The organism is Xanthomonas sp. D-109 (assembly GCF_017746095.1).
Classification (GTDB): domain Bacteria; phylum Pseudomonadota; class Gammaproteobacteria; order Xanthomonadales; family Xanthomonadaceae; genus Xanthomonas_A; species Xanthomonas_A sacchari.
Map to the genome: position 1 here is coordinate 285,358 of NZ_JAGHWV010000008.1, position 57,515 is coordinate 342,872.

At 69.6% G+C, this 57,515-nt stretch carries 46 protein-coding genes (2 of these 46 only partly in view); 27 read left to right on the forward strand and 19 right to left on the reverse strand.

The genetic code is table 11. The features are described 5' to 3' along the window. On the forward strand, positions 1-1,177 hold the 3' portion of the coding sequence (locus J7357_RS09395; protein ID WP_209245914.1) for an MFS transporter. 62 nt of this gene lie to the left of the window's left edge; 1,177 of the gene's 1,239 nt are visible here — the last part of the coding sequence; its start codon lies beyond the left edge, outside the window; it ends in the stop codon at positions 1,175-1,177. A gap of 102 nt (positions 1,178-1,279) precedes the next feature. Beyond that, positions 1,280-2,365 (forward strand): sterol desaturase family protein, encoded by a 1,086-nt coding sequence (locus J7357_RS09400; protein WP_209245915.1) that lies wholly within the window; start codon positions 1,280-1,282, stop codon positions 2,363-2,365. Between the two features lie 372 nt (positions 2,366-2,737). On the opposite strand, the gene J7357_RS09405 is transcribed toward J7357_RS09400, so the two are convergent. The 9 genes from J7357_RS09405 to ybaL form a co-directional block, all read right to left on the reverse strand. Further along, on the reverse strand, positions 2,738-3,052 hold the full coding sequence (locus J7357_RS09405) for a PsiF family protein (protein ID WP_017910801.1): 315 nt from the start codon (positions 3,050-3,052) through the stop codon (positions 2,738-2,740). Positions 3,053-3,105: 53 nt separating this feature from the next. Then, positions 3,106-4,359, reverse strand: coding sequence for a type III PLP-dependent enzyme (locus J7357_RS09410; RefSeq protein WP_209245916.1), 1,254 nt, complete (start codon positions 4,357-4,359; stop codon positions 3,106-3,108). Continuing rightward, positions 4,356-6,113, reverse strand: a complete 1,758-nt coding sequence (locus J7357_RS09415; RefSeq protein ID WP_209245917.1) for an IucA/IucC family protein — start codon at positions 6,111-6,113, stop codon at positions 4,356-4,358. Before J7357_RS09415 ends, J7357_RS09410 begins: the two co-directional genes overlap by 4 nt. Next, entirely contained in the window at positions 6,091-7,263 is a 1,173-nt protein-coding gene (locus J7357_RS09420) for an MFS transporter (RefSeq protein ID WP_209245918.1), read from the reverse strand. The genes J7357_RS09415 and J7357_RS09420 overlap by 23 nt, the downstream gene beginning before the upstream one ends. Continuing rightward, positions 7,260-9,056, reverse strand: a complete 1,797-nt coding sequence (locus tag J7357_RS09425; RefSeq protein ID WP_209245919.1) for an IucA/IucC family protein — start codon at positions 9,054-9,056, stop codon at positions 7,260-7,262. The genes J7357_RS09420 and J7357_RS09425 overlap by 4 nt, the downstream gene beginning before the upstream one ends. After that, positions 9,053-10,279 (reverse strand): siderophore biosynthesis protein PvsA, encoded by a 1,227-nt coding sequence (locus J7357_RS09430; protein WP_209245920.1) that lies wholly within the window; start codon positions 10,277-10,279, stop codon positions 9,053-9,055. The genes J7357_RS09425 and J7357_RS09430 overlap by 4 nt, the downstream gene beginning before the upstream one ends. A 249-nt stretch (positions 10,280-10,528) precedes the next feature. Then, a complete protein-coding gene (locus J7357_RS09435) occupies positions 10,529-12,607 on the reverse strand; it encodes a TonB-dependent siderophore receptor (protein ID WP_209245989.1) in 2,079 nt (692 codons plus the stop codon). A gap of 79 nt (positions 12,608-12,686) precedes the next feature. Next, positions 12,687-13,418 carry an aldolase/citrate lyase family protein gene (locus tag J7357_RS09440; RefSeq protein ID WP_209245921.1) on the reverse strand — a complete coding sequence of 244 codons (732 nt, stop codon included), beginning with the start codon at positions 13,416-13,418 and terminating at the stop codon, positions 12,687-12,689. Between the two features lie 206 nt (positions 13,419-13,624). Then, positions 13,625-15,304 carry a YbaL family putative K(+) efflux transporter gene (ybaL, locus tag J7357_RS09445; protein ID WP_209245922.1) on the reverse strand — a complete coding sequence of 560 codons (1,680 nt, stop codon included), beginning with the start codon at positions 15,302-15,304 and terminating at the stop codon, positions 13,625-13,627. A gap of 423 nt (positions 15,305-15,727) precedes the next feature. On the opposite strand from ybaL, the gene J7357_RS09450 reads away from it, so the two are divergent. Then, a complete protein-coding gene (locus tag J7357_RS09450) occupies positions 15,728-17,242 on the forward strand; it encodes an MASE1 domain-containing protein (RefSeq protein WP_209245923.1) in 1,515 nt (504 codons plus the stop codon). Here the strand turns inward: J7357_RS09450 and J7357_RS09455 are convergent. The 4 genes from J7357_RS09455 to J7357_RS09470 all read right to left on the reverse strand — a co-directional run bounded on the left by J7357_RS09455 (position 17,232) and on the right by J7357_RS09470 (position 26,431). Then, positions 17,232-17,663, reverse strand: coding sequence for a hypothetical protein (locus tag J7357_RS09455; protein WP_010344340.1), 432 nt, complete (start codon positions 17,661-17,663; stop codon positions 17,232-17,234). The genes J7357_RS09450 and J7357_RS09455 overlap by 11 nt on opposite strands. Positions 17,664-18,470: 807 nt before the next feature. Continuing rightward, positions 18,471-20,855 (reverse strand): TonB-dependent receptor, encoded by a 2,385-nt coding sequence (locus J7357_RS09460; protein ID WP_209245924.1) that lies wholly within the window; start codon positions 20,853-20,855, stop codon positions 18,471-18,473. A gap of 580 nt (positions 20,856-21,435) precedes the next feature. After that, positions 21,436-23,829, reverse strand: coding sequence for a TonB-dependent receptor (locus tag J7357_RS09465; RefSeq protein WP_209245925.1), 2,394 nt, complete (start codon positions 23,827-23,829; stop codon positions 21,436-21,438). A 211-nt stretch (positions 23,830-24,040) separates the two neighbouring features. After that, positions 24,041-26,431, reverse strand: coding sequence for a TonB-dependent receptor (locus J7357_RS09470; RefSeq protein ID WP_209245926.1), 2,391 nt, complete (start codon positions 26,429-26,431; stop codon positions 24,041-24,043). Between the two features lie 254 nt (positions 26,432-26,685). Between J7357_RS09470 and J7357_RS09475 the strand changes: the two genes are divergently transcribed. Then, entirely contained in the window at positions 26,686-28,542 is a 1,857-nt protein-coding gene (locus J7357_RS09475; protein WP_209245927.1) for an ABC-F family ATP-binding cassette domain-containing protein, read from the forward strand. A gap of 145 nt (positions 28,543-28,687) precedes the next feature. Further along, positions 28,688-29,209, forward strand: coding sequence for a YcxB family protein (locus J7357_RS09480; RefSeq protein ID WP_209245928.1), 522 nt, complete (start codon positions 28,688-28,690; stop codon positions 29,207-29,209). A 276-nt stretch (positions 29,210-29,485) separates the two neighbouring features. Here the strand turns inward: J7357_RS09480 and J7357_RS09485 are convergent, their stop codons facing one another. Together J7357_RS09485 and J7357_RS09490 are read right to left on the reverse strand one after the other, a co-directional pair. Then, a complete protein-coding gene (locus tag J7357_RS09485; protein ID WP_043085650.1) occupies positions 29,486-29,776 on the reverse strand; it encodes a hypothetical protein in 291 nt (96 codons plus the stop codon). Positions 29,777-29,982: 206 nt separating this feature from the next. Further along, positions 29,983-30,861 carry a LysR substrate-binding domain-containing protein gene (locus J7357_RS09490; protein WP_209245929.1) on the reverse strand — a complete coding sequence of 293 codons (879 nt, stop codon included), beginning with the start codon at positions 30,859-30,861 and terminating at the stop codon, positions 29,983-29,985. 98 nt (positions 30,862-30,959) lie between these two features. Between J7357_RS09490 and bla the strand changes: the two genes are divergently transcribed. After that, positions 30,960-31,868, forward strand: a complete 909-nt coding sequence (gene bla / locus J7357_RS09495) for a class A beta-lactamase (RefSeq protein WP_209245930.1) — start codon at positions 30,960-30,962, stop codon at positions 31,866-31,868. A gap of 315 nt (positions 31,869-32,183) precedes the next feature. Next, positions 32,184-33,125, forward strand: coding sequence for an alpha/beta hydrolase (locus J7357_RS09500; protein ID WP_209245990.1), 942 nt, complete (start codon positions 32,184-32,186; stop codon positions 33,123-33,125). Positions 33,126-33,209: 84 nt separating this feature from the next. On the opposite strand, the gene J7357_RS09505 is transcribed toward J7357_RS09500, so the two are convergent. Beyond that, on the reverse strand, positions 33,210-35,396 hold the full coding sequence (locus J7357_RS09505; protein WP_209245931.1) for a phospholipase C, phosphocholine-specific: 2,187 nt from the start codon (positions 35,394-35,396) through the stop codon (positions 33,210-33,212). A 70-nt stretch (positions 35,397-35,466) separates the two neighbouring features. Continuing rightward, a complete protein-coding gene (locus tag J7357_RS09510; RefSeq protein ID WP_209245932.1) occupies positions 35,467-37,863 on the reverse strand; it encodes a TonB-dependent receptor in 2,397 nt (798 codons plus the stop codon). 425 nt (positions 37,864-38,288) lie between these two features. Here J7357_RS09510 and J7357_RS09515 point away from each other — a divergent pair, with 425 nt between their 5' ends. Together J7357_RS09515 and J7357_RS09520 are read left to right on the forward strand one after the other, a co-directional pair. Beyond that, positions 38,289-39,572, forward strand: a complete 1,284-nt coding sequence (locus J7357_RS09515) for a cation:proton antiporter (RefSeq protein ID WP_209245933.1) — start codon at positions 38,289-38,291, stop codon at positions 39,570-39,572. Between the two features lie 71 nt (positions 39,573-39,643). Beyond that, on the forward strand, positions 39,644-39,982 hold the full coding sequence (locus tag J7357_RS09520; protein ID WP_209245934.1) for a zinc ribbon domain-containing protein: 339 nt from the start codon (positions 39,644-39,646) through the stop codon (positions 39,980-39,982). 175 nt (positions 39,983-40,157) lie between these two features. On the opposite strand, the gene J7357_RS09525 is transcribed toward J7357_RS09520, so the two are convergent. After that, positions 40,158-41,105 (reverse strand): DUF3011 domain-containing protein, encoded by a 948-nt coding sequence (locus tag J7357_RS09525; RefSeq protein WP_209245935.1) that lies wholly within the window; start codon positions 41,103-41,105, stop codon positions 40,158-40,160. A gap of 157 nt (positions 41,106-41,262) precedes the next feature. On the opposite strand from J7357_RS09525, the gene aspS reads away from it, so the two are divergent. The 5 genes from aspS to J7357_RS09550 all read left to right on the forward strand — a co-directional run bounded on the left by aspS (position 41,263) and on the right by J7357_RS09550 (position 44,915). Beyond that, positions 41,263-43,014 carry an aspartate--tRNA ligase gene (aspS, locus tag J7357_RS09530; protein ID WP_209245936.1) on the forward strand — a complete coding sequence of 584 codons (1,752 nt, stop codon included), beginning with the start codon at positions 41,263-41,265 and terminating at the stop codon, positions 43,012-43,014. A 33-nt stretch (positions 43,015-43,047) separates the two neighbouring features. Beyond that, positions 43,048-43,350, forward strand: coding sequence for a DNA primase (locus J7357_RS09535; RefSeq protein WP_209245937.1), 303 nt, complete (start codon positions 43,048-43,050; stop codon positions 43,348-43,350). A 3-nt stretch (positions 43,351-43,353) separates the two neighbouring features. Then, positions 43,354-43,872 carry a GNAT family N-acetyltransferase gene (locus J7357_RS09540; RefSeq protein WP_209245938.1) on the forward strand — a complete coding sequence of 173 codons (519 nt, stop codon included), beginning with the start codon at positions 43,354-43,356 and terminating at the stop codon, positions 43,870-43,872. 97 nt (positions 43,873-43,969) lie between these two features. Further along, positions 43,970-44,281, forward strand: a complete 312-nt coding sequence (locus J7357_RS09545) for an I78 family peptidase inhibitor (RefSeq protein WP_244667391.1) — start codon at positions 43,970-43,972, stop codon at positions 44,279-44,281. Between the two features lie 7 nt (positions 44,282-44,288). Continuing rightward, positions 44,289-44,915 (forward strand): alpha/beta fold hydrolase, encoded by a 627-nt coding sequence (locus tag J7357_RS09550; protein WP_209245939.1) that lies wholly within the window; start codon positions 44,289-44,291, stop codon positions 44,913-44,915. Between the two features lie 81 nt (positions 44,916-44,996). Here J7357_RS09550 and J7357_RS09555 read toward each other — a convergent pair whose 3' ends face one another. Continuing rightward, the gene (locus J7357_RS09555; RefSeq protein ID WP_209245940.1) at positions 44,997-45,899 is read right to left on the reverse strand and encodes a hypothetical protein; all 903 of its coding nucleotides are present in this window, start codon (positions 45,897-45,899) and stop codon (positions 44,997-44,999) included. A gap of 281 nt (positions 45,900-46,180) precedes the next feature. Between J7357_RS09555 and J7357_RS09560 the strand changes: the two genes are divergently transcribed. From J7357_RS09560 to queE, 13 genes are all read left to right on the forward strand, one after another. Next, on the forward strand, positions 46,181-46,915 hold the full coding sequence (locus tag J7357_RS09560; protein WP_209229715.1) for a YebC/PmpR family DNA-binding transcriptional regulator: 735 nt from the start codon (positions 46,181-46,183) through the stop codon (positions 46,913-46,915). An 82-nt stretch (positions 46,916-46,997) separates the two neighbouring features. After that, positions 46,998-47,600 (forward strand): crossover junction endodeoxyribonuclease RuvC, encoded by a 603-nt coding sequence (ruvC, locus tag J7357_RS09565; protein WP_244663467.1) that lies wholly within the window; start codon positions 46,998-47,000, stop codon positions 47,598-47,600. 235 nt (positions 47,601-47,835) lie between these two features. Continuing rightward, positions 47,836-48,420: a Holliday junction branch migration protein RuvA gene (gene ruvA / locus J7357_RS09570; RefSeq protein ID WP_017907444.1), complete on the forward strand. Its 585-nt coding sequence runs from the start codon at positions 47,836-47,838 to the stop codon at positions 48,418-48,420. Positions 48,421-48,554: 134 nt separating this feature from the next. Further along, positions 48,555-50,396 (forward strand): potassium transporter Kup, encoded by a 1,842-nt coding sequence (locus J7357_RS09575; protein WP_234006659.1) that lies wholly within the window; start codon positions 48,555-48,557, stop codon positions 50,394-50,396. 182 nt (positions 50,397-50,578) lie between these two features. Then, the gene (gene ruvB, locus J7357_RS09580) at positions 50,579-51,616 is read left to right on the forward strand and encodes a Holliday junction branch migration DNA helicase RuvB (RefSeq protein ID WP_209245941.1); all 1,038 of its coding nucleotides are present in this window, start codon (positions 50,579-50,581) and stop codon (positions 51,614-51,616) included. Positions 51,617-51,655: 39 nt separating this feature from the next. Further along, positions 51,656-52,129 (forward strand): tol-pal system-associated acyl-CoA thioesterase, encoded by a 474-nt coding sequence (ybgC, locus tag J7357_RS09585; RefSeq protein WP_209245942.1) that lies wholly within the window; start codon positions 51,656-51,658, stop codon positions 52,127-52,129. Then, positions 52,126-52,902 (forward strand): protein TolQ, encoded by a 777-nt coding sequence (gene tolQ, locus J7357_RS09590; protein WP_010344313.1) that lies wholly within the window; start codon positions 52,126-52,128, stop codon positions 52,900-52,902. The genes ybgC and tolQ overlap by 4 nt, the downstream gene beginning before the upstream one ends. 37 nt (positions 52,903-52,939) lie before the next feature. After that, positions 52,940-53,377: a protein TolR gene (tolR, locus tag J7357_RS09595; protein ID WP_017907449.1), complete on the forward strand. Its 438-nt coding sequence runs from the start codon at positions 52,940-52,942 to the stop codon at positions 53,375-53,377. Next, a complete protein-coding gene (gene tolA, locus J7357_RS09600; protein WP_209245943.1) occupies positions 53,367-54,368 on the forward strand; it encodes a cell envelope integrity protein TolA in 1,002 nt (333 codons plus the stop codon). Before tolR ends, tolA begins: the two co-directional genes overlap by 11 nt. Positions 54,369-54,539: 171 nt before the next feature. After that, positions 54,540-55,859, forward strand: coding sequence for a Tol-Pal system beta propeller repeat protein TolB (gene tolB / locus J7357_RS09605; RefSeq protein ID WP_010344310.1), 1,320 nt, complete (start codon positions 54,540-54,542; stop codon positions 55,857-55,859). 68 nt (positions 55,860-55,927) lie between these two features. Beyond that, positions 55,928-56,446, forward strand: coding sequence for a peptidoglycan-associated lipoprotein Pal (gene pal, locus J7357_RS09610; RefSeq protein WP_010344309.1), 519 nt, complete (start codon positions 55,928-55,930; stop codon positions 56,444-56,446). 6 nt (positions 56,447-56,452) lie between these two features. Further along, the gene (gene ybgF / locus J7357_RS09615; protein ID WP_209245944.1) at positions 56,453-57,280 is read left to right on the forward strand and encodes a tol-pal system protein YbgF; all 828 of its coding nucleotides are present in this window, start codon (positions 56,453-56,455) and stop codon (positions 57,278-57,280) included. A 46-nt stretch (positions 57,281-57,326) separates the two neighbouring features. After that, positions 57,327-57,515: the start of a 7-carboxy-7-deazaguanine synthase QueE gene (gene queE, locus J7357_RS09620; RefSeq protein ID WP_209245945.1), read on the forward strand. It continues 489 nt past the right edge of the window; only the first 189 of its 678 coding nucleotides appear in the window; it begins with the start codon at positions 57,327-57,329; the stop codon falls past the right edge of the window.

Genomic DNA, 57,515 nt, shown 5'->3' on the forward strand with positions numbered 1-57,515 from the left:
CAAGGTCGCCTCCGGTGTGCTCGCGGCGATCACCTCCTCGCACCTGATCAACGACATGATGCAGTCGCTGATCCTGGCGCTGTACCCGGTGCTCAAGGGCCAGTTCCAGCTCAGCTTCGCCCAGGTCGGGCTGATCACCCTCACGTACCAGATCACCGCCTCGCTGTTCCAGCCGCTGATCGGGCTGCGCACCGACCGCCGGCCGGCGCCGTACTCGCTGCCGCTGGGCATGAGTTCCACGCTGTGCGGCCTGTTGCTGCTGGCCTACGCGCCCAGCTTCGGCATGGTGCTGCTGGCCGCGGCGCTGGTCGGGATCGGCTCGGCGATCTTCCATCCCGAATCCTCGCGCATCGCGCGGCTGGCCTCGGGTGGTCGTCATGGCCTGGCGCAATCGGTGTTCCAGGTTGGCGGCAATACCGGCACCGCGCTGGGGCCGCTGATCGCCGCGGCGGTGATCGTGCCCAACGGCCGCCACAGCGTGGCCTGGTTCGGCGGCGCGGCGTTGCTCGGCATCGCCCTGCTGTCCTACGTCGGGCGCTGGTACGCGCTGCACCTGCAGGCCGCACGCGCGGCGCCGCGGCCGGTCGCCGCGGTGCCGGCACTGCCGCGGGCCATGGTAATGCGCATCGTCGGCATCCTGCTGCTGCTGATCTTCTCCAAGTATTTCTACATCGCCGGGCTGAGCAGCTACTACACGTTCTACCTGATCCAGCGCTTCGGCGTCTCGGTGCAGAGCGCGCAGCTGCATCTGTTCGCGTTCCTGCTGGCCTCGGCGCTGGGCACGCTGATCGGCGGCCCGGTCGGCGACCGCATCGGCCGCAAACCGGTGATCTGGGTGTCGATCCTGGGCGTGGCGCCGTTCGCGCTGGCGCTGCCGCACGTGGGCCTGCATGCGGCCACCGCGCTGACCGTGCTGATCGGCTTCGTGCTGTCCTCGGCGTTCTCGGCGATCCTGGTGTACGCGCAGGAGATGATGCCCGGGCGCATCGGCACCATCTCCGGGCTGTTCTTCGGCTTCGCCTTCGGCATGGGCGGGCTGGGCGCGGCGGTGCTGGGCCTGCTCGCCGACCACCGCGGCATCGTCTTCGTGTACCAGGTGATGTCGTTCCTGCCGCTGTTGGGCATTGTCGCGGCGCTGCTGCCGAGCCGGCGGGCCGACGCCGTCGCGGCGCGCTAGCGCGGGCAGTGGCGGCCGGCATCGGCCGGCGCGGACAGCTTGGCGAAAGCCAGCGGCCGCATGCTGTCGCGCCGGCCGTCGCGCCCCCATCGCCGTCTTCGCATGCCTGTCATCGCCCTGGTCTCGTCCGTTGCCCACGCCTGGTCCACGCTGGTCGACCTGGTCGCCAGCCATGCGGTGGCGCCGCTGCTGGCGGCGCTGCACCTGACCGGGCTCAGCGACGATCCGCACGACATCGCCGCCTCGCTGCTGGTGGCCGCGCTGCAACTGTCCATCATCGGCGTGCTGTTCCGGCCGCTGGAGAGCCTGTGGCCTGCCGAGCGCTGGGAACATCGGCGGCTGGCGCGGATCGACTTCCACTACACCTGGTTGATGCTGATCGGGGTGTTCCCGCTGTTCTCGTTCCTGATCCTCACTCCGGTGGTGAACGCGCTGGGCGGCGCCGACCCCAACGCCGCGGCGGCGCCGGAGACCGGCCTGCGCCATGTGTGGCCGTGGCTGGACCGGCATCCGCTGGTGCTGTTCGCGCTGTACTACCTGGCCTACGACTTCACCTACTACTGGATGCACCGGGTGCAGCACTGGATGCCGTGGTGGTGGGCGATGCACAGCATGCACCACAGCCAGCGCCAGCTCAGCTGCTGGGCCAACGACCGCAGCAACTACCTGGATGGCATGCTGCAGTCGTTCGTGCTGGCGGCGGTGGGCATCGCCTTCGGCATCGAGGCCGACGAGTTCGCCTGGCTGATGCTGCTCGGCGAGCTGGTGCAGAACCTGTCGCACGCCAACACCCGTTTCGGCTTCGGCCCGGTGCTCGACAAGATCCTGGTCGATCCGCCGTTCCACCGCCTGCATCACATGCGCGTGGACCCGGAGCGGCCGGGGCTGCACAACTGCAACTTCGGCCAGGTGTTCGCGTTCTGGGACGTGCTGTTCGGCACGGCGCTGTACGGCGAGCCAGTGCGACCGACCGGGGTGGGCGATCCGATGGTGGACCGCGACAACGAGCTGGGCCTGGTGGCGCTGCAGGTGGAAGGGCTCAAGCGTTTCTGGGGGGCGGTGCGGCGCCGCTCGGGGTGGACGCCGGGCGAAGTGGCGTTCGGCGAGGACTATGCGCCGATCCCGGTGGATCATGCGGGTTTGCCGTTGAGTGGCGGGGATTCGGGAGTGGGGAGTCGGGATTCGTAGGAGCGGTGGCGGTGGCAATGCGGTTGTTGCCGGTCTCGCTGGCTGTCGTACCCTCACCCCAACCCCTCTCCCGGTGGAGAGGGGCTCAGCTTTTCCTTCTCCCTTTGGGAGAAGGTGCCCCGCAGGGGCGGATGAGGGTAGGGCGCAGCCTCGTACACCCAACCATCGCGAGACGCTATGTGCCGTACCCTCACCCCAACCCCTCTCCCGATGGGAGAGGGGCTAGCGCCTTTCCTTCTCCCTTCGGGAGAAGGTGCCCCGCAGGGGCGGATGAGGGTGCGGGCGCAGCCTCGTGCGCCCAAACACCGCGAGACGCTATGCGCCGTACCCTCACCCCAACCCCTCTCCCGATGGGAGAGGGGCTTACTGGGTTCACTGCTTTTTGAGACAACCGCTCATGAAGGTCTTGCGGGCGTCGCCCTGCAGCTTCTGCGTCGCGGCTTGCGCGTTGCAGTCCTTCATCCGTTGTTGCGAGGCGTTGCCGGCCGCCGGCGCGGTGCCGCCGCTGAGGCAGGCCTTCTGCGCACTCTTGTACTCGTCGCCCTTCTTGCCCTTGTTCTGGGCCGAGCACTTGGCCATCAAGGTCTGTTGCGCGGTCTGTGGCTTGGTCGCGGCGGTGGCCAGCAGCGGGGCGGCGGTGAAGCTGAGCAGCAAACAGGTGGCGGCGAAGCGAGCGGAACGGGTCATGGCGGCAGCTCCGGAGGGTGTGCCGGCAGGGTGCGCCGGCACGGGTGACCGGATCATGACGCGGCAGTGGCCGGGTCGGCAATGCGGCGCTGCGGCACGGCGTCGGCGGCCTGCGCCGGGCCGTCGAGGAACAGCATCTGCGGCGGCGGATGCATCAGGAACTGCTGGTGCGAGATGTTCCAGGCGTAGGCGCCGGCCAACGGGAACGCCAGGCAGTCGCCCGGCGCCAGCGCGGCCACTGGCTGGTCGCGGGCCAGCACGTCCTTGGGCGTGCACAGCTGGCCGACCAGGGTCACCCGCGCATCGCGCAGCACCGGCGGCTGGGTGCCGCGCAGGACCAGGAACGGATGATCGTGGCCCTGCGCGGCGGGCGTGCGGAAATGATGGGTGCCGCCGCGGCCGATGGCGAACTGCGCGCCATGGCTGCGCTTGATGTCCAGCACCTCCATCAGGTACCAGCCGCAGGCGGCGCTGACGTAGCGGCCCGGCTCCAGGCGCAGGCGCAGGCCCTCGCCGTGCGTGCGCAGCAGCGCCGGCAAGCCCGCGCAGAACGCGGCCCAGTCGAACGAGGCCGCCGAGTCGGCATAGTCCACGCCGAAGCCGCCACCCGCGTTCACCGTCAGCGGTCCCAGCGCGTAGGCCTGGCGCCAGCCCTGCACGGTCTGCAGGTAGTGCGCGATCAGGCGCAATTGCAATTGCGCATCGCGCTGGTGCGACAGCAGGTGGAAGTGGAAGCCGTCCAGGCGCAGCCCGCTCGCGCCACGCAGCACCTGCATGGCCGCGTCCAGGTCGTCCACGTCCAGGCCGAACGGCGAGGGCCGCCCGCCCATCACCAGACGCGTGTCCTGCATGCCAGGCACCGCGATGTTCAGGCGCAGGAACACCGACAGCGGCCGCTCCCTCGACGCGGCGATGCGCGCCAGTCGCTGCAGCTCGCCCAGGCTTTCCACGTGCACGCTGCAGTCGGGCAGGCTGGCGGCCAGCTGCAGTTCGGTGTCGAGCTTGCCGGGGCCGCCGAACAGCAGCCGGCGGCCTGGCTGATGCGTGTGCAGCCATTGCAGTTCGCCGCCGGAAGCCGCCTCGAAGCCGTCCACCCACGGCGCCAGCGTGCGCAGTACGGGCGGTTCGGCATTGGCCTTGGCCGCGTAGAACAGCTCGCACTCGGCCGGCAGGTGTGCGCGCAGCATCGCCGCGTGCGTCTGCAGCGCCGCCAAGTCGTAGACGTAGGCGCAGACCGGGCCGTCGGCCTGCGCGCGCAACTGCGCCAGCGCCGCGTGCAGTGGCGCGGGATCGATGCGCAGGCTCATGCCGCCGCCTGCCGCAGCGCGGCACTGCCGATCGGGTTGGGCAGGAAGCTGTAGTCGGCATGGCGGTCGGCACGCTGCAGCAGGCGCAGGCGCAGGTTGTTCTTGGCCGGCAGCGGCGCGCCGTCGAGCAGGGCCTGCAGTGCCGGTTGCGTGCCGTGGCGCTGCTGCCATGCGCGCGCGATGTCGCCGACGATCTGCCACAGCTGGCGTTCGCGGCGGTCGTGGCCGTCGGCGAGATGGAAGATCGCTTCGGCCAGGTTGTTGACCAGTGCGCAGTAGGCGATGCGGTTCCAGCCGCGTTCGGCGCTGTAGTACAGCGACTGCCGCGCGGTCTCGGACATGCCGGGCAGGCGCGCGGCCGGCCAGCGCGACGGCAGCAGCTTGGTGCCTTCCAGGTCGCGGATCCACACCTGCGTCGGCAGGCCGTCTTCGCAGCCGATCACGGTGTTCTGCAGGTGCGGCTCCAGCACGATGCCGTAGCCGAACCAGGCGCTCCACACGCCGTCCAGCAGCAACTGTGCGTAAGCGCGGAACCAGGCCGCGGTGGCCGCCTCCAGGCTGCTGCCGCTGCGTTGCGCCAGCGCCTGCAGCGCGGCGGTGCAGGCAGGCTCGCCGCGCGCGTCGTTGGTGAACAGCGCACCGGCCACCTGCGGGCGATAGCGCGCGCGTTGCGCCGCGGGGATCGCCTGCCGGTACAGCACGCCGAAGCTCTCGCCCAGTTCGCGGCAGGCCTGCGCATCGGCGTCCAGCGCGGAGAAGTCCAGGTCGGTGGCGGCCGGCTCCAGCAGCACGTGGAAGCCGGGCACGCGCTGCGCCAGCGCCTGCCAGTCCGGCGCCAGCAGGCGGGTCAGCGCCACCGCGCTTTCCAGTTCGTACCAGGCGTTCTTGCGTACGCAGTTGGTCAGGCGCACGTGCACCGACAGCTTGAGGAAATGATCGAGGTCGGCGTGGTAGAGCGTGCGCACCGACGAGGTCGGGCGCAGCGCCAGGCCGCGTTCGCCCAGCGGCTCGATCCAGCCACGCGCCTGCGCCTGGCGCAGCAGCGGATGCGCCAGCACGCGCTCGGCCTCCCACGGATGGCACGGATACAGGTCGGCGCCGCCACCGGCCTGCGCCAGCGTTGCGCGCACGTCATCGCCCTGCGCGCGGTACAGGCGCGGATCGATGCGGAACCAGAACAGCGGGAAGGCGCTGCGCGCTTCCGGTGCGCAGGCCAGCACTTGGTCCAGCGGTACGCCTTCGCGGCTCTTGGGGGTGGGATGGAAGGCGTGGCCCCACAGCATCGACTGCTCGGCATCGATCAGCGCTTCGCCGGTGGGCGGCGCGGCCTCGGCCTGGCGCAGCAACTGCGCGGTGATGGCGATGCTGTTGGCGCTCTGCGCCAGCAGCTCCAGGTTCGGCGCCTGTTCGCCTTCGCTCAGTTCCTGCAACAGCAGGCGCACCAGCGCCTCTGCGTCCAGGCAGTGCCAGGGACGGCCGTCGGCCTTGAGGTAGGGCGCCGAGGCAAAGCGGCAGCGGCCCAGGCCGTCGGCATGCGCTAGGCGCACGCACAGCGTGGCGCCGGAGGGCAGGCGCAGGCGCAGCCAGCGCTCGCCGGCGGCGGCGATGCCGGGCCGGTCCAGGCCGCGATAGTCGAAGTCGGCCAGGCCGCGGGCGAGTGCGACTTCGCGCAGGTAGCAGTTGAGCCAGCAGGTGATCGCCTGCGCTTGCGCCAGGCTGTCGTACCACGGGTCATGCATCGGCAACGGGGACATGGACGGTTCTCCGAACGGACGTGAGCATCAGGGCCGGCAGCAGCGCCAGCAGGGCGGCCGCGGCGGCGGCGAGGAACGGCACGGCCAGGCCATGGCCTTGCACCAGGGCGCCGGCGAGGGCGCCGCCGGCGACGCCGGCGTACTTGCCGGCGGCATCGAAGCGGCCGAACAACTGGCCCGCGCCGCGCCCGCCGGCAACCTCGGCCAGGCTGCGGTTGAGGCCGCGCAGCGCCATCCACATGCCCAGGCCGAACAGCAGCCGTGCGGCGATCAGCCAGCCCGGCGTCGGCGGTGCCATCTGCAGCAGGCAGGCCAGGGCGAACAGCGCCAGGCCCGCCGTCAGCGGCGATGCGCGGTGGTCGCGGCCGCGCCAGCACGGCATCAGCACCAGGTAGACCAGGTGCGGCAGGCTGTACAGCAGGCCGGCGACCGCGCTGCTGCCGATGCCGTGCGCCTGCGCATACGGCAGGAAGTAGGGAAAGGTCACCACCATCGCGAAGCAGAACAGGAACTGCGTGGTCCACAGCGTCCAGCGCTGGCGGCGCTGCGCCGCATCTGCGTGCGGCACCGCGGGCGTGGACACGACTGGCGCCGGCGCGCGCGGCGGATCGTCCGGCAGGCGCCAGCTCAGCGCGAAGGCGAGCAGTGGCAGCAGTGCCAGGTAGCGGTACAGCGACTGCGCCGGCCCAAGCGCGGTGGCCAGGCCGAGCAGGGCCGGGGCGGTGACCATCGCCAGCCGCGCCGAGAACTGGGTCCAGTCCAGCGCCCGCGCCAGCGAGCCGTGCTGCGACTGGCTGCTGAGATAGGCGTTGGTCGCCGCCAGCGAGCCGCCACAGGCGCCCTGCACGACCAGGCCGGCGACCAGCCAGCCCAGGTTCGGCGCGAAGCCGGCCATGGCGAAGCCTGCCGCCAGGCCAAGTTGCGCGCGCAGCAGCGAGCGCTTGCGTCCGTAGCGATCCGCCAGCCGGCCCCAGGCGCTGGCGGTGAGCGCGGTGCACAGCGTCGGCAGCACGTACAGCACGCCGCTCCAACCGATCGCCGCACCGGGCGCGAGCTGCTGCAGCACCTGCGGCAGGAACAGCGGCATGCCCAGCGCGGTGAAGGCGGCCAGGTAGTGCGCGGCCAGCACCGGGCCGAGGATGCGCTTCATCGCGTCGCCCCGATCGCGAGCGCGCGCGCCGCCAGCGCATCCTCGCGCAGCAGGTTGGGCGCGCTGTCGCCGTAGAACTTGTTGATGTCCGCCGCGCCGGTGACCTGCTTGCCGAGCAGGCTGCCGGCGCTGAGCAGGTACTTCACCGGGAGCTTCGGCGCATCCAGCAGCGCCTGCGCCGGCGCGGTATCGATGCCCTCTTCGCGCAAGGTGCGCAGGGTGCCGTGCAGGCGTGCGCGCAGTAGCGCGTACAGGGCCGTGCGCAGCCCCGGCTGCCATTCCGCCAGCCCTTCCAGCACCGCCTGCAGATCCAGTTGCAGGATGATGGTGCAGAACATCCGCGCCAGCGCGGCGTCGTCCTGCACCGCGATGCGCGTATCGCGCGGGGTGCCCAACGCCGCAAGCGCCGGGCGTTGCGCGTGCAGCCGCGACAGCAGCACCCGCGCCGCATCGTTGTCCTTCATCAGCAGCCGCGGCGCACGGCCGGCGGCGTAGATCAGCACGCTGTTCTGCTGGTTGGCCTCCAGCGCGATGCCGTAGCGCAGCCACAGCCGCAGGTGCACCTCGCACATCAGCGCCAGGTAGCCGTCCCACCAGGCGGTGAGGTCGCCGCCATGGAAGCGCTCGGCCAGGTGCATGGCCAATGGCCGGCCATCGGGCAGCAGCGCGCACAGGCCGGCCACCGGCACCAGGGTCGCGTCCGGCAGCGCGGGATAGCGGCGCAGCAGATAGGACAGGTGCCGGGTCTCGCCGACGTGGCCGGCATGCGCCTCGTCCACGTGCAGGTAGCGCGCGCCCAGCGCCGGATCGTGCGCGGCGAGGTCGCGCAGCACGCGCTCGAACCAGTGCCCGTCGTACAGCGTGGACGGCTTGATCAGGCGCAGGTTGAGTGCGCCGAGCGTGCGCATCGGCACCGGCAGCTTCAGATGATGATCGGGAAACGCCAGCGGGATCACCGTGCGCAGCGACAGCGAGGGCCGCACCTGCAGCCACGGCTGCGGCGCGGCGATCGCGCCCGCCGGCAGGCCGAAGCCGTCCTCGCCCAGGCGTTCGAAGATCAGCGGATGCAGCGGCCAGGCGACATGGTCGGCGTCCAGCGCCGGGTCCAGACCGAGCATGCTCGGGCGCGGCCAGAACGCCGGCGGCGGCGTGGTCTGGGTGACCTGCGCGATTGGCAGCGCCAGCCAGCGCAATGCGAAGCTGGGGCCGAATTCCGGGGCGTAGCGTGGCAGGTCGGCGTCGTCCAGGCCGAGCTTGGCGCGCGCGCTGGGATAGAAAGGATGGTCGCGATGGCTGGCCAGTTGTTCGCAGCGATAGGCGCGTTCGTGCGCGTCGGCGGCCTCCAGCGCGGTGGCCAGCAGCGGCCGTTGCTGGGCGTAGGCCTGCCGCGCCAGCGCGCGCTGGCGCACCGCGCACTCGGCTTCCTCGACATAGGCGCGATGCAGCGCCTGAGTCTCCGCATCGAGCCCGGCGCCGAGCCGCGCCAGCCACTGCGCCGCGCCGGATTCGCGGGCGCTGCGCTGCCCGGTGTGCAGCACCCAGCCGTCGCTGCAGGCGCTCACCGTCTGCAGGTAGCCGGCGCGGCGCAGCGGCAGCCACAGTTCGCCGTCGGGCAGGTGCGCGATGCGCCACCAGATGGCGTCCGCGGGCAGCGGCGCCTGCGCCCAGGCGGCGAGCACCGCCGGCGGCGGGGTGGCGGCGGCGCCGCGGCTGACGATGCCGCGCAGGTCTTCGCGCAGGCAGGCGTCGATGACGCGCAGGTCGATGTAGCGGCGGTCGGCGTCCTGGCTCATGCGGCCACTCCGGTGGTGGTGTCGATGCGCCAGTGCAGCGACGCCTCGGTGCTGGCCAACGCCTGCTGCAGATCCGACTCAGTGTCGGCGAGCACGTCCAGCACGCCCAGGTAATCCTTGTTGGAATGGCTCAGGCGGATCGCGTCGCCGGGTTGCCGCAGGCGCCGGTAGCGCGCTTCCCAGTGCGCGTCGCTGCTGGCGTGGTCGGCACTGGCCACGGCCAGCGTGCCGTCGTGCTCGGCCACGTAGTAGCGCACCAGGGCGTGCGCGCGGCGCGCCTGCAGCGGAGGCAGTGTCCGATCCAGGTGCAGGCCGAGCACGCTGTCGAACCAGTGCCCGCCGAACAGGCGGTCGAGCAGGAACTCGCGGCCGTCGCCGATGCTGCGGTAGTTGATCTCCACCAGCACCGGGCCGTCGGCGGTGAGGATGAACTCGCTGTGGCACACGCCGAAGCCGACGCCGAACGCCTGCAGTTGCGCCAGCGCCTGCTGCACGACCGCGGTGTCGGTGGCACCGCGCCAGCGCGCCTCGCACTCGACGAAATGTGGCGGCTCCGAGAGCTGCACGTCGAAGCCGCCGATCGGCTGCAGGCTGCGCCCGTCGCCGAGCGTTTCCAGGGTGAACAGCGGACCCTCGAGCACGCTTTCCAGCAGCACGCTGCGCTGCGGGTGGCGCTGCCAGAAATCATCGAGGTAGGCCTGCAGCGCCGCCGCGTCGGCGCAGTGGCGCACGTCCAGACTGGCCACGCCTTCGCGCGGCTTGGCGATCAGCGGCCACGGCGCCTGCGCCGGCGGCATCGCGCCAGGCGCCAGGCTGCAGAACCATGGCGTCGGCAGGCCGAGCGCGCGTAGCCGCTGGCGCATCGCCGCCTTGTTCTTAGCCGCATAGCAGACCTGCCAGTCCTTGCCGGGCACGCCGAGCGCGGCGGCGACCACGGCGGCGCTGGTCTGCAGGTGGTCGCTGTTGCTGAACACTGCGCGCGGCGGCTGTGGCAGGCTGCCGAGAAGGTCGAGCACGCCCAGCGGATTGAACACGTCGCACTCCACTACCTGCACCGGTGCGGCCGGCGGATGGCGGCGGAAGTGGTCGAGGTGGGCGTGGCGGTGGTCGGTCAGCAGCAGTACCGGCACGCCGAGGCGCTGCGCGGCGGGAAGGAAGCCATCGGTCACCGCCGGGTGGCAGACGTGGCTGAGGATCAGCAGGGGAGCGTCGTGCGAGGTCATGTGCGGGTCTCGTCGGGCGCAGGCGCACGCACGCCGCCGGCGCGGCCGCGCGCAGGCGGATACGGGAGGCATGCGCCGCGGCTGCGGCAGGGTCGCGTGGTTGCCTGGCGCATCGCATCGGGCGCGCGCTGGGTAGGGAAGGACGCGGCTGCGTCCGTTGCACTGGCCCGCGTCTCCCGCGGGCGGCGGCGCGCCGTGCTGGCGCGCGGTGGTGCGGCGTCCGGCGTCGTCGTCCGACGCCGGGATGGATCAGAACGTGTACTCGAGGTCGACGGTGACGCTGCGGCCCGGCGCCGGCTGCCGGCCCCAGGGGCTGGTGTCGATGCCGCGGTACCAGTACTTGCGATCGAACAGGTTGTTCACCGCCAGCGACGCGCTGAGCTTGCCGCTGGCGCCTTCGCTGAGCACCTGGCTCAGCTGCGCGTTCCACACCCAGTAGGCCGGCAGTTCGCCGACCGAGGCGATCGCGTTCTCCTGCACGGTGTTGGCCGCATCGCTGAAGGCACGGCTGAAGTAATAGCTGGAAACGGCGACGGTGGTATGACCGGATTCGGGCCGGTACGACGCGCCGAGGGTGAGTTGGTTGCGCGAGGTGTAGGGCACGCGATTGCCGTCGTACACGCCCGATTCCTGCCGTGCGTCCAGGTAGGCATAGCCGGCGTTGAGGGTCAGCGCGCGCAGTTGCGCCGGGCTCCACTGCACTTCCACTTCGCCGCCCTGGTGGCGGGTCTTGCCGAGGTTGCGATAGGTGCGCGTGGTGTTGTCGAGCTGGATCTGCTGGTCGAAGTCGATCAGGTAGCCGCCGAACTGCACGCGGGTGCGCTCGTTGGGCTGGTAGCGCGCGCCGGCCTCGTAGTTCCAGGCAAGTTCGGCGTCGAGGTTGTCGCCGAAGATGATCTGGGTGACCTGCGGCGCGCGCAGCGAGCGCTGCCCGTCGGCGTACAGGTACCACTGCGGAGTGGCCTGGAAGCCCAGGGTCAGACCGGGCAGCACGTCGTCGGTCTTGTTGCGGGTGCGCACGCCGCTGGCCAGGTTGTAGTAGCGCGAATCGACCTGCTCGTAGCGCAGGCCGGGGGTCACGGTGACGCGGCCGTCGGCCAGGGAAATCGCGTCGCTCACGTAGGCCGCCGCGCCGCGGTCCTTGAAGCGCCAGTCGCGCACCAGGGTGTACAGGCCATCGCTGAGGCGGGTGTTGCCGACCAGGAAGTCGATGTCTTCGTTGATCGCGCGCGCGCCCAGCGTCCACTGCTGGCGTACCGCGCCGTCGCCCATCGTCCAGCTCAGCCGCGGCTCGCTGCCATAGACGCGGAAATCGCGCGGCGCGCTCTGCCGCAGTTGCGGCGGCAGGTCGGGGCGCCAGGTCTCGCTGGCCGCCGAACGCATGCCGACGATGAAGTTGCGGCTGCTGCGCGCGCTGAAATTGCTCCAGTCCAGGCGCAGGTCCTGGAACGGCCCCACGTCGCCGAAGTCCTGCTGGTAGACCAGCGAGGCGCGGGTGGTGCGGCCGGTGAATGCATCCAGCGGCCGCGTCGACTGGCGCGGATCGCGCAGGTAGTCGGCGACGGACAAGGCGCCGGCCATGTCCATGTCGGCGACGTAGCGCTGCACGCTGGCCTTGAGCAGCTTGTCCGGCGCCAGCCACCATTCCGCGCGCAGGCGCAGGTTCTTGATGTCGGTGGCGCTGTGCTCGCGCCAGTAGTCGCCCTTGGTCCAGTTGGCGTCCAGTTGCAGGCCGAACGTGTCGCTGGCGTAGCCGCCGGTGCTGATCGCGGTGTCGCCCAGGTAATGCCCGGCGCCGCCGGCGGTGACCTTCTGGCCCAGCGTGGTGGTCCAGGTGGTGGGGATGTCCGGGCTGATCAGGTTGATCACGCCGCCGACGTTGTTGGGGCCGTACTGCACCGCGGCGCCACCGCGCACGATGTCGATGCGGTCGACCTGGTTCAGGCCGACCGGGAACAGCGACAGGCTGGTCTGCCCGTACGGCGCCAGCGCCAGCGGAATGCCGTCCTCCAGCACCTGCACGCGGCCGCTGCGGCTCTCGTACAGGCCGCGCAGCATGATCTGCGGCAGCGCGCCGGTGCCGGTCTCGTCGAACACCTTGATGCCCGGCACCTTCTGCAGCGCGTCGTCCAGCGAGCGGTTGGCGCCGCTGCGCAGTTGCGCGTTGTCGATCACCTGGCGGCTGCCGGCGTAGTGCTGCACGTCCTCGACGGTGGAGCGGCCAAGCAGGCTGCCCTGCACCTGCACCGCGTCGAGCTGGCGGATCCGCGCCTGTGCGTCGGTGTCGGGCGGGGTGTCCTCGGCGCGCGCGCTGGAGGGGGCGAGCATGGCGGCGGCGAGGGCGACGGCCAGCAGCGAAGGGGAAAGCGAAGCGATCAAGACGACGACTCCAGAGGCACGAAAACGGTCAGGGGCTGCGCAGGTCGGCCGCGCGCTGGCGCAATGCGGCCTGCAACAGCGCGCGGTCCTCGCCGGCGAACAGCCACTGCAGATCTGGCTGTGCCAGCCAGTGCGCGCGCTGCGCGGCGTCGCGCGGATTGGGGCAGAAGGGAATGCCGGCGGCGCGGCAGGCCGCGTCGATCGCCAGCAACTGCTCCCAGACCTGCGGGTGGGTGGGCTGCGGGCCGAGGCCCAGGTCCAGCGCCAGGTCCAACGCGCCTTCCATCACCAGCGACACGCCGCGCACCTGCAGGATCTCCGGCAACGCGCGCACGCCGGCGGCGCTTTCGATCATCGGGATCACGCGCAGGCGCTCACGGCTGCGGGCGATGTAGTCGGCCAGGGCCACGCTGCCGAAGCCGGTGACGCGGCCACCGGTGATGCCGCGGCGGCCGTGCGGCGGGAAGTGCGCGGCGGCGACCGCGCGCTCGGCCTGTTCGGCGCTGTCCAGCCCGGCCAGGACCACGCCGCGGGCGCCGGCGTCGAGCACCCTGCCGATCAGCTTGGCGTCGACCTCGGGGACGCGCACCCAGGGCTCGCAGCCGCCCAGCTCGCAGGCGCGGATGGCGTGTTCCAGCTCGGCCGGCGAGCGCAGCACGTGTTCCAGGTCCAGCACCGCGAAGTCGTAGCCGACATGCCCGAACATCTCGCACAGCAGGGCACTGGGCACGGAGTTGAGCAACCCGATCTTGCAGGCCATGGGGGAGGGCGAGCGGAACTGGGGAAGGGAGCGCAATCCTGCCGCAAACGAGAATGCTTATCAAGAAGATTCGCTGCGGGCGCTCCCGGCCGCCGTAGACGGTTTCTGTGAGCTACCGCGCTTTCTCCCTCGGCGAGTGGCTTCGCGAAGCAGCGTTGCTTTTGCGAATCCCCAATCCCAAATCCCCAATCCCGGCCGCCGCGCGCTCAGCGCGCGACGGCGCGCATCCCCCGATACGGCGGCGTCGCCATCACCATTTCCGCCAGCGAATAGGCCAGCTCGCGCTCGGCCATCACCGTGCCGTCGGCGCCGTGGTCGAGCAGGTGCTTGACCTCGGCATCGCTGTGCGCGCGCGCCAGCAGGGTCAGCGCCGGGTTCAGCGCGCGCAGTTTGGCCAGGGCCTCGCCGGCCTCCAGCGGCTGCGGGATCGCCAGGATCGCGATCTTGGCCTTCTCCGGATGCGCCTCGGCCAGCACCCGGTCGGCGGCGGCACTGCCGCGGATGCCGGGGATGCCGTCGGCGTGGGCGCGTTCGACATGGTCGCGGTTGTCGTCGATCACCAGCACCGGCACGCCGCGCTCGCGCAGCACCGCTGCCAGCGCGCTGCCGACCCGGCCGTAGCCGATCACGATGGCGTGGTCGACCAGATCCAGCGACGGACCCGGCGGCAGCTCCGGTTCCACCGTTACCGGCGCCTCCACCGCCTGGCGCGCCTGCCAGCGGTCCAGCCAGCTGAACAGCAGCGGGTTGGCGATGATCGACAGCAGCGCGCCGGCCAGGATCAGGTCGCGGCCGGTCTCGGGCAGGATCGCCAGGCTCACGCCCAGGCCGGCGAGGATGAAGGAGAACTCGCCGATCTGGGCCAGGCTGGTGGAAATGGTCAGGGCGATGCCGGTGGGGTGGCCGAACGCCCGCACGATCACGAACGCGGCCAGCGACTTGCCGACGGTGATGGTCAGGAAAGTGGCCAGCACCTGCCAGGGATGCTCGACCAGGATGTGCGGGTCGAACAGCATGCCCACCGAGACGAAGAACAGCACCGCGAAGGCGTCGCGCAGCGGCAGCGAGTCGCTGGCGGCCTTGTGGCTCAACTCCGATTCCTTCAGCAGCATGCCAGCGAAGAACGCGCCCAGCGCGAACGACACCCCGAACAGCGTCGCCGAGCCGAACGCCACGCCCAGCGCGATCGCCAGCACCGACAGGGTGAACAGTTCGCGCGAGCCGGTCGCGGCGACCTTCTCCAGTGCCCATGGGATGGCGCGGCGGCCGACCACCAGCATCACCGTCACGAACGCGGCCATCTTCAGCAGGGTGACGCCGAGCGCGCCGAGGATCGCACCGGTGTCGGCGCCCTTGCCGCCGAGCGCGTCGGCCAGCGCCGGCAGCAGCACCAGCGCCAGCACCATCACCAGGTCCTCCACGATCAGCCAGCCGACCGCGATGCGCCCGCGCAGGGTTTCCAGCAGGCGCCGTTCCTCCATTGCCCGCAGCAGCACCACGGTACTGGCCACCGACAGCGCCAGGCCGAACACCAGGCCGTGCAGGGTCGGCCAGCCCATGCTCCAGGCCAGCCCCCAGCCGAGCAGGGTGGCGACCGCGATCTGCGCCAGCGCGCCGGGGATCGCGATCCACTTCACTTCCATCAGGTCTTCGAGCGAGAAGTGCAGCCCCACCCCGAACATCAGCAGCATCACCCCCAGTTCCGACAACTGGTTGGCCAGGGCCTGGTCGGCGACGAAGCCCGGCGTGAACGGTCCCACGCAGATGCCCGCCACCAGGTAGCCGACCAGCGGCGAGAGCTTGAGGCGATGGGCGAGCGTGCCGAGGAGGAAGGCGAGCGCGAGCCCGACCGCGATGATGTCGATGAGACTGGTGTCGTGATGCATTCAGGATCGCAGAACAAGGAAGCGTGGAGTGTCGCCGATCGGGGCTTTTGTCGGCAAATCGGTGGGGCGGGGCGCAGCGGCGACACGGGGGTCGGCAGGCGCTCGGGGTGGCGCTGCCCGGATCCACTCAATCGCGTCTGGCGCAGGCGGTGGAACCGGTCGCTCCGGTCGCGCCGGCCGGGGACCGACATGGCGGGCGTGCCAAGATCATCGCGCAATTGGCTGCGTCGGCGGTGCCGCAACACGGTTCGAAATGTCGCTCCCCGACAGCACGACTGGGATGGAGGTCGCAGCGAACCGTGCCCGCACGCAACTCCCTGTCAGGAAAGACATTACAGCGCATGGTGGACGTTATCTGTCTACTGTTTCGGCCCATGCCGTGGTGTATGTTTGCGCGCATTGGTGTCCTGCCGGGACAGGGGCATGGCTAGACTGAAGACTTTCGCTAAAGGAATCCTCCTGAGCGCCTTGTACTGCGCGGCTTATCTGGCCGTGTGGCACTGCTCTCTGGATCAGTGGTTCCTGCCGATCGGACTGCGCACGGCGGCACTGCTGTTTCTCCCGTATCGGCTCTGGCCCTACGTATTTCTGGGAGATGCGGCGGCGCTGTTGAGCATGCGCGTGCCGATGATCGATGCCGACGGCGCAAATCCGGTCTGGGTGTACGGCAGTTCGTTCCTGCTGATGCCCGCCTTCGCGCTGCTGCCCTGGATGGTCCGGCGCAATCTTCCGGATTTCCGGGTCGAGCAGAGCTGGCTGCCGCTGATCTGCCTGTGCGCGGCGTTGTGGGCGGTGCTCGTCAACAAGGGCGTCAACTGGCTGCTGGGTGGGCCTGCGGCCTACATCAATCTGGAAAACACGCTGAAGTTCTGGATCGGTTTCTATCTGGGTATCGTCATGTTCGTCTTCCCCGCGCTCCTGTGGGTCAGGCGAGCGGAGGGGGATGCAGCTACGCGAAGGACGGTTCTGCACAGCGCAGGCGTCGCCGCGCTGCTGATGGGCGTCCTGTTCGGCGTCGCGATGCAGGTGGAGGGCGTCCTGCGCCAGTTCCTCCTGGTTCTCATGATCGCGCCGGCCGTCTGGCTGACCTTCAAGCATGCCTGGCGAGGCGCCGCGATCGGCGTGGTGATGGCCAACTTCGCGGTGGCCATGTCCATGCCGAAGACCAATTATGCCGGTGCCTACGATGCGGACTCATTGCAGGTGCAATTGTTGGTCGCCTTTGCGGTGACCGCACTTGCTTCCCTCGGCGCCAAGTTGTCCGTTGCCTTCGATCAAGTGCAACGCTTCGGCTTTGCCGAAAGGGAGGCGCTGCAGGTCGCCCAAGCCAGCTACATGTCGGCCGAACGCACCCTGCGCAACCGGGTGATCGAGTACACCGACATCCACGTGCATATCAACAAGCTGCGCCGCGACATCGCCACCACGCTGAAGGAGCACGGCCACTACGCCGCGGCGATGGAAATGAATCGCACCGGGGTGATCCAGGCGCAATTGCTGGACGATTACGTTGCTGCACTGTATCCGCTGGATATCGAAACCCACGGCCTGTACGGCGCGCTGAACTCCATCGCCTTCGCCAATGCCTGCGAGACCGAGGTCGAGGCACGCCTGCACGGCGATACGCGGCGGCTGTCGATTGGCCTGCAACTGGCGGCGTACCGGTGCGTGCTCAACGCCATGGAAATCCTGCCCGACGCGGGCCGGCACACGATCACGGCGCGGGTCTGGTCGGCGCGCGGCAAGCGCGGCGTGGTGGTGACGCTGGAAGCCGATACGACCATGCCGGGCAGCGGCCGCAAGCAGCACAGCGCCGACGAGATGGACTGGGAGCTGGCGAGCCGGTTGAAGGCTCATGACGGCACCTGCCGGCGCCGTCATGAGCGAAAGATCAGTTTCCTGATCTCAGAGCCCCTGCAAAAGCCGGTTACTTCTTGATGGTCACGGTCCAGACGTCGCCGTTGGCGCTGCTGGCCAGCTGCACGGTGAAGTAGCGCGCATCGTAGACCACGGTGCCGCGGCTGCTGTCGAAGGTGTCGACGGTGCTCACCCGATCCACGTCCTGACCCATGGGCGTCACCCAGGCGGTGTCGCCGACACGGCCGATCGCGCCGCGCACCTGGCCGGTGGCGTCGTTGATCTGCAGGTAGGTCACGCCATTACGCTCGAACTGGTAGATGCGTGCCGACGCGTTGGTGGACAGGTTGGTCGCCGCCGGGGCGCTTTCGCCCAGGCCGCGGATTGCGATCGGCGTGCCGACACCGCCGCCCGGGCAGCAACTCTGCGCCGAGGCATTGAACGCCAGCGCAGAGCAAAGCGCGATGCCCGAAAGCGTCGCGAATTTGGAAGTTTTCCACATAATCAGATCCTTCCCCATAAGGGATTTTTTGCCTGCCGTTCAGGCGATTCCACATTACGCGAATCGCAACAGGCGACTGTTGACAAATAACCAATCGATTCATACTTGTGATGCGGCTCACGCTTATTTATGCGGAATGATTTCCACAAAATGCGCCGCATCGGCTTGCTCAGGTATGGCCCCAGGTCACGCAACATCGCGTCGACCCTCCGGCAGTGCCGGGATGTCGGGCGTGGACTGCATTGCAGTTTCCATGCCATTTATTGCAGGCACAGCGTCGCGGCACAGTGGCAGCGTATTTCGCTGCCCGCCGTTGCAATGATGGACGCCGACGTGGGGTATCGAGTGTCTCTATCTATCGGGCGCGAGTTGCAGCGCGAGTAAATCTATTGCGCTGTCGCATGACGGTTCTTGAATACGCTGGGGAGAGTGCCGTATCGGCACATCGTCATCCCGTTACCGCACACGGTATGGCGACCGCAATGCGGCAGCCCGATGCGCTTGGATCTCGCGACGAAGGCTTGACGCGTCTGCGTCGCTGCCCATGGCGCTGGGACGGCGCCTCGCGGCCGCCGTGTGCGGAGAGCGGTTGACTGCCGCAGTGCGTCGCTTTTCCCTGCGACATCGACAAGGCCGGCACGCGCAGGCCTTGTCGACACTCCGTCGCTGCTGCGCGGGCACGCATCCGATTCCTGCAGCGTGGCGATGCCGCACGTCAGCGATGCGGACGTGGCGGGGGTGCGGTATAGAGACTGCCGGTAGAGAATGCGGCGGCGGTGCCCCAGGGACACCGCCGCCGCACATGCATCACCAGCTGTAGTTGACGTTGGCGTAGGCGAACGCGCCATTGAAGCCGAACGGCGAGGAGGTACTGTACGGCAGATAGGTGCGGGTGCCGGCGCCTGCGCGCGAACGGTCGGGGTACTCGTTGAGCACGTTGTCGCCGCCGACGGTGACGCGCCAGCGGCCCAGCGTGTAGGCCGCCGACAGGTCCAGGGTCCACTTGGCCGCATAGGTCTGATCGGCGGCGGGCGTGGTGCCGAAGTCGGTGAATTCGCCCCAGCGCGTGGCGGTGGCGGTGAAGGCCCAGGCGCCGGGCGACCACACGCTGCTCAGGAAGAACTTGTCGCGCGGCGAACCGCGGGTGATGCGGCCGATCTCGGCGCGGCCGATGCGTACCGCGGTCGGGTCGATCGCTTCCAGCACCGCAGGATTGCCGGCGATCTTCTCGATGTCGGTCTTGTTGTAGTTGTAGCCGGCGGTGAGATCGAGGCTGCTGGCTGGCAGCGCGATCTTGTAGGTGCCGATCGCGTCCACGCCCTGGGTCTTGGTGTCGATGGCGTTGGTGAAGTAGCGGCCGCCGCCGATGCCGGCGTAGCCGTTGCCCTGCAGGTAGTTGCGTACCGCCGTGGAGGTGAGATTCTCCGAGAGCACGATGCGGTCGTCGATGTCGATGCGATAGGCGTCGAGGGTGATGTACAGCGCGTCCACCGGCTGCAGCACCAGGCCCAGGCCGTAGTTCTTGGATTTTTCGGCCTTCAGCGGTTCGGCGCCGAGCGCGATCGCCGCCGGGTTGTCGGTGCGGAAGGTGCCGATCTCGAACGGCGTGGCGGCGATTCTGCCGTCGGGCTGGGCGACGTTGATGAAGTTGGTGGCGACCGACTGGAAATACTGCTGCTGCAGCGAGGGCGCACGGAAGCCGGTGGAGACGGTGGCGCGCAACGCGACCTTCGGGCTGAAGGCATAGCGCAGCGACAGCTTGCCGGTGGCGGTGTCGCCGAAGTCGCTGTAGTTCTCGTAGCGTCCGGCCAGGCCGGCGGAGAACTTGTCGGTGATGTCGCCTTCCAGGTCCAGATAGGCCGAGTAGCTGTTGCGGTCGTAGTGGCCGGAATCGCTGGGCTTGAAGCCGGCGAACACCTGCGCGCCCGGCAGCAGGGTGCCGTTGGCCGAGGGGATGCCGCCGTTGACGTAGGACGCCGGCTCGCCCGGCGATTCGTTGAACTTCTCGCCGCGCCACTCGGCGCCGAAGGCCAGGGTGAGCGGGTAGGCCAGGCCGACCTCCAGCGATTTGCTGAAGTCGGCGTTGAGCACGTTCTGGGTGACCTGCAGCGCGCCGGCATAGAACTCGGTGGGGCTGGCCAGGCCCAGGCTGTTGTTGAGGCTGTGGCGCACGTCGAAGCTCAGGTCGTTGCGGCCGTAGTTGTAGCTGAGGTCGATGGCCAGGCCGCCGGCGGTGCTGGACTTGACCCCGCCGACCCAGGACACGTCCTTGCTGACGTTGTAGATCTGCGGCAGGAAGCCGTCCGGGTAGATCTCCGGGCGGTTGCGGTTGTCGCCGGACCAGCGGAAGTAGCCGTTGGACAGCACCTCGCGGCGGCTGAGCATCGCGTAGGAATAGAAGGTGATGTAGTCGGCCGGGCTGTACTGACCGTTGTAGGAGAACGCGCCCTGGTCGACGTCGGGGTCGCCGTAGCGCTGTTGCACCTGGCCCTGGTAGGGCGTGGCGCGGTCGGTCTGGTCCTGGTGTCCGGCCTGCGCGGCGAAATGCACGCTGCCGGTCTCGGCGAAGGTGAGCCCGGCATCGCCGGAGAGCTGGTACTGCTCGCCGTCGCCGGCGCTGTACTTGCCGTAGCGCCCGGCGAGGCTGCCGCCGCTGCCGCTGCCCTTGAGCACGATGTTGATGACGCCGGCGATGGCGTCGGAGCCGTATTGCGCCGAGGCGCCGTCGCGCAGCACTTCGATGCGTTCGACCGCGGCGATCGGAATGGTGTTGAGATCGGCCGGCGACGAGCCGCGGCCCTGCGCGCCGTTGAGGTTGACCAAGGCGGTGGTGTGGTAGCGCTTGCCGTTGACCAGCACCAGCACCTGGTCCGGCGAAAGCCCGCGCAGTTGCGCCGGGCGCACCGCATCGGAACCGTCGGTGATCGCCGGGCGTGGGAAGTTCAGCGACGGCACCGCGCGCGACAGCGCGGTGGCCAGTTCGGTGGTGCCGGTGGACTGCAAGGTTTCCGGCGAGATGATGTCGATCGGCGACGCCGATTCGGCCACGGTGCGGTCGGCCACGCGCGTGCCGGTGACGATGACGGTGTCCAGCGTTTGCGCATTGCCGGCGTTCTGCGCATGGACGGAAACGGCGGACGTCGCCAGGCACAGGGCGACGGCGTGGGCGAGCGGAGTGAGCGTGCGCGTCATGAGGGAGGCGGCTCCAGTAGTGGGGGGAAGGCGTCGCTGCATGCGCGCTCCCCTTGCCCCTGGCGGATGCGGCGACGCTCCCTAGGGATTACCGGCGGATGTCAGGAGTGTCAATGTTCCGTTAAGTGCGATGCGGAGGTTGCAGTTGCAACCACCGCTGCAGGCGTTGCGGGAGCGCGCATCCGCGGATTTGCTGGGGTTGTAGACAAAATGCGGGTCGCGCGCGACGGCGCGGTGCATGCGCTGTGCCTGCGCGGGATGGGGTGCGTGTCTTGCTTGACGCTGCGGGCTGCGGGCTGCGGGCGTCTTCGTGTGGATTGGCCGGCGGTGCTGCTGTCGGTGGTGGCCATCGCGTGGTTGGTCGTTTCAGCCATGCCGTCAGTTTCGACGCTTCATCGATCAGGCGTCGCGGCTGAAGCCGCTCCCACAAAAAAACCTAGGCAGGCGAACACGTCGCACACCGATAAATCGCCAATCCCGAATCCCCAATCCCCAATCCCGGCCCCAAAAACAACGGCCCGGGAAACCCGGGCCGTCGTCATGCTCGGCGCAGGCGCAATCAGCGCGCCTGGTCTCGCGATCACCAGCGGTAATTGATCCGCCCGTACACGTAGGCGCCGTTGAAGCCGTACGGCGAGTAGTTGCTGTACGGCAGCATGCCGTAGGTGGAGTTGATCAGGTTGGCGGTCTTGTCCGGGTATTGGTCGAACACGTTGTCCGCGCCCAGCGTCAGCGTCCAGTTGGTGCTCGGCTTGAAGCTGGCCGAGGCGTCGACCACCCAGTCCGCCCCGTAGGTCTGGTCGCGGGCGGCGGTGGCCGAATTGCGTACGGTGAACTCGCCGTAGCGGGTCGCGGCCAGGCTCAGGTCCCACTTCGGCAGTTTCCAGGTGCCGCTGAGGATCAGCTTGTCCTTCGGGTAGCTGTCTTCCAGGCGTCCGATCTCGTCGCGGCCCAGCGTGGTCTGGGTCGAGCCGATGGCAGCCAGCGCCTGCGGCTGGGTGACGGCATGGGTGATCTCGGTCTTGCTGTAGCCGTAGCTGGCGGTGAGGTCCAGCGTGCTGGCCGCGAACGGGATGCTGTAGGTGCCGACCACGTCGACGCCGCGGGTGCGGGTGTCGGCGGCGTTGCTGAAGTAGCGCACGCTGGTGACGTTGCTGTAGCCGAGCTGGCGCAGCTTGGCCAGCACCGCCGCGTCGTTGAGGTTGGACGAGAGCAGGATGCGGTCGTCGATCTCGATCTGGTACGCGTCCACGGTCAGGTACAGGCGCTCGACCGGCTGCAGCACCAGGCCCAGGCTGTAGGACAGCGAGGTCTCGGCCTTCAGCGGCGCCGCGCCCAGCGCCTGGGCCACGGCGCTGTTGACCGGGAAGGTGCCGGATTCGAAGAAGCTGCCGTTGATGTAGCTGCTGGTCACCGCCTGGTACTGCTGCTGCGCCAGCGACGGCGCACGGAAGCCGCTGGCGACGGTGCCGCGCAGCGCCACCTTGTCGGTGAACGCGTAGCGCGCCGACAGCTTGCCGGAGGTCTTGCTGCCGAAGTCCGAGTAGTCCTCGTAGCGGCCGGTGAGGCCGGCGGAGAACTTGTCGGTGAGGTCGGCTTCCAGGCCCGCGTACACCGCGTAGTTGTGGCGGTCCGAATGCACCGCGTTGAGCGGCGCGAAACCGGCGAAGCCCTGCGCGCCGCCGGTGGTGCCGGTGTACGAGGCCAGCTCGCCCGGCGACTGGTTCCACTTCTCCTGGCGGTATTCGGCGCCGAAGGACAGCGTCACCGGATAGGCCAGGCCCCACTCCAGCGGCTGGGTGAAGTCGGCGTTGACCGCGTTCTGGGTGTACTCCAGCGCGCCGTCGTAGAAGCGACGCGGGCTGTCGACGCCGAGGCTGTAGTTGATGCTGTTGGCGGTGTGGAAGTCGACCTTGTTGTAGCCGTAGTTGTAGCTGATGTCCCAGGCGAAGCCGCCGGCGGTGCTGCCCTTCAGGCCGGCGACCAGCGAGCGGTCCTTGGAGTACTGCTCGATCTGCGGCACGTAGCCGTCCGGGTAGACCTGCGCCAGCAGCGCGGTCTGGCCGTTGTGGTTGCGCGAGCGGTAGAACGCGAACGAGGTGATGTCGCGGTTGCTGGCGATCGCGGTGGCATAGCCGGTCAGGTGGTCGCTGAAGCGGAACTCGCCGTTGGCCGAGACCGCGGTGGCGTCGACCTTGGGATCGCCGTAGACGAAGGTGGTCTGGCCGATGCCGGGATAGTTGCCGGTGTTCGGTGCGGTGCCCTGGTAGGGACCGGCGCGGTTGGTGGCGTCCTGCTGGCTGATCTGCCCGGCCACGTGCAGGCTGCCGCGGCCGTCGCCGAAGCCGACGCCGGTGTCGCCGGAGAGCTGCGACTTGGCGCCGTCGCCGGCCGAGTACTGGCCGTGCTCCACCGCCAGGCTGCCGCCTTCGCTGGCGCCCTTGAGCACGATGTTGACCACGCCGGCGATGGCGTCGGAGCCGTACTGCGCCGAGGCGCCGTCGCGCAGCACCTCCACCCGCTCGATCGCGGCGATCGGGATCGCGTTGAGATCCACCGCCGAGGAACCGCGGCCGATGGTGCCGTTGACGTTGATCATCGCCGAGGTGTGGCGGCGCTTGCCGTTGACCAGCACCAGCACCTGGTCGGGCGAGAGCCCGCGCAGCTGCGCCGGGCGGATGCCGCTGGTGCCGTCGGTCAGCGCCGGGCGCGGGAAGTTCAGCGAGGGCAGCGCGCGCGACAGCGCGGTGGCCAGTTCCGAGGTGCCGGTGGCCTGCAGCGCCTCCGGGGTGATAATGTCGATCGGCGATTGCGACTCGGCGACGGTGCGGTCGCTGACCCGGGTGCCGGTGACGATCACCGTGTCCAGTGTGCTGGGCGCGGCGGACGCGTCGGGCGCGGTCTGGGCGAAGACGGAGGGAGTGGCGAGGGCGGCGAGCACGGCGCTCGCCAGCAGCGACAACGGACGGTTCATGGAAACTCCAGCAGGTGCCGAAACGGCAGGCGGGGCGCGGCGGCCGGCATGGCCAGGCAGGCCGCGTCCCAGGGGCGGCTTATTATTTTTTAACATGCGTGCTGCGTCGCAGGATGCAAGCGCATGTTCTTATTCTTTTACGTTCTAAGTCGCCCGCTCCGCTCCGCTGCGTGGCCGCGCCCCTGCGGCCACGCCACGGTCCCCGGCCTTCTCAGAAGCGGTAGCTCACCCGCCCGTACCAGTAGCGCCCGTTGAAGCCGAATGGCGACAGCGGCGAGTACTGCAGGCCGTTGGGACGGTCGTCGTAGATGTTGTTGAGCGCAGTCCGGGTCGGATACTGGTTGGTGACGTTGTCGGCGCCGACAGTGAAGGTGAGGTCGCGCCAGGCGTAGCTGGTGGACAGGTTGAGCAGCCAGCGCGCCGCGAACGCCTGGTCCTGGCTGCCGTCGGCATCGTCGCCGCGGCGGGTGATGGCGCCGTAGCGGGTGGCGTCGCCGTGCAGGGTCCAGCCGGCCAGGGTCCAGTCGCCGCTGAGCACGTACTTGGTGCGCGGCGTGGCGTCGGTCAGCAGGCCCTGGCTGGCGCGGCCGAAGTTCGGATCGGAGATCTCCAGGATCTCGATCTTGTTGTAGTTGGCGCTGAAGCTGAGGTTGAGCGCGCCGGCGCGGTCGAGGTCGAGCAGGTAGTTGCTCACCCAGTCCACGCCGCGGGTGCGCGTGGTGGCGCCGTTGACGAAGAACTGCGCGGCGCTGACCTGGCCGATCGGCACGGCCAACGAGATCTGGTCCGAATACAGGATCTGGTCCCAGATGCGGATCTGGTACAGGTCCAGGGTGGAATTGAAGCCGCCGCCGGGCTGCCAGACCGCGCCGATGCTGTAGTTGGTGGATTTCTCCGGCGCCAGCGGCTTGGCGCCGAGCGCGATGGCCACCGGGTCGGAGGTGCGGTAGGTGCCGATCTGGCTGAGCACGCCGTCCACCGGCAGGGTCACCACCGAGGCGTAGTTCTGTTGCGCCAGCGAGGGCGCGCGGAAGCCGTTGGAGATCGTGCCGCGCACGGCGAAGGCGTCGTTGAGCTGGTAGCGCGCCGACAGCTTGCCCGAGCGGGTGGTGCCGGCATCGCTGTAGTCCTCGTAGCGCGCGGCCACGCCGCCGGACAGGCGCTCGCTCAGGTCCGCTTCCAGGTCGGCGTACACCGCCTTGCTGTGGCGCTGGAACTGCCCGGCCACCGAGGGCGCCAGGCCGGGAAACACCTGCGAGCCGCCCGGGTAGGGCGCGCCGGTCTCGGGGTTGATGGCGTTCGGATCGAAGTAGATGGAGGTGGGCGAGCCGGCCACCACGGCGTACTTGTCCTGCCGGTACTCGGCGCCGAAGGCGAGGTTGACCGGATAGGCCAGGCCCCAGTCCAGGGACTTGCTGAAGTCGGCGTTGAGCGCGTTCTGCTCGTTGCGGAAGCTGCCGGCGTTGAAGCGGGTCGGCGAGGCGCCGGTGCTCCAGTACAGGTTGGTGTTGATGGTGTTGCGCAGGTCGAAGGTGACGTCGTTCTTGCCGTAGTCGGCGGAGACGTCCCAGGTCCAGCCGTTGTCGGTGCTGCCCTTGACGCCGAGCACCGCGGCGCGGTCGTTGGACGGGTTGTAGATCTGCGGCAGGAAGCCGTTGGGGTAGACCGCCTGCACGTTGCGGTCGCTGTTGTCCCAGGCGCGGTAGTAGCCGTTGGACAGCACCTCGCGGCGGCTGAAGTTGGCGTAGCCGTACAGGTCGACGTGCGGGGTGAGCGCATAGCCGAAATTGACCAGCCCCTGATAGGTCTTCAGCGCCGGGTCGCCGTAGCGCTCGTAGGGAACGCCGCTGGGGTTGGCGGCCCCGGCCAGGGTGGTGGCCTTGTCGGTGTTCTCGGCGCGGTTGGTGTTCATCGCGTTGAGGTAGTTCCACGACACCCGCACCCAGCCCGGCGCCTCGCCGCCCGGCGCACCGCCGAAGGCCAGCCCGTAGGAGCCGTCGATGCCGTTCTGCGCGCCGTCGCCCTTGTCCATGATGCCGCCGCTGACGGAAACGCTGTTGCTGCCGGGCTTGGCGCCGTGCTTGAGCACGATGTTGATGACGCCGGCGATGGCGTCGGAGCCGTATTGCGCCGACGCGCCGTCGCGCAGCACCTCGATGCGCGCGATCGCCGACATCGGGATCGAGTTGAGGTCGGCCGGCGCCGAGCCGCGCCCGACCGACGGGTTGTAGTTGACCAGCGAGGTGGTGTGGTAGCGCTTGCCGTCCAGCAGTACCAGCACCGCGTCCGGCGACAGGCCGCGCAGGGTCGCCGGGCGCAGCGCGTCGTTGCCGTCGTTGATCGCCGGGCGCGGGAAGTTCAGCGACGGCAGCAGCTTGCCGAGGGCGCTGGCGAGGTCGCTGGCACCGGTGGCCTGCAGCGCCTCGGGCGCGATGATGTCGATCGGCGATTGCGATTCGGCCACCGTGCGGTCGGCGATGCGGGTGCCGGTGACGATGACGTTGTCCAGCGTGGTCGGCGCCTGCTGGGACTGGGCAAGGCTGTTGGCGGAGGCGAGCGCGAGCAGGACGGCACTGACGAGGGGGAGGCGGCGTTGCGTCATCGGGCGGAGACTCCAGTGGCTGGTGGGAGTGGCGTGGGTCTGGCGATTTCCATTGAGGCGGGTGAATGCTGCGGTGCAGCGGTTGCCATCGGATTGAAATCCGTTTTTCACGCGGGCGCGTATACAAATGCGGACCTGGGTCGGGTTTTTGCGGTGCCCGGGGGACAGCCCCGGACCGCGCCGCGTCGCCGCCCCGGGTGGGCCGGGGCGGGCGAAGCGGCTACACTTCCGCCTCGCTAGCCGAGTGCCCTGCCTTGATTTCCCTACGTAATTTCGCCTTGCGCCGCGGCGAGCGGCTGTTGCTGTCCAATGTCGACCTCACCCTGCATGCCGGCTACCGGGTGGGCGTGGTCGGCCGCAACGGGGCCGGCAAGTCCAGCCTGTTCGCGGCGGTGAAGGGCGAACTGGAGGCGGACAAGGGCGATGTCGACCTGCCCGGCAAGGTGCGCATCGCCAGCGTCGCCCAGGAAACTCCGTCGCTGCCGGACCCGGCGCTGAGCTTCGTGCTCGGCGGCGACACCGCGGTGGCCGCGGTGCTGGCCGAAGAGGCCGAGGCGACCGCGCGCGAGGACTGGGAGGCGGTGGCCGCCGCGCATACCAAGATGGCCGAGATGGGCGCCTACGACGCCGATGCGCGTGCCGGCAAGCTGCTGCACGGCCTCGGCTTCCCGGCCGAGACCCATCACCGCGCGGTGTCCTCGTTCTCCGGCGGCTGGCGCGTGCGCCTGAACCTGGCGCGCGCGCTGATGATGCCCAGCGACCTGCTGCTGCTCGACGAACCGACCAACCACCTCGACCTGGACGCGGTGTACTGGCTGGAGCAGTGGCTGCTGAAGTATCCGGGCACGCTGCTGCTGATCTCGCACGACCGCGAGTTCCTCGACAACGTCGCCACCCACACCCTGCATCTGCACAACGGCGGCGCCAAGCTGTACACCGGCGGCTACACCGATTTCGAGCGCCAGCGCGCCGAGCAACTGCGCCAGCAGCAGATCGCGCACGAGAAGGAACAGGCCGAGCGCGCCCACCTGCAGAGCTTCATCGACCGCTTCAAGGCCAAGGCCTCCAAGGCGGCGCAGGCGCAGAGCCGGATGAAGCGGCTGGAGAAGCTGGCCGGCACCGAGGCGGTGCGCGCCGAGCGCGAGTTCCGCATCGAACTGTCGCCGCCGGCCAAGCTGCCGTTCTCGCTGATCCGCCTCAACCACGCCGAGGCCGGTTATGGCGCCGACGCGGTGATTCTGCGCAACGTCGGCTTCGGCCTGGAGGCGGGCCAGCGCATCGGCCTGCTCGGCCCCAACGGCGCCGGCAAGACCACCCTGGTCAAGACCCTGGTCGGCGAACTGCCGCCGATCGCCGGCGAGCGCATGGCGCATCCGGACCTGCGCATCGGGTACTTCGCCCAGCACACGGTGGAGTCGCTGCACGAGGGCCAGTCGCCGATGGACCACATGCGCGAGATCGACAAGGACGCCAGCAACCAGGCGTTCCGCGATTTCCTCGGCAAGTGGAATTTCCCCGGCGACCGCGCGTTCGAGCCGGTCGACGGCTTCTCCGGCGGCGAGCGCGCGCGCCTGGCGCTGGCGCTGATCGCCTGGCAGCAGCCCAACGTGCTGCTGCTAGACGAACCGACCAACCACCTCGACCTGGAAATGCGCGAGGCGCTGGCCGAGGCCCTGAGCGATTTCGAGGGCGCGATCGTGATGGTCTCGCACGACCGCCACCTGATCGGCCTGGTCTGCGACACCTTCTGGCGCGTGGCCGATGGCGTGGTGGAGCCGTTCGATGGCGACCTCGACGCCTACGCGGCCTGGTTGCGCACCCGCCCGGCCGCACAGGGCACCAAGCAGAAACTGGCCGAGGCCGCGCCGACCCCGCCGCCGCCGGTCAAGCCGCTGCCGGCGAAGAAGCCGCCGAACCCGCACAAGCTGGCCGCCGCGGAGAAGCGTGTGGGCGAGCTGGAAGCGGCGCTGGCCGAGCTCGATCGCCAGCTCGCCGATCCCAAGCTCTACGCCGATGCGGAGAAGATGGCGGTGCTGGGCCGCGAGCGCGAGACCGCCGCGCGCGAGCTGGCCCAGGCCGAGCAGGCGTGGATGGAGTTGATCGACGGCTGAGGCGCGCCGTGGGCCTGCCTTGCTGGCAGGTAGACCGACGCCGCGGTGAAAGGCCGCGCAGCGCGCCTGCCGGCGGCTTTGCGCCGGCCCTGCCGCGCGTGGCACGCTCCCGCTCTGGCCGGTGGATGATAGCGGGAGGAGCAGCATGACGATCAGCGGCAACATCACGCTGGAGGACTATCTGATCGCCCAGCGGCTGCATCAACGGCGCGCCGTGCGGCGCGTGCTGGTGGCGATGGCGGCGTTGCTGCTGAGCGGATTGACGCTGTTCGCCTTCGCCCGGCATGGCTCCGGCATGGCCATGCTCGGCATCGTGCTGGCCGGCGCCGGTGGCGGTGGCTTGATCGGCCAGACCATCCAGTCGGCATGGACGATGCCGCGCAAGGTCCGGCGCCTGTATGCGCAACAGGCGGCGTTGCGGCATCGCCTCACCTATCGCTGGGACGAAGCCGGCCTGGAGGTCACCTGGGCGGATGGCCACGTGCGTCGTTCCTGGCGCGACTACGTGCGCTGTCGCGAGAATCCGCAGGTGCTGATGCTGTACCAGAACGACATCCTGTTCGACCTGGTGCCGACGTCCTGGTTCGCCGATGCCGCGCAGCGCGAGGCGTTCCGGCAAGTGGTGGCGGCGCAGGTGGGCACCTACGGCGGCAAGCGCGCCGTGTAGCGGGCGCCGCCGGCAGGTCGGGCGTGGAGAGACGGGAGAGGTGGATGTTCGGGCCGGGTCTGTTGGCGCGGATGCGGCTCGGCGATGGTGTCGCCGCCGAACTCGGATGATTCCCGTCGAGCCAGTTCCTTCTCCCGGCGGGAGAAGGTGCCCCGAAGGGGCGGATGAGGGTGCGGGTGCCTGGGGAGTCAGAGTAGCCGGCCGTGCGTGCCGGCGTACCCTCACCCCAACCCCTCTCCCGGTGGGAGAGGGGCTTCAATCGCTTCTTGGCGCGGCTCAGGCCGCGGCGCTGGCCACGACCAGCAGGCCGCCGGCGATCGCCGCCCAGTCCAGCGGCGTGCGCGAGCGCAGGCTCTGCAGCGAGGGGCGGGCGGTCGGCGTCGGTCGCAGGCCGGCCTTGAGCGCCATCAGCGCCAGACCGGCGGCGCTGAGCGCCCAATGCCATTCGCTGGCGCCGCCGCGCAGGAAGTAGGCCAGATGCAGCACACACAGGCAGCCCAGGACGGCTGCCAGCACGACGTCACGCGAGACCAGGCCCGGACGGGCGGTCAGGACAGCACGGTTCATCAGCATGTTTCCCCCGAAACGGTAAGCGCCATCCCCGGCGCACAGTGCGACTGCGACCAGGATCATATTTCGGGGCTGCCCGGCCGCCAAGCGGCAGTGCACAAATTCTTCACATTGCTGTCAGGCCGTGCTGGTAGGCGAAGCAAGGTGCGTGCCGGCGTGTGCCCAAGCCCTACCGGCGCCCACTGCGGCGGCAGCGGTGCCGCTCAGTCGGCCGGGGCGGCCTGAGCGGCCAGCAGCCACGCGCGCAGGCGCCGGGCGGCGTCGTTTTCCGCGCGCGAGCGCAGCCGGGTCAGCCAGTAGCGGCCCAGGTCGATGCGGGTGGTGAACGGACAGACCAACCGCCCGGCATCCAGATCCTGGGCGAACAGGCGCAGTGGCAGCAGGGCTACGCCGTGGCCGGCTGCGGCGATGCTGGCCAGGGTCAGCGAGGCATCGCAGATGGGGCCGCCCGCCTGCACCTCGGGGGCACCGGCGGCCTGCAGCCAGCGCGGCCATTCGTCCAGCCGATAGGAGCGCAGCAGGGTGGTCCTGGCGAGGTCGGCGGGCGTGCGCAGCAGCGGCGCCAGCGCCGGCGCGCACACCGGCGCGAACGGGGCGTCCAGGATCGGCGTGGCGTGCTGCCCCTGCCAGTCGCCATCGCCGAAACGGATCGCCAGGTCCAGGCCTTCGCCGGCCAGGTCGACCCGGTTGTTGTGGGTGTACACGCGCAGTTCGATATCCGGATGCGCGGCGTGGAAGGCGTCCAGCCGCGGCAGCAGCCAGCCCACCGCGAAGGTGCCGACCACGCCCACGCTCAGCGTCTCGCGGTAGCGGCCGCCGGCGAAGCGCTGCAGCGTCCCGGCGATGCGGTCGAAGGCCTCGGTCAGCACCGGATGCAGGCGCAGGCCCTCGTCGGTCAGGGCCACACCGCGCGGCAGGCGCTGGAACAGCACCACGCCCAGGCGCGATTCCAGATGCTTGATCTGGTGGCTGAGCGCGGCCTGGGTCACGCACAGCTCGGCCGCGGCGCGGGTCAGGTTCTGGTGCCGCGCCGCGGCCTCGAAGGCGCGCAGGGCGTTCAGCGGCAGGTGCGGACGGATCATCGCCAGGTATCAATTCGGCTCATGGGTGCGATTGAATAACCTCGCTGGTGGGGGTGGGTCAATGCGGCCATCATCCTGGCTCCCGACGGAGGTGGACGATGCTGACGAGACGACGGTTCCTGCAGGGCGTGGGCATGGGCGCGAGCCTGCTGGCGGTGGCTGGAGGACAGGCAAAAACTGCAAAAAATCCCGCGCAGACGCTGCAGCAGCGCCTGGCTGACATCGAGCGCGGCAGCGGCGGCCGGCTCGGCGTGAGCCTGCTCGACGGCAGCGGTGCGACGCTGGGCGGACAGCGCCAGGACGAGCGTTTCCCGCTGTGCAGTACCTTCAAATTTCTATTGGCGGGAGCGGTGCTGCAGCAGGTCGACCGTGGCGCGCTGTCCCTGGAGCGGCGCCTGCCGGTGCGCAAGGCGGATCTGCTGGCGAATGCGCCGGTGTCCGAGCGCCATGTCGGCGGCACCCTCAGCGTGGCCGAGCTGTGCCGCGCGGCGATGATCTACAGCGACAACACCGCGGCCAACCTGCTGCTGCCGCTGGTCGGCGACCCGCCAGGGGTGACCCGCTTCCTGCGTGCGCTGGGCGATGCGCAGACCCAACTGGACCGCAACGAGCCGGGTATGAACGACTTCGTCGCCGGCGATCCGCGCGACACCACCACGCCGGCGGCGATGGCCGCGACGATGCGTGCCTTGTTGCTCGGGCAGGTGCTGCAGCCGGTCTCGCGGCAGCGCCTGATCGACTGGATGCGCGACAACCGCACCGGCAACGACTGCCTGCGGGCCGGCCTGCCGGCGGGCTGGCGGATCGGCGACAAGACCGGCAGCAACGGCGCCGATACCCGCAACGACATCGCCATCGTGTGGGCGCCGGGGCGGGCCACGCCGCTGCTGCTCACCGCGTATCTCAACGGCGCCACGGTCGACAGCGCCGGACGCGATGCGGCGCTGAAGGCGGTGGCGCAGGCGGTGGTGGCGTCGCTGCCCGCGCAGGCACTGCGTACTGGCTAGGCGCGTTGTGCGCGCTGTATCGCCTGCGCTCGCCGCAATCGCGCCGGATGCAGGTCGATCTCCCGTAGGCGCGGCTTCGGCCGCGGCAGGCTTTACCGCGAAGGTCCGTCGCGGCTGATTCCACAAGCGGGACAACAGCCATTCGCACGAGCCGCTGCTCGCGATCATCGGCGGCGCCGTCGTGCCGATGCCGCGTGCGATCGCCTGCGTTGTACCAACGGCTACGGCCACCGCGGCCGTGCTCACTTATCGTGCGGTCCCTTCCATTCCCCATCCTGTTCGGAGCGTCCCATGCGTCGATTCGTGTGCTGTTCGTTGGCCATCGCCCTCGGTCTGTCTGCCCACGCCGCGCAGGCGCGGGTCTGGGAACCCACACCGGGCCACGTGCAGGTGCCGATCTGGCCCGGCGCGGTGCCGGATGCGTTGCCGCACCCGAAGCCGGAAACGGCCGGTCCCGGCCCGGGCAAGCCGTGGTGGCCTGCCATCCACGACGTCAGCCGGCCGACCATGACCGTGTACCCGGCGCAGGGCCACAACACCGGCGCCGCGGTGGTGGTGTTTCCCGGCGGCGGCTACCAGATGCTGGCGATGGACCTGGAGGGCACGGAGATCTGCGACTGGCTGGTCTCGCGCGGCATCACCTGCGTGCTGCTGAAGTACCGCGTGCCGAACTCCGGGCCGACCTGGGTCAACGACCGGCGCTACTACCCCAAGGTGCAGACCGCGCTGCAGGACGCACAGCGCACGCTGGGCCTGGTGCGCCAGCAGGCCGCCACCTGGGGCGTGGACCCGCACAAGATCGGGGTGATGGGCTTTTCCGCCGGCGGCCACCTGGTCGCCGCGACCAGTACGCATTTCGCCCAGCGCACCTATCCGCTGGTGGATGCCGCCGACCGCGTGAGCTGCCGCCCGGACTTCGCCATCGCCGTGTATCCCGGCCATCTGTGGGTGCACGAGGACGAGGACGACGACACCCGCAATCCCACCGATCTGGCGTTGCGTCCGGACATCCGCGTCGTCGCCGACACCCCGCCGACCTTCCTGCTGCAGGCTCAGGACGACCACGTGGACGGCGTCTCGCAGGTGCTGGCGTACTACGTCGCGCTCAACCACGCCGACGTGCCGACGGAAATGCATATCTACGCCCAGGGCGGCCACGCCTTCGGCCTGCGCGCCAAGAATCTGCCGATCGCACAGTGGCCGCAGCTGGTGGAGACCTGGCTGCGGACGATCGGGGTGCTTGAGAGCCGGGATTAGGGATTCGGGATTCGGGATTGGCAAGAGCGTGTCAGCGCGCGGATTGTGCTTTCACGAATCCCCAATCCCAAATCCCGGACGTTGTCACGAATCCCCAATCCCGACTCCCCAATCCCGCCCGCCTCTGGCGGGCTCCTGATACAGCCGCGCCGATCCGCCCATCGCCGGGTCGCTGATGCCGGGCTTGCCGGTTTCCACGCGGCCGGCCAGGCGCTGACTGGCGTTGTCCTGGACCAGCCACAGGTCGTACCAGCCGCCGCTTGGCTTGGCGCTCCAGCGAAGACGCTGCTCGGCGCCGGGCGCCAGCGTCACCCGCTGGCGCGGTTGTGCCTGGGCGTAGGCGGCCGGTTCCAGGGACACGCTAAGCGGCGCGGTCCCCGGGTTGCGCAGGACCAGGCACAGCGCCTGCGCGTCGGTCGGGTTCTGGACGATCTCGGCCTGCAGCAGCGGGGCGCTGAGGTCGCCGCGGTAGTGGCGATGGAAGCCGTTGGGGCCGAGCAGCCACAGGTCGTAGCTGCCGTCGTAGGTGGTCCAGGTGCCGTCCAGGGTCGCGCCGGCGCCGACCGTGTAGCGGCGCGGGAGTGCGGCCAGGTCGTAGCGGTCGTAGACGTGCAGCACCGCCGCGGCGCCGGTATTGGCCATGCGCAACTGCACCTCGCCACGTGCCTGCACGTACTGCAACTGCACCGTCGGCCGATACGGCAGTGCGCGCGAACGGCGCACGCCGAAGGCCTGTCGTGGCGCCTGCAGTTGCGTCGGCAGTGGCGGCAGCGCGTGGTCGCGCAATGCGGCGGCGCGCGCGGCCGCCTCGCGCACGTCGGGCAGGTCGGCGACGAATGGGCGGGTATCGGCCTGGCGGAAATCGAAGGCGTCGAGCAGGTCGCCGCAGACCGCGCGGCGCCAGGCGCTCACGCCGCTGGCGGCGACGCCGAAGCGGCGTTCCAGCAGGCGCAGCACCGAGGTGTGGTCGTAGACCTGCGAATCCACCCAGCCGCCGCGGCTCCACGGCGAGATCACGTACAGCGGCACGCGCGGGCCGAGGCCGTAGGGGCGTCCGCGCAGTTCCGGCGGATCGGCCTTGACATCGCCAGGCGCAGGATGCAGGTGGTATTCGCCATCGGTGTCGACGCTGGAGGCGCCGGCCCAGCCGCCGGCCGCGGTCATGGCCGGATCGAGCGACGACGAGGGCGAGGGCGGCGCCGGCGGCGGCACGTGGTCGAAGAAGCCGTCGTTCTCGTCGAACATCAGCAGCAGTGCGGTGCGTGCCCACACCTTGGGGTCGGCGGTCAGCGCATCGAGCACGCGCGCGGTGTAGGCCGCGCCCTGCGCCGGGCTGGACGGATCCGGATGCTCGCTGCCGGCGGCGTCGGCGATGATGAAGCTCACCGACGGCAGCCGCGCAGCCAGCACGTCCTCGCGCAACTGGGCGAGGCTGCGGCTGGACACGCCACGTGCGCGCAGTTGCGGATCGTGCCCGGGCGCGCCGCGCCAGGCCGCACGGAACGGCGCGAAGCCGGCCAGCGGGTTGTCGGTGAAGTTGTCGGCCATGTCCTGGTAGATCTGCCAGGACACGCCGGCTTGCTGCAGCGCCTCGACATAGCTGGGCCAGCGATAGTCGTCCGGGTCGCCGCCCAGTTCCGGGAAGTTGTCGTGCGAGTTGGCGATCGCCGGGCCGCCGGCGCGCGCATGCGGATCGTTCTGCCCGGTCCACAGGAACACGCGGTTCGGATTGGTGCCGGCCTGGATCGCGCAGTGGTAGGCGTCGCAGATGGTGAAGGCGTCGGCCAGGGCGAACTGGAACGGCAGGTCGTCGCGTTCGTAGTAGGCCAGTGCGTGGTCGCGCTTGGCCGCCGGCCATTGGCCCATGCGGCCGTGGTCCCAGGCCTGCTGCGCGTTCGGCCAGGTATGCGGGGTGCCCTGCACGCGCATGGTGGCGAAGTCGCGCGCGGTGCGCAGCGGGAACGGCGCGAGCTGGCGGCTGCCGTCGGCGCTGGGCTGCAGCCACACCGTGCGCGGTGCGGTGTCGGGCAGCGGCGGGGCGGGGATCGGGAAACGGTCGCCGAAGCCGCGTACGCCGGGAAGGCTGCCGAAGTAATGGTCGAAGGCGCGGTTCTCCTGCATCAGGATCACCACGTGCTGCAGGTCGTCGAGGGTGCCGCTGCGCACGTCCGGGGCGATCGCCGCGGCGCGGGCGATGCTCGGCGGCAGCAGGGAGGCGGCGCTGGCGGTGAGGCCGGCGCGGAGCAGCCGGCGGCGGGTCTGGTCGGTCATGGTGGTCCGGGGAAACGCAATGCGGCGGCGGCCGGGATCGGCCGCCGCCGCGAGACTGCCACGGCGCCGGTTACAGGTCGACCATGAAGGTCAGGCCGACGGTGCGCGGCGGCGCGATGAAGGCGCTGTCGCTGCCGTCCACGCCGTTGAGGTAGCGCTTGTCGGTGAGGTTGCTGATCACCAGGTCCAGCTTGGCCTGCTGCAGTTGCGGGCTGAGTCCGCCCAGGGCGATGCCGAGGTTGGCGTCGAAGGTGGTCACCGCATCCAGCGCCGCGCTGTTGGCCGCGTCCAGGTAGCGCCGGCCCAGGTAGCGGCCGGACAGGCCGCCGTGCCAGCGCTGGCCCTGCCAGTCGGCCGACAGCACCAGGGTCTGCCGCGGCTGGCCGATCACCTGCGAGCCCGGGGCGATCTCCAGCGCCTGGTCGCGCGCGGCGTTGCCGCTGCCCAGGTAGGTGGCCTTGTTGTAGGTGTAGGCACCGTTGAGCCGCCAGCCGTTGTCCCAGGCGTAGCCCAGCGCCAGCTCCACGCCGCGCGCGTGCACGCCGCCGAAGTTCTCGTAGACGCCGTCGGTCTCGCCCAGGTAGTCGATGCCGGTGACGAAGTTGGCCGGCACGTAGACGATGCGGTTGTCGAAGCGGATGTCGTACAGGGTGATGCTGCCGGTCAGCGGCCAGCGGCTCATGCGCAGGCCGACCTCGATGTTGTCGGCGGTTTCCGGCTTGACCTTGCTCAGCACCAGCGGATCGGTCTCGCCGAGCACGCCGGAGGGGATCGCGGCGAAGTTCTGCGAGAAGCCGGCGAAGGCTTCCACGCCCTTGAGCGGCGTGGTCCAGGTCAGGCCGGCGGAGAACAGCGGATCGGAGTGCGAATCCGATTCGATGTGCGCGGCGTCGCCGATGCGGCGGTCGCGGGTCTGGTCGACGAAGAACTGCTTGACGCCCACGCGCCAGGCGAAGTCGCCATAGCGCATCACGTCCTCGACGTAGTACATCTGCTCGTTTGTGCGGTAGTCGTCCTTGAACTGCACCCAGTACGGCACGTGGTCGAAGGCGATGTTGGTGCCGACGTTGAGCAGGCGGTGCCAGTCGCGGGTGACGCTGCGGTCGAAGCGTTCCAGCCACAGGCCGCCGCGCACGGTGTTGTGCAGCCCGCCGAAATCCTGCGCCCATTCCACGTCGGCGGTGACGCCGCCGCGCTGGTTGTCGTAGTGGCTGTGGCGGTAGGACTGCACCGGCAGCGAGCCGGCCGGGTAGCAGGCCGGGTTGGACTCGGCCGGCAGCGTCGCGGTGTCGGCGCAGCCGGGCAGCATGCTCGCCGCCGCGCCGCTCGGGGTGACGAAGTAGAGCTTGCCCAGGGCGCTGCCGCCGTACACGGTGTGGCCGCCGGTGTATTCGGACTCGGGCTGGCCGGCGCCATCGTTGGTGACGTCGACCAGGTACGGCGGAATCCAGTCGCCGCGGCCCTGCATGCGGTGCGCATAGCCGGTCAGGGTGGCCTTGAAGCCGTTGCCGCCGTCGAACAGGCCGCGCAGGTAGCCGAAGGTGTTCTTGCGCAGCGCGCGCGAGCCCGAGCGGTAGTTCTGGTCGTAGTAGGGGATGCCGGTGAGCGTGCCGGTGAGCAGGTCGTGGTCCGGATCGGTGGCGAACTGCGCCGGGGTGACGCTGCTGTATTCCGACTCGTTGGCATCGTCGTAGGACAGGTAGCCGCTGAGCGTCCACGCGCCGAGGTCGCTGACGAACTTGCCTGCGAGGTGATCGCGGGTGGTGTGGCCGCTGCCGTCGATCCAGTCGTCGTTGCTGGCGTGCGAGCCGCTGACCCAGGCGCGGGTGCCGCCGAGGTCGCCGCTGTCGTAGCGCGCGTAGTACTTGCGCGCCTGGTTGTCGCCGATGCCGAAGGCCAGGCGCACGCGCTGCTGGTCCAGCGGCTCGCTGGTGAGGAAGTTGAGGGTGCCGCCCAGCGCTTCGTTGGAACGCGAGGCGATGTCGGCGGTGCCCTGGCTGACCTCCACCGTCTCCAGGTCCAGGGTATCGATGAAGCGGTTGGCCTTGGAACCGCCGCCGTAGGCCGAGCCGCCGTTGGGCACGCCGTCGATGGTGGTGCCGATCTGCTGGTCGTCGCGGTTGGTGACGAAGCCGCGCATGCTGATCTGCGTGCCCCAGTCGGAGGAGCCGAACGCATCGGCCTCGGTGGCGATCACGCCAGGCAGCTCGTTGAGCGCGTCGTTGACGCTGCTCATCGCGAACTGGCGGTCCAGCGCCTCCTTGCTGACGTTGATCTTGGCGTAGGTGGTGGCCTGGCCGAGCACCTGCACTTGGTCGAGGGTGGAAACCTGGTCGCTGCTGTCGGCAGGCGCGGCGGTCTCTGCTGCGTCGGTGGCCTCGGCGGCGTGGGCACAGGCGATGCTGGCGGCGAGCGCCAGGGCCAGCAGGGTCGGAGAAGGGGTGCGGAAATACGCCGAAACGGTCATCGGTTGCGCAGCTGCGTGAGGGGCGCTCATGGTCGTGCCGGGCGGTTTCGTGCGTGTGACCGGGATCTTGCGAATCCGTGCACCATGCGCAAATCGGCATGAATCGCGTGCGGTGCGGGACCCGGAGCCACGCGCATTGGCAACGGGTGGCTGGCGGTTGCGGCGGAGCCACTGCGTGTGCGCGGCTGTCCGGCACGGTGTCGCAGTGCGCGGCGCGTGCGGTGTTGACGGTGCGTGTCGGGCACGGATGCCGGCAGGCGATGCGGATTCGCCACAGCGAGGATGTGTCCTCCGCGGGGCGCACGCAGGCGCCGCGCGGTGGCGCGACCGCAGCCGGGGCTCCGCCGTGATGGCGCAGCACACGGCCGACCCGGCATCATCGCCGCTGCCGCCGCTGGCGGGTCCCCACCGGAATCTCCTGCCCGATGAGCCACGAACTGATCTACCTGCTGCTGATCTTCGCCCTGCTGGTGATCCCGCGCGCGCTGCAGCGGTTCAAGATGCCGGCGCCGCTGACCTGCCTGCTGTTCGGCATCATCGCGATGCTGGCGATGGGGCCGCGTGCGCACGATCCGGTGGTGACCCTGCTGGCGACGCTCGGCATCTCCTCGCTGTTCCTGTTCGCCGGCCTGGAGGTGGACCCGAAGGCGCTGCGCCGCGGCCTGTGGCCGCTGCTGCTGCACCTCGTGGTGCGCGGTGCCACCCTGTTCGGCGTCGGCTGGCTGGCCTGGCGCTACGCCGCGCTGCCGTGGCAGGCGGCCGGGTTGCTGGCGCTTGCCCTGCTGACCCCATCCACCGGCTTCATCATCGAGTCGCTGGGGCGGCTGGGGCTGGACGAGGAAGAACGCTTCTGGGTCACCAGCAAGGCCATCGCCGGCGAGCTGCTGGCGCTGGCGGCGCTGTTCGTGATCCTGCAGGCCGGCGATCCCTGGCAGATGGGCCTGTCCAGCCTGGCGCTGGTGGCGATGCTGGTCGGCCTGCCGCTGCTGTTCGTGGCCCTGGGGCGCTGGGTGGCGCCGCAGGCGCCGGGGTCGGAGTTCTCGCTGCTGGTGATGGTCGGGCTGATCGCCGCCTACATCACCTATTCGTTGGGCGTGTACTACCTGGTCGGTGCGTTCATCGCCGGGCTGGTGGCGCGGCTGCTGCGCCAGCGCATGCCGCTGCTGGCCTCCGACGAGAACCTGCAGGCGGTGCGCCTGTTCGCCTCGTTCTTCGTGCCGTTCTACTTCTTCAACGCCGGCACCAAGGTGCCGAGCGGGGCGCTGAGCCTGCAGGCGCTGGGCCTGGGCCTGGCCATGACGGCCTGCGTGCTGCCGCTGCGCATCGGCATTCTTTGGCTGCAGCGGCGGGTGCTGTTCGGCGAAGGCGCGCGTAGCAGCCTGCGGGTGTCGCTGGCGCTGTCGCCGACGCTGATCTTCACCCTGGTCCTGGCCGGCATCCTGCGCGACCGCTTCGCCATCGCCGACGCGCTGTTCGGCGCCCTGCTGCTGTACGCGGCCCTGACCACGCTGCTGCCGGCGCTGCTGCTGCGCATGCCGTTCGACGTCAGTCCGTTGGAGACGGCGCCGGCCGCGCCGGCAGATGCCGCGTCGGCGCAGGTGCCGACGGCACCGGATGAGCCGGTCGCCGAGGCGCCGGTGGTGGACGCACCGACGCCGTTGGCGGGCGCGCCGGAGACCGCGCCGCGCCCCCAGCCCGGGCCGGCGTGAGCCGGGACGCTTGAAAGCCGGCGTGCGGCCCCCATACTGGCCGCCTCCGTTGCTCTCGCGTTTTTGCCGCCATGCCGATCTACGCTTTCCAATGTGCCGCATGCGGTCACAGCTTCGACCGCCTGCAGAAACTGTCCGATCCCGATCCGGAGACCTGTCCGGCCTGTTCCGCTACGGCGGTCAAGCGCCAGCTCACCGCGCCGGCGTTCCGCCTGTCCGGCAGCGGCTGGTACGAGACCGACTTCAAGAAGGACGGCGACAAGAAGCGCAACCTCGCCGAGTCGGGCAGCACGGGGGGCAGCGGGGACAGCAAGCCCGCGGCCGCGCCAGCTGCCGATGCACCGGCCAAGCCGGCCGCCGCCGCCACGCCGGCACCGGCGCCTGCCGCGGCCAAGCCTGCGGCGACCTGAGTTCCGGCCTTGCCAAGTCGCGCCAGGCACGCGCTCCTCGTAGGAGCGGCTTCAGCCGCGACCGGGCATCACCCGGTCGCGGTAATCCAAAAAGGGCACGAGCCGCCCTCAAAATCGACGTCTCACGCCGAGCATCGGGCCGCCAGACATTGCGCGCGGCCCGCATTCGCCTGGCTCAGCGCGCCCCGAAGCGCGCCCGGCAGCCGCCGTTGACCCACACCGTATTGCCTTCGTAGCCCCAGCTGCGGCCTTCCGCGCAGGTGGTGCCGGACAGTTGTTCGATCAGCACCGGGCGGCCCTGGCGGCGGTCCCAGGCGCAGGTGCGCAGGCGCTTGTCGTCGCTGCTGCAGGTCACCGTGTAGCCGTTGTCCAATGGCGGCCGGCCCGGTCCCCAGCCGCCGCCGCCGCGGCCCTCGGCGAACTCGCCGCGGCAGCCGTCGTCGACCCACACCGCGCCATCGCGCGAGCCCCAGGTGCGGCCTTCGATGCAGCGGGTGTCCGACAGCTGCCGCACCAGCATGGCGTTGCGCCAGCCGGTCGGGCAGATGCGCTGGCGCTGGTCCTGGCTTTCGCAGCGCACGGTGCCGGCCGCGCCGCCACCGCCACCGCCCCAGTTGCCGCCCGGAGCGCCACGGCCCTCGACGAAGCGGCCACGGCAGCCCTGGTCCACCCACACCACGCCCGGCGCCGAGCCCCAGGTGCGGCCTTCGATGCAGGGCGAATCGGAGAGGGTGCCGACCAAGCGGGCGGGCCCGCGGAACGGGGTCGCGCACTGTTGGCGCCGGCGGTCGTTGCTGGAGCAGGCGACGGTGCGGCCGTCGAAGCCCGGTTCCTGCCGCCAGCCGCCGCCGCTGCCGCGCAGCGAGGTGGCGATGTCCTGCTGGATGTTGCCGAAACTCCAGCCGCGGTCGATCTGGTCCAGATAGAACTCGAGCTGGTCGTCGGGGATCTGCCGGCCGCGCGACTGGTCGGCGTACTCGCGTTCGATCACCCGGACCCGGCCGGGGACCGATAGTTGCCGCAGGTCCTGCGGGGCATAGGCGCGGGCGCTCTGGGCCGCGGCCGGGGCGCTGGCCAGGGCCAGCGCGGCGATCACCAGCCAGGTGCCAAGGGGCTTCAACATGGGTTCTCTCCTCCCCGTGAATGGTGCGCGGACTATAGCCGCAGGCCAACTTAAGCCAGGATGAGTCATGCGCGATTTGCCCGGGCCGACGCGCCGCCGCAGAATACCGGGCTTGCCGGCGCCTTCTGCGCCGGCCGCCCCCTGTTTGGAGCTAGCGATGCGTACCCACTTCTGCGGCCTGGTCGACGAGACCCTGATCGGCCAAACCGTCACCCTGGCCGGCTGGACCGACGTGGCCCGCAACCTCGGCGGCGTGTGCTTCATCGACCTGCGCGACCACGAAGGCATCGTGCAGGTGATGGTGGAGCCGGAGAACGCAGACGTGTTCAAGGTGGCCGCCAGCCTCGGCTACGAGGACGTGCTGCAGGTCGAGGGCGTAGTGCGCCCGCGGCATGCGGTCAACGACAAGCTGCGCAGCGGCAAGGTCGAGGTGATCGCCACCGCCATCACCGTGCTCAACAAGGCCGCGCCGCTGCCGTTCCACGCGCACGAGAACCCGGGCGAGGAAACCCGCCTGAAGTACCGGTATCTGGACCTGCGCCGCCCGGAGATGCAGCGCATGCAGCGCACCCGCATCAAGCTGGTGCAGGCGCTGCGCCGCTACCTGGACGAACGCGGCTTCCAGGACATCGAGACCCCGATCCTGACCAAGGCCACCCCGGAAGGCGCGCGCGACTTCCTGGTGCCGGCGCGCATGCACCCGGGCGAGTTCTACGCGCTGCCGCAGTCGCCGCAGCTATTCAAGCAGATCCTGATGGTGGCCGGCTTCGACCGCTACTACCAGATCGCCCGCTGCTTCCGCGACGAGGCGCTGCGCGCCGACCGCCAGCTCGAGTTCACCCAGCTCGACATGGAGTTCGCCTTCGTCCGCGAGCGCGACGTGCAGGACTTCGTCGAGGCGATGGTCCGCGCCATCTTCAAGGAAGTGGTCGATGTCGAACTGGCCGCCGAATTCCCGCGCATGACCTGGGCCGAGGCCATGCGCCGCTATGGCTCGGACAAGCCGGACCTGCGCATCGCGCTGGAACTGACCGACGTCGCCGAGCTGGTCAAGGACAGCGATTTCGCCGTGTTCAGTGCGGCGGCCGCCGACCCCGACGGCCGCGTCGCCGCGCTGCGCATTCCCGGCGGCGCCAGCCTCTCGCGCAAGCAGATCGACGAATACGCCGCGCACGCCGCCAAGTACGGCGCCAAGGGCCTGGCCTACATCAAGATCGCCGACAGCGGCGAGATCAGCTCGCCGATCCAGAAGTTCTTCGGCGAGGCCGCCTTCGCCGCGCTGCTCGCCCACGTCGGTGCCGGCAACGGCGACATCGTGTTCTTCGGCGCTGGCGCCTACGGCAAGGTCTCCGACTTCATGGGCGCGCTTCGCCTGAAGGCCGGCAAGGACTTCAATCTGGTCGCCGACGGCTGGCGTCCGCTGTGGGTCACCGATTTCCCGATGTTCGAGTGGGACGAGGAGGCGCAGCGCTACGTCGCCCTGCATCACCCGTTCACCGCGCCGGCCGTGGACGACATCGCCGAACTGCGCACCCACGCCAAGACCGCGGTGTCGCGCGGCTACGACATGGTGCTCAACGGCAACGAGATCGGCGGCGGTTCGATTCGTATCCACCGCCCGGACATGCAGAGCGCGGTGTTCGAGCTGCTCGGCATCGGCGCCGAGGAAGCGCGCGCCAAGTTCGGCTTCCTGCTGGACGCGCTGAACTACGGCGCGCCGCCGCACGGTGGCATCGCCTTCGGCATCGACCGCATCGCCGCGCTGATGGCCGGCACCGAGTCGATCCGCGACGTGATCCCGTTCCCCAAGACCACCGGCGCGCAGGACCTGATGACCGACGCACCGTCGCCGATCGCCGACGCGCAGTTGGCCGAAGTGCACGTGCAGGTGCGCCCGCAGGCGCAGTGATCCCTTTCTTCCAACCGTAGCGCAGGCCGACACATGAGCGAGACCGCATTCAATCTGGAGTGGGAAACCCTCGGCAACGAGGGCGCAGTGGACGCCATCGTCACCCAGCGCGCGCGCGTGTTCGGCGGCTGGCTGGTGCGTGCCGGCAGCGGCGCCAACGCGCCGCTGGCGTTCGTGCCGGATCCGGAAGGCCGTTGGGATGGCGAGGACTTCGGCGAGGACGACTACGAGTACGAGGAAGACGAGGAGGAAGAGGAGGACGAGGAAGAAGGCGACGACGAGGACGAGGACGACGGCGAAGAGGCCGACGCCGACGCCGCGCACCCGGCGCGCTGAGTCGTGCTGATTCGCCGTGCCACGCCGGACGATGCCGCGGCGGTGACCCGCATCGCCACGGCCACCTTCTGCGAAACCTTCGGCCATCTGTATCCTGCGCAGGACCTGCAGGCCTTCCTCGACGAAGCCTATTCGATCGAGCGCGCGCAGGTGGTGCTGGCGCATCCGGACTACGCGATCTGGCTGGTCGAACATGACGGCCAGGTGGTGGGACACGCCGCCGCCGGCCCTTGCGGCCTGCCGCATCCCGACGTGACGCCTGGCGACGGCGAACTGAAGCGGCTGTACCTGCTGCGCGCGCACCAGAACGGCGGCTGGGGCGCGCGGCTGTTCGAGACCGCCCTGGCCTGGCTGGAGCGCGACGGCCCGCGCACGCTGTGGGTCGGCGTGTGGTCGGAGAACCTGGGCGCGCAGCGGTTCTACGCGCGCTACGGCTTCGAGAAAGTCGGTACCTACGAATTCCCGGTGGGGCAGGTGCGCGATCTCGAATTCATCCTGCGCCGGCCGCCGCGCGCGGGCTGACGCCTGCAGCCGGGCGCGCCCGGGCGCCGCCGCGTCGACGCCACGGCAACGAAGGCGCGCTAGAGTGCTGGCCTGTCCAGCTTGAGGAGAGCGCGCCATGTTCCGACCGTGGATGGGAGTCGCCGCCGTGTTGCCGCTGCTGGCCGCGTGCGCGCCACCGGCCAAGTTGCAGCCGGCCAGTGGCGGGCCGAGCGTGCAGGGTGACGGTCGCTGCAACGTCGAGGCCGTGGCCTGGGCGGTGGGCCAGGAGGCCACCCAGGCAACCATGAGCCGGGTCTGGAAGGAGAGCGGGGCCGGCGTGGTACGGCCGATCGCGCCGGGCCAGGCGGTGACCCGCGACCTGCGCCTGGACCGGCTCAACGTGTTCCTGGATGGCAGCAACCACATCGTTCGCACCACCTGCGGTTGAGCCGCGCATGGCCGCCGCGCCGCAGGTGCTGTTGCTGCATGGCATCTGGAACGCGCGGCCGTGGCTGCTGCCGCTGGCGCTGCGCCTGCGCCGCGAGGGCTGGCGCGTCGCGCGCTTCGGCTATTCGACCGCGTTCGGCGGCGCCGAGGCCGCGCTTCCACGGCTGCACGCGCGCATCGAGCAACTGTCAGCCGCGGGGCCGGTTGCCCTGGTCGGGCATAGCCTCGGCGGCCTGATCGCGTTGCAGGCCTTGCAGCAGGCGCCGACACTGCCGGTGACCCGGGTGGTGTGCCTGGGCAGCCCCTTGGCCGGCAGTGCCGCCGCGCGGGCCCTGGCGCAACGGCGGCTCGGGCGGGCGCTGGGCCGCAGTGCGGCGCTGTTGCAGCGGGGCGTGGCGGGTTGGGATGGGGTGGCCGAGGTCGGCATGGTCGCCGGCACGGTGGCCCGCGGCCTCGGCGCGCGCTTTGCCGCGCTCGGGCCGGCGTCCGACGGCAGCGTGGCGCTGGCCGAGACCCGCGTGCCCGGCCTGAGCGATCACTGCCAGGTCCGCGCCAGCCACAGCGGCCTGCTGTTCTCGATGCAAGCCGCGCGGCAGACCGCCGCGTTCCTGCGCGACGGCCGCTTCGCCGCCTGAGCCGGCGCCTGCCAGAACCCAATGCGCCGCATTGCGATCCACCGCGACCGCGTGGCGCCGGTGTAGGGGCGATGCCGCCGCTTACGGCGTCACGAAGGTCTTCAACCAGTCCAGCGTGGGGTTGAGCGCCCAGGCGGCGGTGCCGCTGCGGTAGTTGCCGTCGACCAGCACGCCCGCGCACTGGGTGCCCGGATAGCCGCCGAAGCCCATGAAGCAGTGGTCTGCGTAGAGGTCCTGCACCTCGCGATCCTTGACGACGTACCAGCCGCTGCCGTTGCTGCGGAAGCACGACTGCTGCCCGTCGCAGCGCAGGCCGGTGACCAGTTGCGCCTGCGTGCGGGCGATGTTCTCGGTGCCGCCGACGAACATGTCGCGCTCGCCGTTGATGATGCGCAGGCGATCGGACGGCAGCGAATGGTTGCCGTCGGCGATGCACGACGCCAGGTTGTAGTAGGCGGTGTAGGTCGCGCCGGTGCCCTGGCCGAACGAGGCGGCGACCCGGGGCTCGTAGTCGTGCGCCAGCACCGAGATGATCGAGCCCTGGCTGAGCCCGCCGGTCACCACGCCCTTGGAGCAGTCGGCCTTGTCGCGGGCGCAGAGCTGGGCGATGGCGCTGTTGAGATTCTGCGCATCGAAGATGGCCTTGGCGCGGTTGCCGATGACGCTGCAGCTGCCGAAGCTGGCGTTGTCGTACTCCACCGAGGCGGCCACGAAGCCCTTGGCGGCCGCGGCATTCACCGCGGCCATCGCCCAATTGCTCTGGTAGTTCTCGCCGGTGCCGCCGATATGCACGTACACCGGGTACTTGCCGGCCGCGCGGGGCTCCTGGCCGCTGATCGCATAGGTGCTGACGCCGGCACTGTAGCGTCCCCGGAAGGCATCGGTCTGGGCGCTGGCGAGGCCCGGGGCGGCGAGGGCGGCCAGGCCCAGGCAACGCAGGGCCAGCGACAGGAACCGGGTGGGAAGGGGCGTGCTGCGGGACATGTGGGATCTCCTTCGATGCGATGGAAAGCGGGCGCGGCTTGCGCGTTCAGCCTCCCAGTGGGGCGCTACAGTCTTGGCGGCAGTCCGCGCGCAGGGGTAGACAGTGCGCCGAGGTTTGACGGCCACCACGGGCCGGCGCGCCCCGAGCGCCAGGCGCCACCGGAGACGGGACGCACGCGCAGGCGCCTGCGCCGGTCGGTCGTCGGCCCGTCCGGGCCGCGGGATGTGCGCTGCATCAGGTAAAATCCGCGCCTTGTCCTTACAACTGTCCGGAACGCCCCATGGGTAGAGGCCCCTCGATCGAAGCCCGCAAGAACGCATCCGATGCGAAGCGCGGCAAGATTTTCACCAAGATCATCCGCGAGATCGGCGTCGCCGCGCGCGCCGGCGGCGGCGATCCGTCCAACAACCCGCGGCTGCGCGTGGCGATGGACAAGGGGCTGGCCTCCAACATGTCCAAGGACGTGATCGAGCGTGCGATCAAGAAGGCCACCGGCGAACTGGAAGGCGTGGAGTACGAGGAAGTGCGCTACGAGGGCTATGCCCCGGGCGGCGTCGCAGTGATCGTCGACTGCCTGACCGACAACCGCGTGCGCACCGTGGCCGACGTGCGCCACGCCTTCAGCAAGTGCGGCGGCAACATGGGCACCGACGGCTCGGTGGCCTTCATGTTCAAGCGCCTGGGCGTGCTCAGCTTCGCCGCCGGCGCCGACGAGGAGAAGATCACCGAGGTGGCGATCGAGGCCGGCGCCGACGACATCGTGGTCTACCCCGAGGACGGCGCGATCGACGTGCTGACCGCGCCGGAGGCGTTCCAGGCGGTCAAGGACGCCATGGACGCGGCCGGCCTGGCCGCCGACCACGCCGAAATCACCTTCCGCGCCGACAACGACATCGCCGTGGACGGCGACACTGCGGTGCAGGTGCGCAAGCTGCTGGACATGCTGGAAGACCTGGACGACGTGCAGAACGTCTATTCCAACGTGGACCAGGCCGCCCTGAGTGACGGGGGCTGAGACCATGACCGCCGGGGCCCGGGGCCCAAGACCCGGAACCCGGAAGAACGCCGTGCCGCCACCGGAGGCATCGCAGACGTCGATGGCTGCCACGGGCATTTCTGCCCGCACGGGCGCTGCTTTCCCGATTCCCGATTCCCGAATCCCCAATCCCGGCTCCACCACCACGCGCATCCTCGGCATCGACCCCGGCTCGCAACGCACCGGCGTGGGCATCATCGACGTGGACGCGGCCGGCCGTACCCGGCACGTGCACCATGCGCCGCTGGTGCTGCTGGGCGAGGGCGACTTCGCGCTGCGGCTCAAGCGCCTGCTGCACGGGCTGGACGCGCTGATCGAGGAATACCGGCCGCAGGAAGTGGCGATCGAACGCGTGTTCATGGGCAAGAGCGCCGACGCGGCGCTGAAGCTCGGCCATGCCCGCGGCGCGGCGATCTGCGCGGCGGTGCTGCGCGAACTGCCGGTGCACGAGTACGCGGCAAAAGAGATCAAGCTCGCCGTGGTCGGCAAGGGCGCGGCGGAGAAACAACAGGTGCAACACATGGTCGGTCTCATGCTGAGCCTGACCGGCAAACTTCAGGCCGACGCCGCCGACGCGCTGGCCGTCGCCATCACCCATGCCCACGTGCGCGCCACCGCGCAGCGCCTGGGCGTCAGCACGCAGCAGGCGTGGAGTAGAAAATGACAAAGGCCGGGAATCGGGAGTCGGGAATCGGGAATCGGAACAGCAGAAGCGGTGAAGCGGTCCTCCGCTTTTTCCACTCCCCATTCCCGTTTCCCCATTCCCCGCGCCTCGCAGGGGCCGGGAATCGGGAATCGGGAATCGGGAGTCGGAACAGCAGGAGCGGTGAAGCGGTCCTCCGCTTTTTCCATTCCCCATTCCCGTTTCCCTATTCCCGGCGCCTCGCAAGAGGCGCCCAATGATCGGCCGTCTGCGCGGGATCCTGGCCTACAAGCAGCCGCCGTGGCTGGTGATCGATGTGGGTGGGGTGGGGTATGAGCTGGAGGCGCCGATGAGCACCTTCTACGACCTGCCCGATGTCGGCCGCGACGTCATCCTGTTCACCCACTATGCGCAGAAGGAGGACAGCGTGTCGCTGTACGGCTTCCTGCGCGAGGGCGAGCGGCGCCTGTTCCGCGACGTGCAGCGGGTCAGCGGGATCGGCGCGAAGATCGCGCTGGCGGTGCTGTCCGGGGTCAGCGTCGACGAGTTCGCGCGGCTGATCACCGCCGCCGACGTCACCGCGCTGACCCGCATCCCCGGCATCGGCAAGAAGACCGCCGAGCGCATGGTGGTGGAGCTGCGCGACCGCGCGGCCGACTTCAGCGGCGGTGCGCCGATCACCGGGCAACTGGGCACCGACGCGGTGTCCGAGGCCACGGTGGCGCTGCAGCAGCTCGGCTACAAGCCGGCCGAGGCGGCGAAGATGGCGCGCGACGCCGCCGCCGACGGCGACGAGGTCGCCACGGTGATCCGCAAGGCCCTGCAGGCGGCGCTGCGCTGACCGCCCGGTCGGCCCGGCTTCTCCCCGCTCTTTCTTCACGTTCTGGCGCTACTCTTCCCACCATGTCCAGCTCCTCCAGTTCCGCCGCCCGCCCGGGCAGCCACGATCCGCATGCCAAAACGGGCCTGGGGGTGATGCTGACCGCCATCGGCGTGGTCTTCGGCGACATCGGCACCAGTCCGCTGTACACGCTCAAGGAGGCGTTCTCGCCGCACTACGGGCTGACCCCGGACCACGACACCGTGCTGGGCATCCTCTCGCTGGTGTTCTGGGCGCTGATGCTGGTGGTCACGGTCAAGTACGTCACCGTGATCATGCGCGCCGACAACGACGGCGAGGGCGGCATCATGGCGCTGACCGCGCTGGCGCAGCGGACCCTGCCGGGCGGCTCGCGCTCGATGTACGTGGTCGGCATCCTCGGCATCTTCGGCGCCTCGCTGTTCTTCGGCGACGGTGTGATCACCCCGGCCATCTCGGTGCTGTCGGCGGTGGAAGGCCTGGAGGTGGCCGCGCCCAAGCTGGAGCCGTTCGTGGTGCCGATCACCCTGGTGGTGCTGGGGATGCTGTTCATGGCCCAGCGCTACGGCACCGAGCGGGTCGGCAAGGCGTTCGGCCCGATCACCCTGGTCTGGTTCGTGGCGCTGGGCGCGATCGGCGTCTACAACATGGCGCGGGCGCCGGAAGTGCTGCATGCGCTGAACCCCTGGTGGGGCGTGCGCTTCTTCGCCGAACACAACTGGCACGCGGTGTTCGTGCTCGGCGCGGTGGTGCTGGCGGTGACCGGCGGCGAGGCGCTGTACGCGGACATGGGCCATTTCGGCGCCAAGGCGATCCGCCGCTCCTGGCAGTGCGTGGTGCTGCCGATGCTGACCCTGACCTACCTGGGGCAGGGCGCGCTGGTGCTGCGCGATCCGGCCGCGGTCAGCAACCCGTTCTACGAGGCGGTGCCGGAGTGGGCGCTGTACCCGATGATCGTGCTGGCCACCGCGGCCACGGTGATCGCCTCGCAGGCGCTGATCACCGGCGCCTACTCGGTGGCCAGCCAGGCCATGCAGCTGGGCTACATCCCGCGCATGCACATCCGCCACACCTCGCACTCCACCATCGGCCAGATCTACGTGCCGGCGGTGAACTGGTGCCTGCTGGCGCTGGTGGTGGTGGCGGTGATCGGGTTCGGCGACTCGACCTCGCTGGCCACCGCCTACGGCGTCTCGGTCACCGGCACCATGCTGATCACCACCGTGCTGATGGTGATCTACGCGCGCGCCAACCCGCGCGTGCCGGCGCCGCTGCTGTGGCTGTTCGCGCTGGTGTTCCTGGCGGTGGACTGCGCGTTCTTCTACGCCAACATCATCAAGTTCCTGGACGGCGCCTGGTTCCCGCTGCTGCTGGGCCTGATCCTGTTCACCCTGATGCGCACCTGGCGCCGCGGCCGCAAGCTGCTGCACGACGAGATCCGCAAGGACGGCATCAAGCTCGACACCTTCCTGCCCGGGCTGATGCTGGCGCCGCCGGTGCGCGTGCCCGGCACCGCGGTGTTCCTGACCGCCGATCCGATGGTGGTGCCGCATGCGCTGATGCACAACCTCAAGCACAACAAGGTGCTGCACGAGCGTAACGTGTTCCTGACCGTGGAAACCCTGCAGGTGCCGTACGCGGCGGCCGGGCAGCGGCTGAAGATCGACGCGATCGGCGACGAGTTCTATCGCGTCTACGTGCGCTTCGGCTTCATGGAGACCCCGGACGTGCCGCTGGCGCTGATGCGCTCCTGCGACCAGGGCGGGATCTACTTCGACCCCATGGACACCACCTATTTCGCCAGCCGCGAGACCATCGTGGCCAGCGCCAACCGCGGCATGCCGATCTGGCGCGACAAGCTGTTCGCGGTCATGCACCGCAACGCCGCCCCCGCCACCGGCTTCTTCCGCATCCCCGGCAACCGCCTGGTGGAATTGGGCGCGCAGGTGGAGATCTGAGGCCGCGACGGTGTCGCGGCCTTGGGAATGGGGAAGCGGGAATGGGGAATAGGGAAAGGCAACGGCCGCGGCGTTCGGCCTGAAACCAGGCGGCGACCATCAAAGTAGGCGCCAGCCGTGCCGCCAACCGCTACTATTGTCCGCTCGATTCCCCATTCCCGATTCCCCATTCCCGGCTTTCCATGGACCGCATCATCGCCAGCAGCGCCACCCGCGAGGATGAGGTCGCCGAGGCCAGCATCCGCCCCAAGCGGCTGGACGACTACCTCGGCCAGCAGCCGGTGCGCGAGCAGCTGTCGATCTACATCGAGGCGGCCAAGGCGCGCGGGGAGGCGATGGACCATGTGCTGATCTTCGGGCCGCCGGGCCTGGGCAAGACCACGCTGAGCCACGTCATCGCCAACGAGCTGGGGGTCAACCTGCGGGTCACCTCCGGCCCGGTGATCGAGAAGGCTGGCGACCTGGCGGCGCTGCTGACCAACCTGCAGCCGCACGACGTGCTGTTCATCGACGAGATCCACCGCCTGTCGCCGGTGGTCGAGGAAGTGCTGTACCCGGCGATGGAAGACTTCCAGATCGACATCATGATCGGCGAGGGCCCGGCCGCGCGCTCGATCAAGATCGACCTGCCGCCGTTCACCCTGATCGGCGCCACCACCCGCGCCGGTCTGCTGACTGCGCCGCTTCGCGACCGCTTCGGCATCGTCCAGCGCCTGGCCTTCTACACCCCGGACGAGCTGGCGCAGATCGTGCGCCGCTCCGCCAGCATCCTCGGCATCGCCTGCAACGCCGACGGCTGCGCCGAGATCGCACGCCGCGCGCGCGGCACCCCGCGCATCGCCAACCGCCTACTGCGGCGGGTCCGCGACTTCGCCCAGGTGCGCGCCGGCGGGCAGATCGACCTGGCGGTGGCGCAGGCCGCCACGCAGATGCTCAAGGTCGACGCCGAGGGCTTCGACGAGTTGGACCGGCGCATGCTGCGTACCATCATCGAGTACTTCGACGGCGGCCCGGTCGGCGTCGAGTCGCTGGCCGCCTCGCTGTCGGAGGAGCGCGGCACCCTGGAGGACGTGATCGAGCCCTACCTGATCCAGCAGGGCTACCTGATCCGCACCGCCCGCGGGCGCATGGCGACCAACAAGGCCTATCTGCACTTGGGCTTGCAGCCCAAGAGCCGGGAGTTGGGAATCGGGAATGGGGAATCGGGGGCGCTGTTCTAGGATGTTCTGGTTACCCAGCTACCGACAGGAGCGCCGCGCTTGATTGCCGATTCCCCATTCCCCGTTCCCGATTCCCGGCTATTCAGTTGGCCGACACGCGTCTACTGGGAAGATACCGACGCCGGTGGCGTGGTCTACCACGCGCGCTACGTGGCCTTCCTGGAGCGGGCGCGCACGGAGTGGTTGCGGGCACTGGGGTATGGTCAGGAGCGTCTGCGCCTGCAACACGATCTGGTGTTCGCGGTGCGCGCGATGCAGCTCGACTTCCTGCGCCCGGCACGCCTGGACGATTCCCTGCAGGTCGGCGTCGCGCTGTCGCACTGCAAGCGCGCCAGCCTGGTGTTCGCGCAGTCGATCCGCCGCGACGACGGGGAGCTGCTGTTGCGCGCGCAGGTGCGGGTGGCGGCGCTCAGCGCCGGCAGCTTCCGCCCGCGCGGCATGAACGACGCGCTGCACGATGCATTGAAAGTTCTTGAAATCACTGAAGCCGAATTACTGAGGAACGACGGATGATCGCATTGCTCCTGGCCCTGCAGGACACGGTGGTGGAGGCGCTGCCGCAGGACGTGACCCAAACCGCCACCCAGGCCGTCGCCAGCACCGCCGCCCACGGCGGCATCAACTATCTGGACCTGATGGTCAAGGCCAGCCTGCCGGTCAAGGTGATCGTGCTGCTGCTGCTGCTCGGCTCGCTGATCAGTTGGGTCATCATTTTCCGCAAGGGCAAGGTGTTCAAGAACGCCAACCGCGAGGCCGACGACTTCGAGAACCGCTTCTGGTCCGGCACCGACCTGAGCAAGCTCTACGCCGGCGCCACCGACCGCAATCGCGTGGTCGGCGGGCTGGAGGCGATCTTCGAGGCCGGGTTCCGCGAGTTCACCCGCCTGCGCGACAAGCGCCGGCTCGACGCACGCATCCAGCTGGAAGGCGCGCAGCGGGCGATGCGTGCCACCTATGCGCGCGAAGTGGACCGCCTGGAGCGCAACCTGGAACTGCTTGCCAACATCGGCTCCACCGCGCCCTACGTGGGCCTGGTCGGTACCGTGTTCGGCATCATGGTGACCATGCACGACATGATCAACAGCGGCCAGCAGGCGGGCATCGCCGCGGTCGCGCCGGGCATCTCCGAGGCGCTGTTCGCCACCGCCATCGGCCTGTTCGTGGCGATCCCGGCGGTGTGGGCCTACAACCGCTTCACCACCCGGGTCGAGCGCCTGGCCGTGCGCTTCGAGACCTTCTCCGAAGAGTTCAGCTCCATCCTGCAGCGCCAGGCCAGCGGCGACTGAGCGTCGCCCGCCTGCCCACGACTCCCAGGATTCCCGCATGACTGCCGCCATTTCCCGCCGCAAGCGCCGCAAGCTCAAGTCCGAGATCAACGTCGTGCCGTACATCGACGTGATGCTGGTGCTGCTGATCATCTTCATGGTCACCGCGCCCTTGCTCAGCCTGAGCGTGGACGTGGACCTGCCCGATTCCACCGCGCGCTCGGTGGAGAGCAAGAAGGACCCGGTGATCGTCACCGTCGATGCCGAAGGCCGCTACACCCTGACCCTGCAGGACGGCAAGCCGGAGAAGATCGCCGCGCCGGAGCTGAAGGCGAAGATCCAGGCCTTCGTCGGCCAGAACAAGGACGTGCCGGTGTTCGTCGCCGCGCCCGGCACCTCGAACTATCAACTGGTCATGGACACCATGGTCATGCTGCAGCAGGCCGGCGTGCCCAAGGTCGGCCTGATGAGTCAGCCCGGAAACAATGCACGCTGAAGCCGATTTCCGCCCGCCGCAGCCGCGCGGCGACGACAAGGGCCTGATCCTCGGGGTCGCCCTGGCGTTGCTGGTGCATGTGCTGATCGCGCTGCTGTTCTTCCTGGCCTGGTGGTGGTCGCCGGTGCGTCAGGTCGAACCGGCCGCCGGTTCGCCGATGGTCGAGGCCTCGCTGGTGGTCTCGGCCGCCGACGTGCGCTCGGCGCAGAAGGCGGTGAAGGACGCGCCCAAGCCCTTGCCCGAGCCGCTGCCCGAACCGGTCAAGGACGTCGCCGAGGAAGACACTGTGCCGCCGCCGCAGCCGCTGCCCACGCCCAAGCCGCAGCAGGCGCCGACCCCGCAGCAGCAGAAGGCGCAGGACTTCGTCCCGGTGCCCGACAAGGTCGACCAGGACCGCGCCACCCGCACCGCGATCTCCCAGGAAAAGGAGAAGCAGGAGCAGGAGGCCAAGCGCCGCCAGGAACAGATCGACCTGACCGAGCAGAAGCGCCAGCAGGAGGCCGAGCAGAAGCAACGCCTGGCCGCGCAGCAGGAAGAGGAGCGGCAGAAAAAGATCGCCGACATCCGCAAGCAGCGCGAGAAGCTCGAGCGCGAGGCGCAACTGGCCCAGCAGAAGCTGCAGCAGATCGCCGACTTGAACGCGAAGAAGGCATCGGCGGCCTCGGCCACCACGCCGCAGCAGGCGCCGGGCCAGAACGGCACCAATACCGACCTGCAGGCCAAGTACGCCGCGGCGATCCAGCAGGCCGTGCTGAGCCAGTGGGTGCGCCCGGACTCGGTGCCGCTGGGGCAGAAGTGCAAGATCTCGATCACGCAGATTCCCGGTGGTCAGGTCATGCAGGCCAAGGTCAGCCCCGACTGCCCCTACGACGAGGCTGGTCGCCGCTCGATCGAGGCCGCGGTGCTGCGCGCCCAGCCGTTGCCCTACCGCGGCTTCGAGACCGTGTTCGCGCGCAATCTGACCTTCAACTTCACTGCCCAGGACCAATGAGCCCGACGGCCACCGCCGCGTTCGCGCGCCGTCGGCCATCCATCGGACAGGCGATGGGCGATAATGGAGAGCGTCCTGCCATCGGCTTCACATGGCGATGGTTCATGATTGCGAATACGTTCACCCGCGCATTGCTATCTCTTGCGCCTTTCCGATCCTGCTGAGCGACCCATGAAGAAACTGCCGCGCTGGCTTGCCGTTCTCACCGCCCTGTTGCTGCCTCTCGCCGCGTCCGCGCAGGACAAGGGCCTGGAAATCGACATCGTCGGCGGCAATGCCTCGGCGACCCCGATCACCGTCGTGCCGATGCCGTACCAGGGCTCGGCGACCCCGCCGAGCACCGATGTCGCCGCCGTGGTCCGCGCCGACCTGGATCGCTCCGGCCAGTTCCGCAACCTGCCCGAGTCGCAGATCGTCGAGCGGCCGACCCGCGGCAGCGAAGTGCAGTTCGCCACCTGGCGCGCGCTGAAGCAGAGCTACCTGGTCGTCGGTCGGGTGATGGACGCCGGCGAAGGTGCCTACCGCGTCGAGTACGAACTGTTCGACGTGGGCAAGGGCGAGCGCATGCTCGGCCTGGCCATGACCGCACGCGCCAACGCCATGCGCGATGTCGCCCACCAGATGGCCGATGCCATCTACGAGAAGATCACCGGCGTGCGCGGCGCGTTCTGGACCCGCATCGCCTACGTCACCGCCAGCGGCAAGGGCGGGGCGATGCGCTATGCGCTGATGGTGGCCGACTCCGACGGCTACAACCCGCAGACCATCGTCCGCTCGGCCGAGCCGCTGCTGTCGCCGAACTGGAGCCCGGACGGCAAGAAGCTGGCCTACGTGAGCTTCGAGCGCGGCAACTCGTCGATCTACATCCAGGACATCGCCACCGGTGCGCGCCAGCTGGTCTCCAGCTTCCGCGGCATCAACGGCGCCCCGTCGTTCTCGCCGGACGGCAAGAAGCTGGCACTGGCGCTGTCGCGCAGCGGCAATCCGGAGATCTACGTGATGGATCTGGGCAGCAAGCAGCTGACCCAGCTGACCAACCACTTCGGCATCGACACCGAGCCGACCTGGGCGCCGGACGGCAACAGCATCTACTTCACCTCCGACCGCAGCGGCCGCCCGCAGATCTACCAGGTGCCGGCCACCGGCGGCAGCGCCACCCGCATCACCTTCCAGGGCAACTACAACGCGACCCCGAGCGTGTCCTTCGACGGCAACAAGCTGGTCGTGGCCCAGGGCAGCGGCAACACCTACAAGATCGCGATGATGGACCGCAGCCTGGGTTCGCCGCGCTGGAGCACGCTGTCGACCGGCTCGCTGGACGAGTCGCCGAGCTTCGCCCCCAACGCCAGCATGGTGCTGTATGCAGCGCGTGAAGGCGGCCGTGGCGTGCTGTACGCGGTCTCGGCCGATGCCCGCGTGCGGCAGCGCCTGGTGCTCGCCGATGGCGACGTGCGCGAGCCGTCCTGGTCGCCGTATCGCACCGCACGTTGACATGTAAGTTTGGTGTTAATATTTCGCTGTTGAACCCCTCATCGGCCCAGGAGCCACAAGGTATCCCCATGAACAAGACCACCCGCGTTCTGCTTGTTTCGCTGTTGTCCGTTGCAGCTCTGGCCGGCTGCGCCAAGAAGGTCAAGGAACAGCCCCAGACCGACACCACCGGCACCACCGGCACCACCGCCCCGACCGGTCCGTCGACCTCCGGTCTGTATGGCCCGGGCGACCTGGACACCGATTCCTGCCTGCGTCAGCGCGTGGTCTACTTCGACCTGGACAAGGACACCGTGAAGCCGGAGTTCCAGGCGATCATGGCCTGCCACGCCAAGTACCTGCGTGACCGTCCGTCCTCGCGCATCACCCTGCAGGGCAACACCGACGAGCGCGGTTCGCGCGAGTACAACATGGGCCTGGGCGAGCGTCGTGCCAACGCCGTGTCCTCGGCGCTGCAGGCCAACGGTGGCTCGGCTGCGCAGCTGACCGTCGTCAGCTACGGCGAAGAGCGTCCGGTCTGCACCGAGTCGAACGAGTCCTGCTGGTCGCAGAACCGTCGCGTCGAGATCGTCTACACGGCGCAGTAAGAAAAGATGCGTATCGGTGTCCTTACATCGATGATCGTCGCGGCGGCCCTCGTGGCCGCCGCGCCGGCTCATGCGCAGCGCGCAAGCCTGGCCGACCGCGTTTCCGCGCTCGAGCAGCAGGCCATGAATACCCAGGCCAACACCGACATGCTGAACCAGCTCAACCAGCTGCGGACGCAGATGCAGTCGATGGAGGCCACGATCGAACAACTGCAGCACAGCAACGACCAGCTCAAGCAGCAGATCAAGGACCAGTACCTGGACCTGGATGGCCGCGTGGGCCGGCTCGAGAATGGTGCAGGGGCAGGGGCGACGCCGTCGTTGCCGCCGGCCAATGGCGCCGCACCGGCTGTCGCGCCGGCCGCGCCCGCAGGCAAGCCGTCCGCCGTCGCCGAGCCGCCGCCGTCGGTGCACGGCGACGCCGGCACCCTGGCTGCCGCCGGCGACGAGCGTGCCGCCTACAACGTCGCCTTCGACGCCCTGAAGGCGGGCAAGTACGCCGACTCGGCGAACCTGTTCCAGAACTTCCTGCAGGCCTACCCGAACGGCGTGTATGCGCCGAACGCGCTGTACTGGCTCGGCGAGAGCTACTACGCCACCAAGAACTTCCAGTTGGCCGAGGCCCAGTTCCAGGACCTGATCGGCCGCTACCCGACCCACGACAAGGCGCCCGGTGCGCTGCTCAAGCTCGGCCTGTCCCAGTACGGCGAAGGCCGCGTCCAGGACGCCGAGCAGACCCTGCAACAGGTCGGCGCGAAGTATCCTGGGTCCGATGCCGCGCGGACCGCGCAGGACCGCCTGCAGTCGATCCGTCTCGGCCAGCAGCTGCGCTGAGCCCCTAACGCTGCCGCCGTCGTCGCGGGAGCACTCTTCTCCCGCCATGGCCGCCGTTCCCAGCGATATCGTCCAAAGCCCGCTGCCCCGCCTGAAGCTGACGGAGATCTTCCTGTCGCTGCAGGGCGAGGCCGAGAGCGCCGGCTGGCCGACCGTGTTCGTGCGTCTCACCGGCTGCCCGCTGCGCTGCAGCTACTGCGACACCGCCTACGCCTTCCATGGCGGACAGTGGTGG

Bases quoted from the DNA above. Each gene is read 5' to 3' on its own strand.
- J7357_RS09400 (WP_209245915.1), top strand. From the start codon at position 1,280: ATGCCTGTCATCGCCCTGGTCTCGTCCGTTGCCCACGCCTGGTCCACG.
- J7357_RS09405 (WP_017910801.1), bottom strand. From the start codon at position 3,052: ATGACCCGTTCCGCTCGCTTCGCCGCCACCTGTTTGCTGCTCAGCTTC.
- J7357_RS09410 (WP_209245916.1), bottom strand. From the start codon at position 4,359: ATGAGCCTGCGCATCGATCCCGCGCCACTGCACGCGGCGCTGGCGCAG.
- J7357_RS09415 (WP_209245917.1), bottom strand. From the start codon at position 6,113: ATGTCCCCGTTGCCGATGCATGACCCGTGGTACGACAGCCTGGCGCAA.
- J7357_RS09420 (WP_209245918.1), bottom strand. From the start codon at position 7,263: ATGAAGCGCATCCTCGGCCCGGTGCTGGCCGCGCACTACCTGGCCGCC.
- J7357_RS09425 (WP_209245919.1), bottom strand. From the start codon at position 9,056: ATGAGCCAGGACGCCGACCGCCGCTACATCGACCTGCGCGTCATCGAC.
- J7357_RS09430 (WP_209245920.1), bottom strand. From the start codon at position 10,279: ATGACCTCGCACGACGCTCCCCTGCTGATCCTCAGCCACGTCTGCCAC.
- J7357_RS09435 (WP_209245989.1), bottom strand. From the start codon at position 12,607: ATGCTCGCCCCCTCCAGCGCGCGCGCCGAGGACACCCCGCCCGACACC.
- J7357_RS09440 (WP_209245921.1), bottom strand. From the start codon at position 13,418: ATGGCCTGCAAGATCGGGTTGCTCAACTCCGTGCCCAGTGCCCTGCTG.
- ybaL (WP_209245922.1), bottom strand. From the start codon at position 15,304: ATGCATCACGACACCAGTCTCATCGACATCATCGCGGTCGGGCTCGCG.
- J7357_RS09450 (WP_209245923.1), top strand. From the start codon at position 15,728: ATGGCTAGACTGAAGACTTTCGCTAAAGGAATCCTCCTGAGCGCCTTG.
- J7357_RS09455 (WP_010344340.1), bottom strand. From the start codon at position 17,663: ATGTGGAAAACTTCCAAATTCGCGACGCTTTCGGGCATCGCGCTTTGC.
- J7357_RS09460 (WP_209245924.1), bottom strand. From the start codon at position 20,855: ATGACGCGCACGCTCACTCCGCTCGCCCACGCCGTCGCCCTGTGCCTG.
- J7357_RS09465 (WP_209245925.1), bottom strand. From the start codon at position 23,829: ATGAACCGTCCGTTGTCGCTGCTGGCGAGCGCCGTGCTCGCCGCCCTC.
- J7357_RS09470 (WP_209245926.1), bottom strand. From the start codon at position 26,431: ATGACGCAACGCCGCCTCCCCCTCGTCAGTGCCGTCCTGCTCGCGCTC.
- J7357_RS09480 (WP_209245928.1), top strand. From the start codon at position 28,688: ATGACGATCAGCGGCAACATCACGCTGGAGGACTATCTGATCGCCCAG.
- J7357_RS09485 (WP_043085650.1), bottom strand. From the start codon at position 29,776: ATGAACCGTGCTGTCCTGACCGCCCGTCCGGGCCTGGTCTCGCGTGAC.
- J7357_RS09490 (WP_209245929.1), bottom strand. From the start codon at position 30,861: ATGATCCGTCCGCACCTGCCGCTGAACGCCCTGCGCGCCTTCGAGGCC.
- bla (WP_209245930.1), top strand. From the start codon at position 30,960: ATGCTGACGAGACGACGGTTCCTGCAGGGCGTGGGCATGGGCGCGAGC.
- J7357_RS09505 (WP_209245931.1), bottom strand. From the start codon at position 35,396: ATGACCGACCAGACCCGCCGCCGGCTGCTCCGCGCCGGCCTCACCGCC.
- J7357_RS09510 (WP_209245932.1), bottom strand. From the start codon at position 37,863: ATGACCGTTTCGGCGTATTTCCGCACCCCTTCTCCGACCCTGCTGGCC.
- J7357_RS09515 (WP_209245933.1), top strand. From the start codon at position 38,289: ATGAGCCACGAACTGATCTACCTGCTGCTGATCTTCGCCCTGCTGGTG.
- J7357_RS09520 (WP_209245934.1), top strand. From the start codon at position 39,644: ATGCCGATCTACGCTTTCCAATGTGCCGCATGCGGTCACAGCTTCGAC.
- J7357_RS09525 (WP_209245935.1), bottom strand. From the start codon at position 41,105: ATGTTGAAGCCCCTTGGCACCTGGCTGGTGATCGCCGCGCTGGCCCTG.
- aspS (WP_209245936.1), top strand. From the start codon at position 41,263: ATGCGTACCCACTTCTGCGGCCTGGTCGACGAGACCCTGATCGGCCAA.
- J7357_RS09535 (WP_209245937.1), top strand. From the start codon at position 43,048: ATGAGCGAGACCGCATTCAATCTGGAGTGGGAAACCCTCGGCAACGAG.
- J7357_RS09545 (WP_244667391.1), top strand. From the start codon at position 43,970: ATGTTCCGACCGTGGATGGGAGTCGCCGCCGTGTTGCCGCTGCTGGCC.
- J7357_RS09550 (WP_209245939.1), top strand. From the start codon at position 44,289: ATGGCCGCCGCGCCGCAGGTGCTGTTGCTGCATGGCATCTGGAACGCG.
- J7357_RS09555 (WP_209245940.1), bottom strand. From the start codon at position 45,899: ATGTCCCGCAGCACGCCCCTTCCCACCCGGTTCCTGTCGCTGGCCCTG.
- J7357_RS09560 (WP_209229715.1), top strand. From the start codon at position 46,181: ATGGGTAGAGGCCCCTCGATCGAAGCCCGCAAGAACGCATCCGATGCG.
- ruvC (WP_244663467.1), top strand. From the start codon at position 46,998: ATGGCTGCCACGGGCATTTCTGCCCGCACGGGCGCTGCTTTCCCGATT.
- ruvA (WP_017907444.1), top strand. From the start codon at position 47,836: ATGATCGGCCGTCTGCGCGGGATCCTGGCCTACAAGCAGCCGCCGTGG.
- J7357_RS09575 (WP_234006659.1), top strand. From the start codon at position 48,555: ATGCTGACCGCCATCGGCGTGGTCTTCGGCGACATCGGCACCAGTCCG.
- ruvB (WP_209245941.1), top strand. From the start codon at position 50,579: ATGGACCGCATCATCGCCAGCAGCGCCACCCGCGAGGATGAGGTCGCC.
- tolQ (WP_010344313.1), top strand. From the start codon at position 52,126: ATGATCGCATTGCTCCTGGCCCTGCAGGACACGGTGGTGGAGGCGCTG.
- tolR (WP_017907449.1), top strand. From the start codon at position 52,940: ATGACTGCCGCCATTTCCCGCCGCAAGCGCCGCAAGCTCAAGTCCGAG.
- tolA (WP_209245943.1), top strand. From the start codon at position 53,367: ATGCACGCTGAAGCCGATTTCCGCCCGCCGCAGCCGCGCGGCGACGAC.
- tolB (WP_010344310.1), top strand. From the start codon at position 54,540: ATGAAGAAACTGCCGCGCTGGCTTGCCGTTCTCACCGCCCTGTTGCTG.
- pal (WP_010344309.1), top strand. From the start codon at position 55,928: ATGAACAAGACCACCCGCGTTCTGCTTGTTTCGCTGTTGTCCGTTGCA.
- ybgF (WP_209245944.1), top strand. From the start codon at position 56,453: ATGCGTATCGGTGTCCTTACATCGATGATCGTCGCGGCGGCCCTCGTG.